Source organism: Streptomyces spongiae, from assembly GCF_009377185.1.
GTDB lineage: Bacteria > Actinomycetota > Actinomycetes > Streptomycetales > Streptomycetaceae > Streptomyces > Streptomyces spongiae.
On the sequence record NZ_VJZC01000026.1, the window covers coordinates 1 to 43,059 of the forward strand.

Annotated in this window: 35 protein-coding genes and 3 pseudogenes; 20 read left to right on the forward strand and 18 right to left on the reverse strand. The window is 69.6% G+C overall.

Annotated elements, in window-relative coordinates:
- From FNH08_RS06590 to FNH08_RS06605, 4 genes are all read right to left on the reverse strand, one after another.
- Positions 1–1,417: FAD-dependent monooxygenase (locus tag FNH08_RS06590; protein ID WP_152770302.1), on the reverse strand; the 1,417-nt coding region annotated here is incomplete at its 3' end.
- Positions 1,401–2,609: an MAB_1171c family putative transporter gene (locus FNH08_RS06595; RefSeq protein WP_152770303.1), complete on the reverse strand. Its 1,209-nt coding sequence runs from the start codon at positions 2,607–2,609 to the stop codon at positions 1,401–1,403. The genes FNH08_RS06595 and FNH08_RS06590, both read right to left, overlap by 17 nt.
- A gap of 10 nt (positions 2,610–2,619) precedes the next feature.
- A complete protein-coding gene (locus FNH08_RS06600; RefSeq protein WP_152770327.1) occupies positions 2,620–3,150 on the reverse strand; it encodes a toxin-antitoxin system, toxin component in 531 nt (176 codons plus the stop codon).
- 32 nt (positions 3,151–3,182) lie between these two features.
- Positions 3,183–3,848 (reverse strand): helix-turn-helix domain-containing protein, encoded by a 666-nt coding sequence (locus tag FNH08_RS06605; RefSeq protein ID WP_322723866.1) that lies wholly within the window; start codon positions 3,846–3,848, stop codon positions 3,183–3,185.
- Between the two features lie 264 nt (positions 3,849–4,112).
- Between FNH08_RS06605 and FNH08_RS06610 the strand changes: the two genes are divergently transcribed.
- The 7 genes from FNH08_RS06610 to FNH08_RS06640 all read left to right on the forward strand — a co-directional run bounded on the left by FNH08_RS06610 (position 4,113) and on the right by FNH08_RS06640 (position 10,458).
- Positions 4,113–4,784, forward strand: a complete 672-nt coding sequence (locus FNH08_RS06610; protein WP_152770305.1) for an MmyB family transcriptional regulator — start codon at positions 4,113–4,115, stop codon at positions 4,782–4,784.
- 160 nt (positions 4,785–4,944) lie between these two features.
- Entirely contained in the window at positions 4,945–6,096 is a 1,152-nt protein-coding gene (locus FNH08_RS06615; RefSeq protein ID WP_322723868.1) for an NAD(P)/FAD-dependent oxidoreductase, read from the forward strand.
- Positions 6,093–6,392, forward strand: a complete 300-nt coding sequence (locus tag FNH08_RS06620) for a (2Fe-2S)-binding protein (RefSeq protein WP_322723869.1) — start codon at positions 6,093–6,095, stop codon at positions 6,390–6,392. The genes FNH08_RS06615 and FNH08_RS06620 overlap by 4 nt, the downstream gene beginning before the upstream one ends.
- Positions 6,382–7,806, forward strand: coding sequence for an FAD/NAD(P)-dependent oxidoreductase (locus FNH08_RS06625; RefSeq protein WP_152770306.1), 1,425 nt, complete (start codon positions 6,382–6,384; stop codon positions 7,804–7,806). Before FNH08_RS06620 ends, FNH08_RS06625 begins: the two co-directional genes overlap by 11 nt.
- Positions 7,803–8,699, forward strand: a complete 897-nt coding sequence (locus FNH08_RS06630; RefSeq protein WP_152770307.1) for a dihydrodipicolinate synthase family protein — start codon at positions 7,803–7,805, stop codon at positions 8,697–8,699. Before FNH08_RS06625 ends, FNH08_RS06630 begins: the two co-directional genes overlap by 4 nt.
- Before the next feature lie 38 nt (positions 8,700–8,737).
- On the forward strand, positions 8,738–9,739 hold the full coding sequence (locus FNH08_RS06635; protein ID WP_152770308.1) for a proline racemase family protein: 1,002 nt from the start codon (positions 8,738–8,740) through the stop codon (positions 9,737–9,739).
- A 44-nt stretch (positions 9,740–9,783) separates the two neighbouring features.
- Positions 9,784–10,458 carry a GntR family transcriptional regulator gene (locus FNH08_RS06640; protein ID WP_152770309.1) on the forward strand — a complete coding sequence of 225 codons (675 nt, stop codon included), beginning with the start codon at positions 9,784–9,786 and terminating at the stop codon, positions 10,456–10,458.
- 69 nt (positions 10,459–10,527) lie between these two features.
- Here FNH08_RS06640 and FNH08_RS06645 read toward each other — a convergent pair whose 3' ends face one another.
- From FNH08_RS06645 to FNH08_RS06660, 4 genes are all read right to left on the reverse strand, one after another.
- Entirely contained in the window at positions 10,528–11,316 is a 789-nt protein-coding gene (locus FNH08_RS06645) for an ABC transporter ATP-binding protein (RefSeq protein ID WP_152770310.1), read from the reverse strand.
- Positions 11,317–11,339: 23 nt separating this feature from the next.
- A complete protein-coding gene (locus FNH08_RS06650; RefSeq protein ID WP_322723871.1) occupies positions 11,340–12,116 on the reverse strand; it encodes an ABC transporter permease in 777 nt (258 codons plus the stop codon).
- Between the two features lie 23 nt (positions 12,117–12,139).
- Positions 12,140–12,907 carry an ABC transporter permease gene (locus FNH08_RS06655; protein ID WP_152770331.1) on the reverse strand — a complete coding sequence of 256 codons (768 nt, stop codon included), beginning with the start codon at positions 12,905–12,907 and terminating at the stop codon, positions 12,140–12,142.
- 65 nt (positions 12,908–12,972) lie between these two features.
- On the reverse strand, positions 12,973–13,938 hold the full coding sequence (locus FNH08_RS06660) for an ABC transporter substrate-binding protein (RefSeq protein WP_152770311.1): 966 nt from the start codon (positions 13,936–13,938) through the stop codon (positions 12,973–12,975).
- A gap of 224 nt (positions 13,939–14,162) precedes the next feature.
- Between FNH08_RS06660 and FNH08_RS06665 the strand changes: the two genes are divergently transcribed.
- Positions 14,163–14,990: an IclR family transcriptional regulator domain-containing protein gene (locus FNH08_RS06665; RefSeq protein WP_152770312.1), complete on the forward strand. Its 828-nt coding sequence runs from the start codon at positions 14,163–14,165 to the stop codon at positions 14,988–14,990.
- On the opposite strand, the gene FNH08_RS06670 is transcribed toward FNH08_RS06665, so the two are convergent.
- From FNH08_RS06670 to FNH08_RS06685, 4 genes and pseudogenes are all read right to left on the reverse strand, one after another.
- Positions 14,941–15,876 carry a PDR/VanB family oxidoreductase gene (locus FNH08_RS06670; RefSeq protein ID WP_152770313.1) on the reverse strand — a complete coding sequence of 312 codons (936 nt, stop codon included), beginning with the start codon at positions 15,874–15,876 and terminating at the stop codon, positions 14,941–14,943. The genes FNH08_RS06665 and FNH08_RS06670 overlap by 50 nt on opposite strands.
- Positions 15,873–16,088, reverse strand: a complete 216-nt coding sequence (locus FNH08_RS06675) for a hypothetical protein (RefSeq protein WP_152770314.1) — start codon at positions 16,086–16,088, stop codon at positions 15,873–15,875. Before FNH08_RS06675 ends, FNH08_RS06670 begins: the two co-directional genes overlap by 4 nt.
- Positions 16,085–17,155: an aromatic ring-hydroxylating dioxygenase subunit alpha gene (locus FNH08_RS06680; protein ID WP_152770315.1), complete on the reverse strand. Its 1,071-nt coding sequence runs from the start codon at positions 17,153–17,155 to the stop codon at positions 16,085–16,087. The genes FNH08_RS06675 and FNH08_RS06680 overlap by 4 nt, the downstream gene beginning before the upstream one ends.
- A gap of 1,164 nt (positions 17,156–18,319) precedes the next feature.
- Positions 18,320–18,526, reverse strand: a pseudogene (locus FNH08_RS06685) (CocE/NonD family hydrolase); the annotation flags it as partial.
- Positions 18,527–18,605: 79 nt separating this feature from the next.
- On the opposite strand from FNH08_RS06685, the gene FNH08_RS06690 reads away from it, so the two are divergent.
- On the forward strand, positions 18,606–18,827 hold the full coding sequence (locus tag FNH08_RS06690) for a hypothetical protein (protein ID WP_152770316.1): 222 nt from the start codon (positions 18,606–18,608) through the stop codon (positions 18,825–18,827).
- A gap of 1,386 nt (positions 18,828–20,213) precedes the next feature.
- Positions 20,214–21,779 carry a long-chain-fatty-acid--CoA ligase gene (locus FNH08_RS06695; RefSeq protein ID WP_152770317.1) on the forward strand — a complete coding sequence of 522 codons (1,566 nt, stop codon included), beginning with the start codon at positions 20,214–20,216 and terminating at the stop codon, positions 21,777–21,779.
- A 645-nt stretch (positions 21,780–22,424) separates the two neighbouring features.
- On the opposite strand, the gene FNH08_RS06700 is transcribed toward FNH08_RS06695, so the two are convergent.
- From FNH08_RS06700 to FNH08_RS06725, 6 genes are all read right to left on the reverse strand, one after another.
- On the reverse strand, positions 22,425–22,775 hold the full coding sequence (locus FNH08_RS06700) for a DoxX family protein (protein ID WP_322723874.1): 351 nt from the start codon (positions 22,773–22,775) through the stop codon (positions 22,425–22,427).
- A 291-nt stretch (positions 22,776–23,066) separates the two neighbouring features.
- Complete coding sequence (locus FNH08_RS06705; protein WP_152770318.1) at positions 23,067–24,584, reverse strand: carboxylesterase/lipase family protein; 1,518 nt, start codon at positions 24,582–24,584, stop codon at positions 23,067–23,069.
- Between the two features lie 340 nt (positions 24,585–24,924).
- Entirely contained in the window at positions 24,925–25,503 is a 579-nt protein-coding gene (locus FNH08_RS06710) for a TetR/AcrR family transcriptional regulator (RefSeq protein ID WP_322723880.1), read from the reverse strand.
- Positions 25,504–25,555: 52 nt separating this feature from the next.
- Positions 25,556–26,641: an SMP-30/gluconolactonase/LRE family protein gene (locus FNH08_RS06715; protein WP_228033945.1), complete on the reverse strand. Its 1,086-nt coding sequence runs from the start codon at positions 26,639–26,641 to the stop codon at positions 25,556–25,558.
- A 137-nt stretch (positions 26,642–26,778) separates the two neighbouring features.
- Positions 26,779–27,594: an oxidoreductase gene (locus FNH08_RS06720; protein WP_152770320.1), complete on the reverse strand. Its 816-nt coding sequence runs from the start codon at positions 27,592–27,594 to the stop codon at positions 26,779–26,781.
- 405 nt (positions 27,595–27,999) lie between these two features.
- A complete protein-coding gene (locus FNH08_RS06725; RefSeq protein ID WP_152770321.1) occupies positions 28,000–28,833 on the reverse strand; it encodes an enoyl-CoA hydratase/isomerase family protein in 834 nt (277 codons plus the stop codon).
- Between the two features lie 556 nt (positions 28,834–29,389).
- Between FNH08_RS06725 and FNH08_RS06730 the strand changes: the two genes are divergently transcribed.
- The 10 genes and pseudogenes from FNH08_RS06730 to FNH08_RS06785 all read left to right on the forward strand — a co-directional run bounded on the left by FNH08_RS06730 (position 29,390) and on the right by FNH08_RS06785 (position 42,913).
- A complete protein-coding gene (locus FNH08_RS06730) occupies positions 29,390–32,158 on the forward strand; it encodes a helix-turn-helix transcriptional regulator (RefSeq protein WP_152770322.1) in 2,769 nt (922 codons plus the stop codon).
- A gap of 839 nt (positions 32,159–32,997) precedes the next feature.
- Positions 32,998–33,954: an NADP-dependent oxidoreductase gene (locus FNH08_RS06735; RefSeq protein ID WP_152770334.1), complete on the forward strand. Its 957-nt coding sequence runs from the start codon at positions 32,998–33,000 to the stop codon at positions 33,952–33,954.
- 228 nt (positions 33,955–34,182) lie between these two features.
- Positions 34,183–34,558, forward strand: a pseudogene (locus FNH08_RS54330) (IS701 family transposase); the annotation flags it as partial.
- Between the two features lie 348 nt (positions 34,559–34,906).
- Positions 34,907–35,497: a TetR/AcrR family transcriptional regulator gene (locus FNH08_RS06745; RefSeq protein ID WP_322723878.1), complete on the forward strand. Its 591-nt coding sequence runs from the start codon at positions 34,907–34,909 to the stop codon at positions 35,495–35,497.
- A gap of 1,077 nt (positions 35,498–36,574) precedes the next feature.
- Entirely contained in the window at positions 36,575–37,159 is a 585-nt protein-coding gene (locus FNH08_RS06750; protein WP_228033946.1) for a GtrA domain-containing protein, read from the forward strand.
- A gap of 688 nt (positions 37,160–37,847) precedes the next feature.
- Entirely contained in the window at positions 37,848–38,807 is a 960-nt protein-coding gene (locus FNH08_RS06755) for a GlxA family transcriptional regulator (RefSeq protein WP_152770323.1), read from the forward strand.
- 237 nt (positions 38,808–39,044) lie between these two features.
- Positions 39,045–39,542, forward strand: coding sequence for a hypothetical protein (locus tag FNH08_RS06760; protein WP_152770324.1), 498 nt, complete (start codon positions 39,045–39,047; stop codon positions 39,540–39,542).
- Between the two features lie 362 nt (positions 39,543–39,904).
- Complete coding sequence (locus FNH08_RS06775) at positions 39,905–40,723, forward strand: oxidoreductase (protein ID WP_152770336.1); 819 nt, start codon at positions 39,905–39,907, stop codon at positions 40,721–40,723.
- A gap of 108 nt (positions 40,724–40,831) precedes the next feature.
- A pseudogene (locus tag FNH08_RS51650) lies at positions 40,832–41,151 on the forward strand (TetR/AcrR family transcriptional regulator); the annotation flags it as partial.
- A 229-nt stretch (positions 41,152–41,380) separates the two neighbouring features.
- A complete protein-coding gene (locus FNH08_RS06785) occupies positions 41,381–42,913 on the forward strand; it encodes an MFS transporter (protein WP_152770326.1) in 1,533 nt (510 codons plus the stop codon).
- Positions 42,914–43,059 lie beyond the last annotated feature (146 nt).

Here is a 43,059-nt window from a genome sequence, read left to right on the forward strand (position 1 = left end):
GCGCCCCGAACACCGCCGCCCGTTCCCCCTCCGTGAGCGGCGGACCCGTCAGCGGAGCCTTCAGCGGCCCCCGCACGACGGCGAGGAGCATTTCAGGCGAGAGCAGGGCACTGAGCGGCTTGGACAGGGTCATGACGCCGAGGAAGACCCGGAAGACCAGGGGGCGGCCCGTCGCGGTCCGCATCAGGCGGTTCACATAACGGGTGAGCACGCGCCGCCCGAAGCCGGGCTGCTCACCGATCGCATCCGGGTAGCGCATGTCCGTCTCCGTGGCCAGCTGCCAGGCGACCGTCACCGGACCGGCCACCGCCCGCTGCACCCTCCGCGCGAGCCCGGCAGACGTGATCCCGTGCGTGGCCACCCGCTCGCGCAGCGCCAGCGCGCTCTGCGCGGCCACCGACATGCCGTGTCCGTAGAGCGGGTTGTACGTGGCCACCGAGTCGCCGATCGCCACGAAGCCCTCGGGCCAGCCCGTGACCTTCTCGTAGAAGCGCCGGCGGTTGACGGTGCTGCGGGTGACGACCACGTCCGTCAGGGGCTCCGCGCGGGCTATCAGCTCGCCCACCACGGGGTGCCGCAGGTTCCGCGCGAAGGTCTCGAACTCCTCCGCGGACGCGGTCGGCTGGCCCCCGCGCGTGCCCGACAACGTCACCAGCCAGCGCCCGCCCTCGATGGGCACGATGGTCGCGCTCTGCCCGGGGACCGGCCGCGCCGCGTCCGGCTGGACGTTGACGACGGGGAACTCCTCGGTGCCCGCCGGAGCGCGGAAGACCCTGCTGGCGTACACGAGCCCGGAGTCGACCTCACCCAGTGGTGCCGGCGGCACACCCAGCGCGTCCAGCCACCGAGTGGCCCGCGAGCCGCGCCCCGAGGCGTCCACCACCAGGTCGGCCGCCAGGACGCGCTCCTCACCGTCGGCCGTACGGATCCGCACGCCCGTCACCCGGGACGCGTCGCCCTCGAGGCCCCGCAGTTCGGTGCCCTGCACCACGGTGATCCGCGACTGCCTGACGACCTCGGCGCGGATCACCGACTCCAGCAGGTCCCGGCTGCACGAGATCATGAACTCCATCTCGGGCCAGCGCCGCACCCAGCCCTGCGCCGACAGCGAGACGAGCCCGGTCGGCAGCGGGATCCGGCGGGCGCCCGCGGCCAGCCAGGCGTCGGTCACCCCCGGCAGCAGCTCCTCCATCGCGCGGGCGCCCCCGGACCACAGGAGGTGCGCGTGACGGGCCTGCGGAACGCCCCGGCGCGGTCCGGGCTCCTCGGGCAGCGCGTCGCGCTCGACGACGGTGATGTCGGCGTACGGACGCAGCGCCCCGGCGGTGAGCAGGCCGGCCAGGCCCCCGCCGATGACGACGGCCCGGGGGAGCTGAGACGGCACCGTGGATGCCGGGACGTCAGCGGGTTCGCTCATGGAAGTCGCTCTCTGGCAGGGGCGCGGCATGCTCCCGGGCAGCCGCGACGACGGATGACTGGCGCAGGGCCAGGGACAGACGTACCAGGTCGCGCGGGCCGTCCGTCGACGGGGTGGGGGCGGCGCCGGTCTTCGCCGAACCGATGACCCTGCCCTCCGGGTCGGCCGCCCGGGCCCGCACCGCCGCCGTCACCATCGCCGCGTCGGCCTCGGCCCGCGCCTGGTCCGGCGCGGACCCCGACGCGACGGCCGCGTCGTAGGCCCTCGACCGGACCGTGGAGTCGAAGTAGGGGTGCAGGGTGAGCATGCCGTCATGGATGTCGGACTCCCGCTGGGTCACCTGGAGCTGGACCGGTGACCACCAGGACATCCGCACCGCGCGCTCGCCCTGGTCGGCCACGGGCTTCAGCTCCCGCCACAGCGGGCCCAGCCTGCGGTACGTCGACCAGGTCGTCCACGAGTCCCCGATGCGCTGGCAGGCCAGCGGCAGACAGAAGCCGACCGCGCTGATCTGTGCCCCGGCGGAGGCCAGCAAGGGCGCCAGGTAGGTGCTCAGGTCGTCCAGGTTCCCGCCGTTCCAACGGGCCACCACCGCCGTGAACTTCATCGCCGAGTAGGGCACGTTCGACAGGAAGCCGACCGCGATGATCAGCAGTCCGGCGCGCAGCCAGCCGTGCACCTGGAGCGCCCAGCGCCAGCACATGACGACCATGGCGACGCCCGCGACGGAGAACGCGATGAGGTAGAGCACGATCATCTCGCGGATGAACGGCGTGTTGGCGTAGTACGTGTCCAGGTCCCGCAGCCGCTCCACCGGTGTGTCCCCGAGCGCGAACAGGACGACGATCGCCACGCTCACCGCGCCGTACCCGGCGATCCAGCGGCGCGTCAGCCGGCGTGTCACCTCGGGCGGGCCCCCGCGCCAGTTGACGATCAGCACCAGGCAGGAGGCGCTGAAGGCGCTCAACAGGACGTAGACGAGGGGGGCCGAGACATTGGTGATGCCGGTGACGCGGTTGACCTCGGCGATCGTCGGCGGGGCGGCGAAGCAGAACACCAGGCCCGCCAGTGCGAGCAGCACGTACACGGACCGCAGCAGCGGATCACGCCAGTTCCGCAGCAGCGCGGGCGTCTTGACGACGAGGACGACCGCCATCGCCACGGCAGGGATGTAGTAGCTGGACCCGTCCATCCGAGGCGGCTCAGCCCTGCGGCCCGCGATAGCCCAGGGACGCCTCGATGCGCCCCGCGAGCTGGTCCCGCTGGAGTGGCCCGCGCAGTGCGGAACTCGCCAGCCACGTACGGCACTTGCTCGCCAGCAGCAGGCCGAAGCCCTCGGCGTCCTGCTCGTCGCGCACGTCGAACTGGGTGCGCGCGGCGACCTTCTGGACGGTCGCCCGCAGATCGGCCTCGTCGCTCAATAAGCGCGCCGCGACCGAGGCACCCTCGACGTGGTGCCCGCGGTGCCCGGCGTGCATGTGCCACAGCTCATGGCCCAGGATCACCAACTGGTGGTCGGGCGCGGTGCGTTCCTCGATCACGACGAGGTCCTGCTCGGTCATGTCCAGCCACAGACCGCTCGCGGTGCCGGGCGGGAAGGCGGCCGTACGGTACTGGACGGGGCGGCCGCGGCGTCTGCTCATGGCGGCGCACAGCGCGGAGTACAGGCCGGCGGGCTCCGCCGGTGCCGGGAGCGTGAGCTCGCCGACCAACTCGCCGCACAGGCGGCGCATTTCCCTTCCGATGCCCACTGTTCTCCCCCGGGTCAGGACTCGGGCCGCTTGACGCTCTCCAGGAGCATGTCGAGCCACTCCGCCACTTTGTCGCGGTGCTGGTCGGTGGGGAGCTGGGCCGCCCGCCAGGCGATGCCGCGGACGCCGTGGTCCTGGAGCAGCCGCTCCAGCGGGTCGTCGGGGGCCTGGCTGGACCGGACGGACTCCCGCTCGCGGTCGGCGAGCTGCTGGAGCAGATCCTGCTCGGTGCGCATGAGCGCGCTCGCGAGTGCCTCGGGGTCCTCGGCGGTGAGGAAACCGGCGTGCACTCGGAAGAAGCGCTGGATGGCGTCGCAGTGCTCCATCGTGGGACGCCGGTCGCCGTTGATGAGGGCTCCCGCCTGCTGGCGCGACATACCCGCGCCGTCGGCGATCTCCTGCTGGGTGTACTTGCGTCCGTTGGGCTTGAGGCGGGTGCGCCGCAGCAGGGCCAGCCGCTGCAGGAACCGGGCCTGCAGATCCGGCTCCCCGGCGGGCCGGCCGCCCAGCAGCGCCTTCACCACGGACTCCGGCACCCCGGAGGCCACCGACAGGCGCCGGGCGTCGAAGACCTCGCTGTGGGCCACGCCCAGCCGGTCGGCGAGCGCGGTGACACGGGCCACGACGGCCGGCAGCAGAACCGTCGCCGTGGCGTCCGGAACCTCGAAGCCATCCGTCACCGACAGATCTCCTACGTCTCTCTCAAGCCAATCTCATGATGGTGCCGAATGCCCCGGAACGCGAGCCCCCGGGCGCGGTCAACCACTGTGAACTGCACGGAGATTAGCCCCTGACTCGAACTCACATCCAGACCTCGCCACAACTGTGGCGAGATTCAGCCGTCAACAGTCGCGGAATGCCACGATAGTTGACATGACTCCTTCGCGGGCCTCAGGATCAAGACGCCGCGTGAAGGCCGCATAAGCAAGAGGGGTGACCTCCCGATGGCATATCAGGCAGGAGGGCAGCGGTCCGAACCGCGACCCGTCCCCGAGAGCCTCGAGGCTCAGGCGTACTTGCAGGACTACGCCACGCTCCTGGAGGCCGTCCCCTTCCCGTCCGTCGTCTTCGACCACCGCTGGGACGTCGTGCTGTCCAACAGCGCCTACGACAAGCTCTTCCACGGCGTCGGCCCGCACCCGACCGCGATGCCGGGCGACAACTTCCTGCGCTTCGTGCTCTTCCACCCCGACGCGGCCACGGTCCTCGGCGAGCACGAGTCGAGCTGGTGCCTGCCCATGCTGGCGGGCTTCGCCGCCGCCGTGGAGCGGCACGGCCAGGACAGGGGCCTGCAGTCCATCCGCCGGGACATCGCCCAGGATCCCATCATGGACGCCGCCTACCGGCACGGCCTGCCGCACTGGATCCGCGCGGTCGGACCCGATGCCGCCGAGCACGACGGCGCCGTCCGCCCGGTGGTCCACCCCGACCCGCGCTGGGGCCGCACCGACTGCCGTGTCGTCGGTGAGACCCCCAACGCCCTGAAGGACATGGGATACACGCGGATGACACTGGTGCTGCGCGCGGCGCGGCGCCCGTCGGTCACTGCGCGCCGAACCCGCCGTGCCCGGCACACGGCGAGCCATCTCAGCGTGGTGCCCGCGCCCGAGGCGTAGGGCCCGTCCCGAAAACCCCGACACCGCCGGCGTTCAGGTCGCCGGCGGCGTCGGGGTTTGTTCGTGTCCGCGATGTGTTTGTGTCCGCCGGTCCGCGGAGCGCTGTTCCGCTGTCTCCGGCACCATTCCCAGGAGCAGGACCATGTGACATAGTACTGATGTGAGCACACGGCTGACCTGCGACGTCGTAGTGATCGGGGCCGGAATGGCGGGCGCGGCCTGCGCCCTGTACGCGGCCCGGGCGGGGCTGGACGTGACCGTCGTGGACCGCGGCCCGGTGGCCGGAGGCACCACGGGCGCGGGAGAGGGCAATCTGCTCGTCTCCGACAAGGAACCCGGACCGGAGCTCGAACTCGCCCTGCTGTCCAACCGGTTGTGGGCCGACCTCGCCGAGGACGTGGGGGAGGCCATCGAGTACGAGGCGAAGGGCGGCGTGGTCGTCGCGTCCTCGGAGCACGGGCTGGCCGCGCTCACGGACCTCGTGGCCGCACAGCGCGCCGCCGGAGTCGTGGCCGAGCAGGTGCCCGCCGACCGTCTCCACGACCTGGAACCGCACCTCGCGCCCGGTCTCGCCGGAGGCGTGCACTACCCGCAGGACAGCCAGGTGATGCCGACCCTCGCCGCCGCCCACATCCTGCGCGCCTCGGGCGCCCGCCTGCTCACCGGCCGGACCGTGACCGAGGTGCTGCGCACGGCGGACGGTGCCGTGCGCGGGGTGCGCACCGGCCACGGCGACATCCACGCCCCGGCCGTCGTGAACGCGGCGGGGACGTGGGGCGGTGAGGTCGCCGCCCTCGCGGGTGTCTCCCTCCCCGTCCTGCCCCGGCGCGGCTTCGTCCTGGTCACCGAGCCGCTCCCTCGCAGGGTGCGGCACAAGGTGTACGCCGCCGACTACGTGGCCGACGTGGCCAGCGACTCGGCGGCCCTCCAGACCTCACCGGTCGTCGAGGGAACGGCGGCCGGGCCGGTCCTGATCGGGGCGAGCCGAGAACGGGTCGGCTTCGACCGGTCGTTCTCGCTGCCGGTCGTGCGCGCGCTGGCGGCGGGCGCGGTCCGGCTGTTCCCGTTCCTGGAGGAGGTGCGGGCGATGCGGACGTACGCCGGTTTCCGGCCGTACATGCCCGACCACCTGCCCGCGATCGGCCCCGACCCCCGCGTCCCCGGACTGCTGCACGCCTGCGGGCACGAGGGCGCGGGCATCGGCCTCGCCACCGGTACGGGCCGGCTGATCGCGCAGGTGCTCGGCGGCAAGGCGCCCGAGCTGGACCTCGCGCCGTTCCGGCCCGACCGCTTCGAGGAGGAGGCCGCGTGAACCCGTTGGAGCCGGCGCGGGCCGAGCCGGGCCCCGCCTTCGCCGTCACCCTGGACGGCCGGGAGATCGCGGCCCTGCCCGGTCAGACGGTCGCCACCGCGCTCTGGGCTGCCGGAGTCACCTCGTGGCGCACGACCCGGGGCGAGGGCCGCCCGCGCGGGATCTTCTGCGGCATCGGCGTCTGCTTCGACTGTCTCGTGACCGTCAACGACCGCCCCAACCAACGCGCCTGCCTGATCCCGGTACGACCGGGCGACGCGATCCGCACGCAGGAAGGGACGGGCCATGAGCACTGATCTCGCGGTGATCGGCGCGGGCCCGGCCGGACTCGCCGCTTCCCTCGCCGCCTCCGCGCGGGGCGTCCGCGTCACGCTGATCGACGCGGGCGAGCAGGCGGGCGGCCAGTTCTACCGGCAGCCCGCCGCCGGACTCGGCGCCCGTCGTCCGCAGGAGCTGCACCATCAGTGGCGCACATGGGAGCGGCTGCGGGACGGGCTCGCCGCCAGTTCCGTACGACACCTGACGGATCATCACGTCTGGTGCGTGGAGCAACCACAGGCACGACAGGCGGGCTTCACCGTGCACGCCCTGCGCGGCCCCCTCCAGGAAGAGCCCGCCACCGTCCGCGCCGACGCCGTCCTCCTCGCCACCGGCGGCTACGAGAAGGTGCTGCCCTTCCCCGGCTGGACCCTCCCCGGCGTCGTCACCGCGGGCGGCGCCCAGGCCATGCTCAAGGGCGGGCTGGTCGTGGCGGGCCGGACTGCCGTCGTGGCCGGGACCGGCCCCCTGCTCCTGCCGGTCGCCACCGGGCTCGCCGCGGCCGGCGTCGAGGTCGCCGCCCTCGTCGAGTCCGCCGGACCCAGGGGATTCGTACGGCACCTGCCGGCGCTCGCCGCCAAGCTCCCCGAAGCCGCCGGGTACGCGGCCCGGCTCCTGCGCAACCGCGTGCCGGTCATGGCCGGGCACACCGTCGTCGAAGCCCATGGTGACGACCACCTCGAAGCCGCCACCGTGGCCGCCCTGGACCCCGGCGGACGCGTCCGGCCCGGCACCCACCGGCGTATCCCCTGCGACACGCTCGCCGTCGGGCACGGCATGCTCCCGCACACCGATCTCGCCGAGGCGCTCGGCTGCCGTCTCGACGGGGTGAACGTCCACGTCGACGACGAACAGCGCACCGACGTCCCCGGCGTGTGGGCGGCCGGGGAGAGCACCGGCATCGGCGGCGCGGCGCTCGCGCTCGCCGAGGGGCACATCGCCGGACGGTCGATCGCCGCCCGCCTCCGGGGCACCGCACCCGACCCGCGCGCGTGGGCCGCGGCCGACAGGTCCCGCACGCGACTTCGCGACTTCTTCGCCGCCGTCGACTCCGTCTGCGCACCGCCGACGCACTGGACGGAGCAGGTCACCGACGACACCGTCGTCTGCCGCTGCGAGGAGGTGCGGGCGGGCGCCGTCCGCGAGGCGGTCGACGAGCTGGGCGCCGGCGACCTTCGCACGGTGAAGCTGCTGACGCGCGCCGGGATGGGCTGGTGCCAGGGCCGGGTGTGCGGGCCCGCGGTCGCCGGGCTCGCCGGATGCGACCCGACACCGGCCAGACGGCCGTTCGCCCGTCCGGTGCCGCTGGGCGTACTCGCCCGGGCCGGTCACCCGACCGGGACCGACCACCTCACCGAGGCCGACCACCCCACCGAGGAAGGACCCTCATGACCGTCTCCGCCCACCGCCCCTGGCGCGGCGTCCTCGTCGCCACCGCCCTCCCGCTGAACGACGACCTCTCCGTCGACTACGACAAGTACGCCGAACACTGCGCCTGGCTCGTCGAGAACGGCTGCGACGGCGTCGTACCGAACGGCTCGCTCGGCGAGTACCAGGTGCTGACACCCGAGGAGCGCGCCAAGGTCGTCGAGACGGCCGTGTCCGCGATCGGCGGGTCGCGCGTGATGCCCGGAGTGGCCGCCTACGGCAGTGCCGAGTCCCGCCGCTGGGCCGAACAGGCACGCGACGCGGGCTGCACCTCCGTGATGTTGCTCCCGCCCAACGCGTACCGCGCCGACGAACGCTCCGTCCTCGCCCACTACGAAGAGGTCGCCAAGGCCGGGCTTCCGATCGTGGCGTACAACAACCCCATCGACACCAAGGTCGACCTCGTCCCCGAACTCCTCGCCAAGCTGCACGGCGAGGGGCACATTCAGGGGGTGAAGGAGTTCTCCGGCGATGTCCGCCGCGCCTACCAGCTCGCCGAACTCGCCCCGGAACTGGACCTGTTGATCGGCGCCGACGACGTCCTGCTGGAGCTCGCGCTGGCGGGCGCCAAGGGCTGGGTGGCCGGCTACCCGAACGCACTGCCCGGCGCGAGCGTGGAGCTGTACCACGCGGCCGTGGACGGCGACCTCACGACGGCCAAGCGGCTCTACGAGCAGCTGCACCCGCTGCTGCGCTGGGACTCCAAGGTCGAGTTCGTGCAGGCCATCAAGTTGTCCATGGACATCGTGGGCCGTCACGGGGGACGCTGCCGTCCACCGCGGGTGCCGCTGCTGCCGGAGCAGGAGGCCACGATCCGCGCCGCCACCGAGAAGGCCGTGGCCGCGGGGCTCGCGTAAACGCGTCAGCGCGCAAGGAGGCCAAGGAGGCCAGGGCCATGCGCAGCAAACTCGTCCTGCACGCCGTCGACTCGCACACCGAGGGCATGCCCACCCGGGTGGTCACCGGCGGCATCGGCACCATCCCCGGCGCCACCATGAACGAGCGTCGCCTGTACTTCCGCGAACACCGCGACGACATCAAGCAGTTGCTGATGAACGAGCCTCGCGGGCACGCGTCGATGAGCGGCGCCATCCTGCAGCCGCCCACCCGCCCCGACTGCGACTGGGGCGTCGTCTACATCGAGGTCTCCGGCTACCTCCCCATGTGCGGACACGGCACGATCGGTGTGGCGACCGTGCTGGTGGAGACCGGCATGGTCGAGGTCGTCGAGCCGGTCACCACGATCCGCCTCGACACACCGGCGGGCCTCGTCGTCGCCGAGGTCGCGGTCAAGGACGGCCACGCCACGGCCGTCACCCTCCAGAACGTCCCGTCGTTCTCGGTCGCCCTCGACCGCAAGGCCACGCTCGCCGACGGACGCACGGTGACCTACGACCTCGCGTTCGGCGGCAACTTCTACGCGATCCTGCCGCTGGACGAGTTCGGACTGCCCTTCGACCGGGCCCGCAAGGACGACATCCTCGCGGCCGGCCTCGCGCTGATGGACGCCGTCAACGCCGAGGACGAGCCGGTCCACCCCGAGGACCCGTCCATCCACGGCTGCCACCACGTCTACCTGGCCGCCCCCGGCTCGACGGCCCGCCACTCACGGCACGCGATGGCGATCCACCCGGGCTGGTTCGACCGCTCGCCCTGCGGCACCGGCACCAGCGCCCGCATGGCACAGCTGCACGCGCGCGGCGAACTCCCGCCGCACACCGAGTTCGTGAACGAGTCCTTCATCGGCACCCGCTTCACCGGACGACTCCTCGGCACCACCGAGGTCGCCGGCCGCCCCGCCGTCCTGCCCAGCATCACTGGCCGCGCCTGGATCACGGGCACGGCCCAGTACCTGCTGGACCCCGACGACCCCTTCCCGGCGGGCTTCGTGCTGTAGGCAGAGCCGATGATCTCCGATGACCGAAGGAGCGTGTGACACCCATGGCCCCGCAGCACAGACCCGCCCTGCCCGTGCTGGGCGGCAGGAAGCCCAGCTACCGGGAACGGGTCGCGGACGCGCTGCGGGCCGCCCTGATCGCCGGCGAACTCCGCCCCGGCGAGGTGTACTCGGCGCCCGGCCTCGCCGCCCGCTTCGGGGTCTCCGCCACCCCGGTGCGCGAGGCCATGCTCGACCTCGCCAAGGAGGGCCTGGTCGACACCGTCCCCAACAAGGGCTTCCGGGTCACCGTCGTCTCCGAGCAGCAACTCGACGAGTACACCCACATCCGCTCCCTGATCGAGATCCCCACGACGGCCGACCTCGCGACCACAGCCGCCCCCTCCGACCTGGAGGCCCTACGCCCCCTCGCCCAGGAGATCGTCACCTCCGCGGCGACGGGCGACCTCATCGCCTACGTCGAGGCGGACCTCAGCTTCCACCTCGGCTTGCTGGCCCTGTCGGGCAACACCCACCTGGTGGAGGTCGTACGGGACCTACGCCGCCGCTCCCGCCTGTACGGCCTGACAGCACTGGCAGACGCGGGCCGACTGGAGACATCGGCGAAGGAGCACCTGCAACTCCTGGATGCGCTGGTGGCACGCGACACAGAAGCAGCACGCAAGGTGATAACCCAACACCTGGGCCACGTAAGAGGCTTGTGGGCAACGACCCGATAGGGGCGCGGGGAACTGCGCGACAAGCCACCGATTACCCGCAGTCGCCACACAACATCCCCGACCGAGCTCTCAGGCGCCCGCAACCCCCCTCTTCGCAGCCTGAATCTGCTCATACACATGCGTACGCAACTCCGCGAACCGCGGAGCGACCCGCGTACGCAACTGATCCCGCTCCGCAGGCAGATCCACCTTCAACTGCTCCTGAACCACGGTCGGCGACGCGGAAAGAACCAACACCCGCTCACCCAGATACACGGCCTCATCAATGTCGTGCGTGACGAACAAGATCGTGATCCCCCGATCCCGCCAAAGCCCCCGCACCAGGTCCTCAAGATCCGCCCGCGTCTGCGCGTCCACCGCCGCGAACGGCTCATCCATCAACAGCACATCAGGCTCGTAAGCAAGCGCCCGAGCGATGGCCACCCGCTGCTGCATACCCCCGGACAACTGCCACGGGTACGCCCCAGCGGCATCGCCAAGACCGACGGAGTCCAACGCGTCGGCGACCAGCTCACGCCGCCGCTCCTTGGTCAACGGCTTCTGCTTGAGCGGAAGTTCGACGTTCTCCCGCACCCGCATCCACGGAAACAGACTGCGCCCGTACTCCTGGAAGACCACCGCCATACCGGGTGGCGGACCGCTCACCGGCCGCCCCTCCAGCAGGACCTCGCCCGACGTGGGCGTCAGCAGCCCGGCCATGCACTTCAGCAGGGTCGTCTTGCCGCAGCCCGACGGGCCCACCAGGCAGACGAGTTCACCGGCGTCGACGGTGAACGTGAGGTCCCGTATCGCCTCCACCCGGCGACCGGAGCCCTCGTAGACCTTCCTCAGGCCCGATACGGATAGAAGCCCGTCCATGGACCGCCCCTTCTCGAGTTTCACTACGACCGCCGGGAGGACGCGCGCAGACCGTGGTACCAGCCGAGCACGCGCCGCTCGACCAGCTGGAAGACGACCGACAGCAGGAACCCGAGCAGACCGAGGACCAGGATGCCGGTCCACATGTCGGGGATCGCGAACGTGCGCTGGAACTGGACGATGGTGAAGCCGAGCCCGTTGCTGGACGCGGACATCTCGCTGATCACCATCAGGATGATGCCGATGGACAGGGCCTGCCGCAGCCCCGCGAAGATCTGCGGGCTGGCCGACCGCAGGACCACGTGGCGCAGTCGCGCGGCGCCCGTGATGCCGTACGACCGGGCCGTCTCCGACATGACCGAGTCCACCGCCCGTACGCCCTCGACCGTGTTGAGCAGGATCGGCCACACACAGCCGCTCGCGATCACGGCGATCTTCATGGTGTGGCCGATGCCCGCGAACAGCATGATGACCGGTACGAGAACGGGCGGCGGCACCGCTCGCAGGAACTCCAGCACCGGCTCGCACACCGCGCGCACGCGCCGGTAGGAGCCGATGACCGTGCCGAGGGCGATCCCGACGACGGCCGCGGACACGTACCCCGCGAGCAGCCGCAGGAGGCTGGGCAGGACGTCGTCGCGCAGCCGCTCGGCCGTCCACACGTCCGGGAAGGTCGTGAGGATCGTGCGCAGCGGCGGCCAGTACACGTCGGTGCTGCCGGCGGAGGCGAACCACCAGGCGGCCACCAGCAGCACGGGCAGCGCGACGGCGAAGAGCAGCCGCAGGGCCAGGCGTTTCACACCGCCACCTCTCACACCGCCACTCACACCGCCACCTCCCCGCGCACCGACTGGTGCCAGGCCAGCGCCCGGCGCTCCACCGTCCGCGCGCCCACGTTGATCAACAGCCCGAGCAGACCGGTGACCACCACCAGGGCGTACATCTCGGGTACGGCCTGCGAGGTCTGGGCGATCATGATGCGCGCGCCCAGTCCCGGTGCGCCGATGACGAGTTCGGCGGTCACCGCGAGGATCAGGGCGACGGCGGCGGCCAGCCGGACGCCGGTCATGACGTACGGCAGGGCCGTGGGCCACAGGACGTGGCGGACCCGGGCCCAGGTGCCGAGGCCGTAGGAGCGGGCGGTCTCCTCGGCGACCGGGTCGACGTCCTGGACGCCGTACAGCACCTGGATCAGGATCTGCCAGAACGACGCGTACACCACCAGCATGAGCACCGAGCGCAGTTCCGTGCCGTACAGCAGGACCGCGAGCGGGATCAGGGCGACCGAGGGGATCGGGCGGAGGAACTCGATCGTGGACGCGGTCGCCTCCCGCAGGAAGGGCACGACCGCGATCACGACCCCGGCGAGGATGCCCGCCGTCACCGCGATCGCGAGCCCCAGTGCCCAGCCGGTCAGCGTGTCGCCGAGCGCCGTCCAGAACGCCTGGTCGGCGAGTTCGGTGACGAGCGCGTCCGCGATCCGGCTGAGCGGCGGGAAGTAGTCCTCGGAGACGATGCCGAGGCGCGGGACCGCCTCGCACAGGACGAGGAAGCCGGCCAGGCCGGCCGCGCCCAGGGCCGCGTTCGTCAGCCCCGGGCGCCCGGCCCGCCGGGGCGGCGCGGACTCGGGCCGGACGTCGTCGATGTGCGTCTGCTTCACGGCAGCAGCTTGTCCAGGTCGGGGGTCTGCTTGAACAGACCGTCCTGCACGCCCAGTTTGGCCAGCTGCTCGATGGAGGCGCGGTTCGGCTCGGCGGGGAAGTGGGGCAGGGTGAGCTTGTCCAGGAGTGTGTCGGGGATCTTCGTGTACGTGGTGACGATCTCGCGGACCTCGTCCGGGTGGCTGTCGGCGTACTTGAGCGACTCGATCGTCGCTTCCTGGAACTTCTTCACCAGCTCCGGGTTCTTCTGGGCGTACTGCTGAGAGGTGAAGTACATGGCCACGGTGAGGTTCGGGTCCACGTCGTAGAAGCTCGACGCGATGGACATGCCGCCCGCGGCCTTGACGGTGGAGAGCGCGGGTTCCGGCGTGCAGGCCGCGTCGACCTGTCCGCCCTCCAGCGCGGCGGGCATCTGGTCGAAGGGCATCTCGACGAACTCGGTCTTCGACGGGTCTCCGCCGTCCTTGCGGATCGATTCGCTGATCGACGTGTCGCAGATGTTGTTGAGCGTGTTGACCGCGACCTTCTTGCCCTCCAGTTGCTTGGGGGACTTGATCGGGCTGCCCTTCTTCACCGTGGTGCCCATGAAGTCGGCGCCCTCCTTGGCCGTGGAGGCGACACCGTTCGCCACGGCCTTGACGGGCATGTTCTTGGACTGGGCGATCAGCAGGGACGTGGTGTTGCTGAAGCCGAACTGGAACTGGCCGGAGACGACCGCGGGCAGGATCGCCGCCCCGCCCTGGGCGGGGGTCAGCTCCAGCTTGATTCCGCGCTTGGAGTAGAAGCCCTTCTTCTGGCCGAGATAGACGGGGGCGACGTCCAGGATGGGAATGACTCCGACCTTCAGCGTGGTGGTACCGCCGGAGGAGCTTGCCGACGACCCGGAGGAGTCGGACGAACCACAGGCCGAGAGGCCGACCAGGACGGCGCCGGCACTGAGGCCCGCGAGCAGACGACGCATGACTCCTCCTGAGGGGAACGCCGGTGTTCCTTGAGGCTCTGCGCACGCGTGTGCGCAGGCCGAACAGAAGTACTGGGCGGCAACGTAAAGCCAGGAATCCTGATGGTCAATGCCCACGACTGCACGACCGTTGACAGTTGCCGAAGCGTGCTCTTAGCGTGCGCAGAACGCACACTCGTGCGTACAGAACGCACATTCCGTGCGTCGTCCTCGTGGAGGCGACGATGTCCGATGGACCCCGCGAACCGCACTTCGTCCGGTCCTTCGAGCGTGGTCTCGCGGTCATCCGCGCCTTCGACGCCGAGCACTCCTCACTGACGCTCAGCGAGGTCGCCCGCTCCTGCGACCTGACCCGGGCGGCCGCCCGCCGCTTCCTGCTCACGCTCGTCGACCTCGGGTACGTCCACACCGACGGCCGTCTGTTCCGGCTCACCCCGCGCGTGCTCGAACTCGGCTACGCGTACCTGGCGGGATTCACGCTGCCCGAGCTCGCCGGGCCGCACCTGGAGCAACTGGTGGCCCAGGTGGGGGAGTCGTCGTCGCTGTGCGTCCTGGACGGGGACGACATCGTGTACGTGGCGCGGGTGCCCACACGGCGCATCATGGCCGCGACGATCACCGTCGGCACCCGCTTCCCGGCGCACGTCACATCGGTGGGCCGGGTGATCCTCGCGCATCTGCCGGACGAGGAGATCGACAGACGGCTCGCCCGCGCCGACCTGCGGCCCCTGACCGCCCGCACCCTCGTCTCCCCGGAGCCGCTCCGGGCCGAACTCCGGCGGGTGCGGCGGCAGGGGTACGCCGTCGTCGACCAGGAGCTGGAGGAGGGCCTCCGATCGGTCGCCGCCCCGGTGCGCGACCGGGACGGCGAGGTGGTGGCGGCCGTGAACATCCCCGTGGCCGCCGGCCGGAACTCGGCGGAGTCCGTGCGCCGTGACCTGCTGCCCGCTCTGCTGGCCACGGTCGCCCGGATCGAGTCCGACCTCCGGGCGGCGACCGCGGCTACAGGTCGAGCACCAGCCGCTGTCCCCGGCACCGGGACACACAGATGAGCATGGTCTCCCCGGCCTCGCGCTCCTCGTCGCTGAGCACCGAGTCGCGGTGGTCCGGGGTGCCCTCCAGGACCTCCGTCTCACATGTCCCGCAGGTGCCCTCGGTGCAGGAGTAGAGCACCTCTACGCCCGCGGCCCGCACGGTGTCGAGGACGGACACGCCCACGGGCACGGTCACGGTCTTCCCGGTGCGCTCCAGCACGACCTCGAACTCGCTGTCCGGGCCGTTCTCCTGCTCCTTCGGCTGGAACCGCTCGACGTGCAGCACCCCGCGTGGGCACCGCTCCTCGACCGCGTCCAGCAGCGGACCCGGACCGCAGCAGTACACGAGGGTGCCCTCGGGCACGTCGTCGAGCACGGAGGCGAGGTCCAGCAGCCCGGTCTCGTCCTGCGGGGCGATGGTCACGCGGTCGCCGTAGGGGCCCAACTCCTCTGTGAACGCGATGGAGTCGCGCGTACGGCCCCCGTACAGCAGCGTCCACTCCGCACCGGCCGCCTCCGCCGCCGCCACCATCGGCAGGATCGGGGTGATGCCGATGCCGCCCGCGACGAAGCGGTAGCGCGGGGCGGGCGCGAGCGCGAAGTTGTTGCGCGGCCCGCGCACGCGGACCTTGTCGCCCTGCCGCAACTCCTCGTGGACGTACGCGGATCCGCCGCGTCCCTCGGGTTCGCGCAGGACGCCTATCCGCCAGCTCTGCCGGTCCGCCGGGTCCCCGCACAGCGAGTACTGGCGCTCCAGGCCGGGGCCGAGCAGCACGTCGATGTGCGCACCGGGCTCCCAGGTGGGGAGGGCCTCGCCCAGGGGGTGGCGGAGGGTGAGGGCGAGCACGCCGTCGGCCGCGGACTCACGTCCGTCGACGACGAGTTCGGCTTCGTACACGGTCATGAGCTGGTTCCCTGCGGCTCGTTGCCTTGTGGCTCGTTACCTTGCTGCTGGAGTCCCTGCGGCTGGTGTCCCTGTGGGTGGGCGAGCATCCACTCCCACATCTCGATGGGGTCCTGCGCGGTGTGCTCACGGCCGCAGTGACAGGTGCCGTGCAGGACGTCCGTGCCCGGCAGCCAGTCGATGCGGTAGATCTCTCCGGTCGGTGACGTCACTGGACCTTCTCCACGGGCTTGGCACCCTCCTCGACCAGCCGGGCGAGGATGCGGCGGGCGGCGAGACCGCCGGTGTCGATGTTGATGCTCAGCTCCTGGTAGCCGGTGCGCTCGGTGCCGAGCGTCTTCTGCAGCAGGTTGAGCGCGTCGACGTCCTGCATGACCACCGTGTGGTTGTTGCCCCGCAGGAACTCGGTGACCTCGTCGTCGTCCGTCGCCCAGTCGCGCGAGACCATCCAGAAGTCGTACACCTTGCCGTCGGCGGACGGGGTGATCGCATACGTGATCTCGGTGTGGAAGCCGTTCGGGTCGCTGCCGTCGGCCTCGGGCACCACACCGACCGGGGCGATGCGGCTGTGCAGCAGGTACAGGCACGGGGCGTGGTACTCGATGTCCTGCCAGCGGGTGATCCGGCCCTCGATGCCGGTCGACCTGGCGTAGAACGGCGGGCACTCGGCGTCGTCCATGTGCCGGCTCACCCGCACGATGCCCGCGCCCTCGTCGACCTCGGTGGTGATGGGCGTCTCGGCGACCTCGGGGGTGCCGATGTACCCGCCGTGCAGGTACGTCTCGTGGGACAGGTCGAGGAGGTTGTCGACCAGCAGCCCGTAGTCGGCGTCGATCGGCTCCATTCCGCGCACGGTGACCCAGCCGGGGGAGTCGAGGTGCTTCGCCCGCGGGATGGTGTCCGCGTCGGCGAGGGCCGGGTCGCCGATCCACACCCAGATCAGGGAGTCCTGCTCGACGACGGGGTACGAGGTCACGCGCGCGGTCCGCGGAACCCGCTTCTGCCCGGGCACGTACACACAGGCGCCGGTCGTGTCGTATGTGAAGCCGTGGTAGCCGCACACGATCCGGTCGCCGTCGAGCCGGGTCGGGGCCTCCGACAGCGGGTACCGGCGGTGCACACACCGGTCGTGCAGGACCACGGGGGTCCCGTCCTCCTCGGTGCGGTAGAAGACGAGCGGTTCACCGAGGATCGTACGACCGAGCAACTCGCGCCCCACCTCGTGGGAGTAGGCGGCGACGTACCACTGGTTCCTGGCGAAGGCGGTCGTGTGAGGCATGGGGGTTCCCGTCCCTGTCGGCGGGGCGCCGTCGCCCCGCGTGCCGTGGTTGGAATCAGGGTCGTGACGGCTGCGGTGGCTCGGCAAGACGGCTTCTGCCAGGCGGAAGGACTTCTGTAAAGAGGCTGGTCAGATCCCTGTTCTGTCAGCCCTGGGTCGCCGGAGTAGGTGCCCCGGGTGGTTGCTGCTGTTCGGTTCGCGCTTGGTTGGCCGGAGAGGGCGACGGCGAGTGCGACTACTCACTGCGTAGCGTTAATCGCCCAAATGTGTCCGCTTAATTGTAAATGTGATACCCATCTGTCGATGGATGCTCGGTACAGCGGCAAGAATCGGCATCACTGCAGGTCAACTACTGATCGTTTTGGAGTCTGGGGCCCTCGGGTCGAATCCGGGTCGAATCCGCACCCTTTTAGGCTGTTGAGCGTGTCGCCGCTGGTCAGGGTGGTGTGAGGTCACGTGCCGGCGCGCCTCGTGTACGGGGACGGCGAGACGAGAGTCGGACCGATGAACCGCTGAACAGGCGCCGAGTGGCTGTGATCGGCTGCCAGGCGCAGGGGGCTCACCAGCGGATTCTTCGCTGGTGGTGGTGCAGGCCTTTTGTGATCATGCCCTGTGGACATGTCTTCAGGCGGCCCGGCTGATGCGCGACGGCCCGGGAACGGCGGTTCCTGGCCAAGACCGACCTGCCGGGCGGCAGGAGCATCCAGGGGACGGTGGTTGGCGGGTGGCGTGGCAGGCTGCCCCGCCGCGAGGCAGTCGGCGCTCTCGCAACATCCGGTACGCCCCGGAACTGCCATTCCTCGGCGCCGACATCAGCACAGCCTCGGCCGGCTCGCCGTCACCGACGCCGAACTGGACATCTCGGTACCTCAACGAGTTCACGGACGTCCGCGAGGGCCCTTGAGTGGCGCTCAAGTAAGTCCTGCCCATGGCTGGGCAGTTGAGGGAGTTCACATCTTCTGTGTCCAGGTCGACACTGGTGTCATCGCTGGCGGTGAGGCCCCCCGACGGGTGACGGACGCCTGTGCGCCACCGGCGGACGGGGCAGTCTGAAAGCCCGCTTCAGCGGGGCGACCTTTGCTTGGGACACCGTGGAGGCGGCTGAGCGGGGTCGGTCGACGGAACTCACGGAGGCGAGGCCCAGGGTGATCTCGGCGGAGGAAGTCAGGGCAGTGGGCTTTCGTATCGGGACGCCGTGCCAGCGCCGCGCCCGTACATGCCCACCGTGCCGTCCGACCACGGCTGCTCGGCGACCCAGGCGACGGTGTCCTCACCGTCAGCCCGGTCGGCCATATGGGGAACGAACTCGCCCTCCGAACGGTATGTGCCCCGGCAGTCCTGCACCACCACCGCGTAGCCGGCCGATGCGCAGCGTTCCCTGGCGGCCGGCGAGGGCTCCTTGTCCCAGTTGCAGCAGCTCGGTCAGGCTGGTCTCGCCACGGAAGAACTCATGGCCCCCGGCACGGTCTACGAGATCACCGTGGACATGACCGCCACCTCGAACGTGTTCCTTCCCGTCGTCATGGGCATCGACCAGTGGCGCGACGAGCAGGAGTGGCCGCTGCCCGACACGAGGTGGACCGACTTCCACCTCACCAGCGCCGGCCACGCCAACACAGCGGGCGGCGACGGCGCGTTGACGGCCGAGCCACCGACCGGAGGACGTTCTTGAGCTCGGGTGTGAGCTCCATGGCGTCCCAGTACGCGTCGTGGGAGGGGTGGGCCATCCAGTCGTCCCACCACTTGCCGTACGGTTCCACCACGTGACCAGGCTCAGTGACAGCGCACCGCCCGCGATTGTCCCCGGTTTGGGTACGTTAGGAGGTACGTTCGTACCCTGTCAATTACCGAAGAGGGTCTCTTGCGATTCACCTGCGCGGGCTCCCCCGCCTGCGCTGGCGGACGGGTCGCCCGCGACGGGAACCCGGCGACGGCCCCAAGGCCCGTCAGGCGTGTCGACGTGTGGCGCCTCGCGCGAGCTCCTCGATGGCGGCTTTCGAACGGGTGCAGGTGGAGTGGCATCCGGCGCAAGCCGGGGCCCTGGAGGCGACGTCCCGGGTGGGTGTGTTGGTCGTGACGCTACTGACTGAGTAAGGAAAATAAACTCAGGGGGAGTTGGGATTACTGCGCGGATGCGAGGAGGCTCCTCCGGCGTACATCGGTGGGTGCGATGGGGGTGATCCTGATTTTGTGCCAGGTCTGGTGCGGCTCGTCTTCGGGAGTGCTTGCGGAGGCTGCATCTGGTCTGGGTCGAAGCGGTTGTGCCGACCTCCTTGCCCGCTCCTTCGCGAGCCCGACCTCACCCTTCGGGTGGTGAAGCTGGATGGTGAAACGCAGTGACGCCACGGGGTGTCGTTCGCCGTGCCTGTGTGCTCGTCGTGAGGGCGGTGTGCGAAACCGTCCACGGCGACCATGCCCCCGGGGGGTCCCCATCCGAACCGGATCGGCCGCCGGCCCTGTAGTCCCGCGTGCACGTCGAGCAGTCTCCGGTCGTGGGCGGTGACTGGCGGCGTGGGGCCGTTGACTGGACCGCTTTGGATGTCTATCGTAATTTAAAGCGAGGCCGATGCTTTGGCCCCTGCTCAGCCGCCAGAACACGAGTGAGATCCACCCATGACCACGCAGAACAAGGGCGCCGTGGTCACCGGCGCGTCCGTCGGCTTGGGTACCGTCTACGCGCAGCGGCTTGCCGACCGGGCTACGACCTGACCCAGCCGGACCGGAACACTGCGTTGCCGCCCCTGTTCTACGGTGCGTTCACCTACGACCGCATCGCCCCTGCTCCTGCCTCCCATGCAGCCGTGCTGGCCTGGCTCGTCCAGCCTCCCCCCGGCAACGCAGGTCCCGCCCTGCGGGGAACCTTCCGTCCGGCGACGGCCATCCCGGTGCGCAGAGGCAGGAGCGGACTGCCCATCGGTCTGCAGGCACGGGCCCGAGTTGGGGTGATCTCACCACCATCGAGTTCGCCGCGCTGCCGGGCCGGGAAGTCGACGGCTTCGTGCCGCCTCCGGGCTTCGTCCAGACGTGACCTACCCCCTCGAGAACCAGGAGAACGACGATGCACACCCCGACCCGCAACGTGTCACGCGTACTGACGGATTCCGCGTCCCGGTACCCGGAGCGCGCCGCAATCGTCTTCGGTGACGAACTCATCACCTACAGAGCTCTCGACGCCGCGGCCAACCGGGTCGCGAACCTGCTCGTTTCGCGCGGCGTTCAGCCGGGTGACAAGGTCGCACTGTCCTGCCCCAACCTGCCCCACTTCACCAGCATATACTTCGGCATTCTCAAGGCTGGGGCGGCGGTGGTGCCGCTGAACGTGCTGTTGAAGGCTCGCGAGGTCGCCTACCACCTCACCGACTCCGACGCGAAGGCGTACTTCGCCTTCGAGGGCACGGCGGAGCTGCCGATCGCACAGGCGGCATGGGAGGGATTCCAGGCGGCCGAAGGCTGTGGCGAGTTCTTCCTGATCGAGGGCGGTGGCGCGCCGTGGGCCGGGGGCGGGCCGCCGGAGTCGTACACCACGGTCGTCGCCGAACAGCCGGTGACGTTCCAGACGGTCGAGCGCGACGAGGACGACACAGCGGTGGTCCTCTATACCTCTGGCACGACTGGCCGGCCCAAGGGCGCCGAGCTGCGTCACCGCAACGTGTACGACAACGCGCTTGCCGGCATTGACCTGTTCGCCGCGGATCCCGAGCGCCCCGACACATACCTGTGCGCGTTGCCGCTGTTCCATGCCTTCGGTCAGACCGTGATCCAGAACGGCGCTCTCGCCTTCGGCGGCACCATCGTGATGCAGCCGAGGTTCGAGGCGCGCTCAGCCCTGCGTCTCATGCTCGACCACGACGTGACATTCTTCGCCGGCGTCCCGACGATGTACTGGGGTCTTCTCGCCGCACTGGACGACACGGTCGACGTCGCCCGCCTGGCCGCGAATCTTCGCGTTGCGGCGGCCGGTGGCTCAGCGCTGCCCGGCGAGATCCACAAACAGTTCAAGGACCGCTTCGGCGTCACGATCCTCGAGGGATACGGACTGTCCGAGACTTCTCCGATCGCCTCCTTCTCCCGCTTCGGGGAGGAGCCGCGCGTCGGGTCGATCGGCGTGCCGATCCCGGGCGTGGAGATGAAGCTCATCCGGGACGACTGGGCCGACATCGAGGACGGTACCGACGACATCGGGGAGATCGCGATCAAGGGCCACAACGTCATGAAGGGCTACTACAAACGGCCCGAGGCGACGGCCGAGGCGATCCATGAGGGCTGGTTCCGCTCCGGCGACCTCGCCCGAAGGGACGAAGACGGCTTTTACTACATCGTCGACCGGTCCAAAGACATGATCATCCGGGGTGGCTTCAACGTCTACCCGCGCGAGGTCGAGGAAGTGCTCATGGAGCACCCCGCCGTCTCGCTGGTCGCGGTCATCGGCGTACCGCACGAGTCCCACGGCCAGGAGGTCAAGGCCGTCGTGGTGACGAAAGCCGGGAGTGGCACGACCGAGGAGGAGCTCGCCGCCTGGGCGAAGGAACGTCTCGCAGCGTACAAGTACCCGCGGGTCGTCCAGTTCGTCGACGAGTTGCCCCTGACATCCACCGGCAAGATCCTCAAACGCGGACTCGCCTGAGCATCCTGGACGTTGTCGCATCTGGGCCGACGATCTGACTCCGGCCAACGGTCAGGTGCCGCCGAACCTGATCATGAAGTCCGCGTTGAGCGGGGCTCGCCGACAAGCGCAACGCCCCGGACCGCCGCCGTCGGGAAGCAATACCGTCGGAGCCGGTCGCGACCCGGCCCCGGATCAGGTCCGGTCCCGCGCGGCCTGAGCGATCCCAGGGCGGCGGAGCACGCGGCACTCAGGCCGGTGGTATCAGCACGATCCGTCAGCAGGGACATTCGACGATGCTGATCCGGAAGAGCGAAACAGCCCAGCGGTCTTGAAGCGACCGGGAGCACAACCGGAGAACATCGGCCGGAGAGCGTCAGAGCGCGCCAGGTGTTCGGCCGGGCCGCCGACGCTTGTGCCGATCAGTTCCCCGAAGCTGATGGCCGGCCACCTGATCGGCACTGCCGGCGCCCCGACCCGGACTGCGCTCTGTAGCCGCCCGCAAGTCCGAGGCTGTCCGGGGCGGCCGGCGTGGGCCGTCCCGGACATTGCCGTCGCCAGCCGTCCCTGAGCGACTTGCCTCCGGCCCGGGTGCTGGAGGCAAGAGTCCGGCAGTTGCTGCACGGTGTGATCGCGAGCTGGTCCGAGTGCGATCGTGGAGCACGGTCAGAGCGTCGCGAAGCCCAGCACCAGCGCCGCCACGGCAACGAGCATGATGCTGGCCGGGAGGCCGATTCTCTTCGCGTCGCCTCCACGGACGTGCGTGATCACGGCGCCCAGGAAGTACAGGACGACACCGATCGCCGCCGCGATGCCCAACGGTCGGTAGACGATGCCGGCGAGCAGCCCCAGAGCGCCTGCGATCTTGAGCAGGCCGAGTGGCAGGAACCAGCTGTCGGGCACCCCGAGCGCCTTGATTCCATCTGTGATTTTCGGGTCGCGGGTGATGTCGGGAACGGCAGAGAGGAGCAGCACCAGGGACAGCACGACGGCGATGACGACATAGGCGATGTACACGGAGAACTCCGGAAGGATTGACGGGACCGTCGATCGGTCCAGGAACAGGGCGGCAAGCGATGAGCCGCGGTAGGTGACTGCCTCGCGTCCGGGGCATTGTTGTGAGCATCGGCGAGGTGATCTTGGTGATGCCGAGTGGGAGCGGCCGCCGTTCCCACCGGTTCAGAAGCGGGCGTTGTGGCGGTGGCGGTATCACCGGCAAGGCGAAAGGCCCCCGAGCCGGAACCCTGGCGGAGCGTCGCCGGCGGAAGTGCGGAGCCGGCCGGGCCTCGATCTGGCGTCGGCGGATAGTCAGGACGGGCGCAGCGGAAGGGCGTTGAAGGTGTGGTCCGCCCAGATGCGGCGGGTGGTTTCGGCCGGGTAGGGCGTGACGGTGGGTTCGGTGTCGATGAGTTGGGTGAGGCGCTGTTCGGTGTCGCACTCGGGCCAACCGGGGGTGCCGGTGGTGGCGAAGGCCGTCCACGCGGAGCGCATCCACTGGGACAGGGCCACCGCGTCGGCGGGTGGCTGCTCACCGATCAGGAGGGCGCTGAGGCCTGCGCTCAGGTTGCCGAAGACCAGTCCGACGTCCAGACCGTGGCAGGCGCCGAACGCGCCGCCCATGGCCGGGGCCGGCCAGTTCAGCCGGTAGAGGTAGGACCGGCCGCCGGCGGTGGCGTGCGCTTCGGCCAGGTGCAGGCTGGGCATGTCGAACAGCCAGTCGGAGTAGATCCGCTCGTACAGCTCACCGGCCGCGTAACCGCGGGCCCGGTACGCCGCCTCCACCTCGGGTCCCGGCGCAAGCCCTCGCAGGACGGTGGTCGCCCGCTCGTCGGTGATCTGGCCGAGCTGTCCGGCCTGGGCGATGAACAGCCGGTACTCCTCGCGATTGTGACCGACGACCAGGTCGATGTCGCGCGCCGAGCCGGCGGCGATCGCCTGCCACGGGTCGGTCGGCAGGATCTCCCCGTCGACGACCGGCGAGAAGGGAGTCACGGTGTGTGCCACCGGCCCCCAGCGGTCCTCGTACTGGGCCATCTTCGCGGCCACCGCGTCGCCCGCCGCGGCCAGCGCGGTCGGCTCGATGGACGAGAGGTCGGCCAGTGTCGGACGGAGCCCGAGTTCGGCGGCGCACGTGACGGCGATGTCGTCGGCCAGTTCCGGGGAGAAGAAGGTGCCCGGCACGCTCTGCGCGATCACCCGCCGGAACAGTCCGGCGGCCCTGGGCATGGCCATCAGCGCCGCGATCGAGCCGGCCCCGGCGGACTCGCCGAAGACCGTCACCCGGCCCGGGTCGCCGCCGAATGAGGCGATGTTGTTCCGAACCCACTCCAGCGCGGCGACCTGGTCGAGCAGCCCCCGGTTGGCCGGCGCGCCCTTGATCTGCGCGAAACCCTCCATGCCTACGCGGTAGTTCATTGTCACGACGACCACGCCCACCGCGGCCAGCGCGGCCCCGTCGTAATCGGGCTGACCCGTGTGCCCGGCCATATAGGCACCGCCGTAGATCCACACCATGACCGGCAGGGCCGCTTCGGGGCTATCGCCGTAAGCGGGGGACCAGACGTTGACCGTCAGCCACTCGTTCTCCCCGCCGCCCTCCCAGGGCGGGATGAGCCCGAATACCGAGGACTGCGGCGGCGGAGGCCCGTAGGCAGAGGCCTCGCGCACCCCGTCCCACGGCAGCGCGGGCTGGGGCGCCGCGAAACGCTGTTCGCCCACTGGTGGCTGGGCGAAGGGTATGCCGCGGAAGACGGCGAGCCCCTCCTCCCTGCGGCCCCGCACGGTCCCGCCACTGACATGGATCTCGGGGCGGCTGATGACAGTCATGGAAGGCTCCTCTGGAGGCGGGTGGGCTGGCGGTACTGCCGGGAGTGTGCTGATCCGCCGCCGTCGGCGATGTGCGGTAGCAACCGTGTACTGCGCCGGTCAGTGCAGGTCATTGCATTGGCAGGGCTTGAACAGGCCCGGCTCCCCTGTGGGTGAGGGGAGGGGAGCCGCGGCCTTGAAATTGGCGGGACGAACATGGCATGCCTGAGCGCACCGGGCGGGGAAGGGAAGATCGCCGTGGCCGGCCGGCGCATCGGCGTGGTCAGATCCGACGGGGGTGATTTTCACCGGTATCACGTCGGGCCGGGATCATCGCCGACTGCGGCGATCAGTCGTCCTGCTAGGCGTCCAGCAGGGCGAGGGCGTTGTGGATGCCCTGTTCGAGGAGTTGGTCGGCGAGTTGCCGGTCGGTCAGGGCGCGGGAGAGTTGTAGCGTCCCGGCCATCATGCCGAGGAGGCTGAGTGCCTTCAGACGCGCTGATGGCGGGTCGTGGGGTGCCAGGCGGGCGGCGAAGCCGTCGATGAGGGTCAGCGCGCCATCGGTGTACGCCTGCCGGGTCGCGTCTGTGGAGCGTGCGATCTCGTCGAGGAGGGCGGCGTTGGGGCAGCCGTCCTCGATGGTGTCGCGCTGTTCGGTGGAGAAGTACCAGCGGATGATCTGTTCGAGTCCGGCGCGGCCTGGTGCCGCCTGCGCGACGATGTTCGCGTGCTGTGCGCGCAGTTGGTCGGCTACGGCGGTGGTGACGAGGTCGTCCTTGGACGTGAAGTAGGCGTAGAAGGTGCCGTTGGTCAGGCCCGCGTCCTTCATGAGGGTCGCGACTCCGGAGCCGTCGATGCCGTCCAGCTTGAGCCGGCGGCCTGCCGTCGTGATGATCCGCTGCCGCGTCTGCTGTTTGTGTTCCTTCGTGTACCGCACGATGCGTTCCTCCGTCGCAGCCGGGGCGGGTGCCCCGGCTGCCGGCCTGGTCGGGTCAGTGTGTCGCGCCTGCAAGGAGAGCGGGGAAGTTGATCCTGGCGGTCTGCAGCTTCGGGTCGTGGGGCTCGGGGACCCCGCCGTCGGTGACGTACAGCCGGTCGCCGCGAACCGCGGTCGCCGAGGGCGAGGCAAGACCGTCCGCGCTGGTCAGGACGGGCTTGTAGGTGCCGTTGGGATAGATGACCACGACCCTGTCCGGGCCGTTGTTCGAGGACGAGCCGTTCTGCGCCGCGAACACCACATCGGAGAAGGGGGTCAGGAAGCTGAGATCGTCGATGTTGGGCAGGCCGCCCGCGATCTGGTGGACGGGGCCGGCCGTGCCGGTGCCGGTGACCGGTACCCGCAGCAGGGTTCCCTTGTTGAAGTTGCTGATCCACAGGGCGCCGTTGTGGAACCGGAGCCCGTTGGCACCGATCGGCAGGGCTTCGGTCGGTACCGGCGCGAGAGCGGCGTCGGTCAGCCACGGGGTCACCGATCCGCCCGACACCGGAACGGACCAGATGACGCCCTTCAGGCTGTCCGCGATGTAGAGGGTGCGTCCCGTCGGGTCGACGGCCAGCCCGTTGGGGCCCGAGTCGGCGGGCAGAGCGGCGACACGCTGCGGGGTGCCGTCGGCAAGCAGCTTGTACACGCCGTTGCGGTCGGCGTTGCCCGGGGCCCACAGCGCGTAGTAGACGGTGCCGTCACTGCCGCGGGCGTTGCCGCTGATCGCCTCACCCACCTGCCCGGTGGCGAGCACCGTGCGCTGTCCGGACGCGTCTATACGCATCAGCTCCGGTCCGTGGGTGCGCTGGCACACCGCGCAGCTGCCGAGCATGGACAAGGTCACCGAGCCGTCGGGGTTGGCGGTGATGTTCTCGGGGATCTCGCCGGCCGCGAAGTCGAACGCTGCGGCGGTCCGTACGTCGGTGACCACGGACCCGCCGTAGGAGCCTCCCGTCCACGCGGACGCGGACGGCGCCGAGGCCAGGACGGCCGCTGTCGCGGTGACCGCCAGCGCGATGCCGACCTTCTTCTTATTCAGAAAACGCCGTGTGATCGATGTACTGCGCGGGGCCGTTTGCTGGCTTTGCTGCTGCATGACTCTCCTTGGCAAATCAACGAGGGACTGATCAATGGACTTTGAGGAACATCAGGGATGCCGGCGATATTGGGTACATCGCAGGCATTCAGCCGGAATCAACACTCTTGGGGCCAGACCGGGATTGAACCGGGGTGTCAGCCGGGCAGGCGGTTGTTCTTGCGGATCTGCTTGTCGAACACTCCGACGGGGACGAGGCGGCGCGCCTTGGTGACGCGTGCGGCCAGCGGGCCGGCGGTATAGCGCAGCTTCGGCTTCTTGTCGGTGGCCGCGGTGACGATCGTCCTGGCGACGACGGCTGGGTCGTCGCCGGCGCTCATCGCCTCCGCGATCACCTCGTCGAAGATCCGGCGTCGCTCCGCGTACAGGGGCAGCGGGGTGTCGGGCTGCGCGGCGTTGGTGTCGAAGCTGGTCTTGGTGTAGGCGGGCTGCACGAGGAGAATGCGGATGCCGTGTTCGCGGACCTCGTGGTCCAGGGACTCGGAGTAGCCCTCGAGGGCATGCTTCGACGCAACGTAAAGGGCCATGAAGGGCTGGGGGGCGACCCCCAGAACGGACGAGATGTTGATGACGCGTCCGCCGCCCCGGGCGCGCATGTGCGGCAGTACGGCCTTCGTCATACGCATGACACCGAAGACGTTGATGTTCAGGACGCTCTGGGCCTGGGCGACGGAGTTCTCCTCGACGGCACCCGCCGCACCGATGCCCGCGTTGTTGACCAGGACGTCGATACGCCCGAACCGTTCGATCACCTCCGCGACCAAGGCGGTGGCCGAGTCGTCACTGCCCACGTCGAGATCGAGGTACGTCACCCCGGCGGGCGGGGTGAGCCCGGAGGTCTTGCGACCGGTTCCGACCACATCGAAGCCCGCCGCGACGAAGGCGCGAGCCGTCTCCTTGCCGATCCCCGATGAAGCACCTGTCACGAGCGCCACCGGCCGAGTTGCCGCCATCACGAACTCCCTAATTTGAATTACGCTCGTATGTCTTACGTTCGTACGACCATACGGGGATCGTCGACCGATGGCAAGCGTTCACGTCCGGCGATCCAGGAAAGGATCTGGAAACGAAGGGGGCGGTACGGGAAAGACCATGGGCGGATGACGAGCAGGTGACCGAGACCGCCACCGCCAGTCGTCGCATCACCCGCTGCACTCGTCGACGGCGGCCTCGGTGCCGTCCTCACGCAGCACTTCGGACTTGGACACACGGAGCGGCAGGCCGACCGAGCTCAGTCGACGAGCGTGGGCCCGGTCGCCGGCCGGTGTCGAACCGGTGGAGGCCGTTGCGATCGTGGTGCTGGAGGTGATCCCGGAAGCGTCATCCGCTGGTCGCGAACGGGTCTTCGCAGTAGGTGTTCACCGGCTCTCCTGACGTGCGATGCCGAGGTAGTGGCCCAAGCGGAGTTCCAGCTCCTCAGGACCCTTTTCGGCGGCGAGCTTCTCGAACTGGGGCTGGAATGCCTGGGGGCCTGGCCAGGTCAGGGAGGTCAGGAATTGCGTGTAGGCCGCTCGCAGGTCGGCATCGGGCGGGAGCGTGCCCCGGTTGACCTGAGCCTTGGCGGTTGCCAGCGCCGCCTTGTCGAAGGACGCCAGCCGGGTTGCCATACCGTCCACGAAGCCGTCCAGCTCGGTGTCGGCGACGGTGCGGGTCACCCATCCGTAGCGTTCAGCCGCGTCGGCGTCGTAGTCATCGCTGCTGAGGATGGCTTCGAGTGCCCGATCCCGTCCGATGAGTCGGGGCAGGTGTTCTGTGCCCCCGCCGCCGGGAAGAATTCCGCCGCCGACCTCGGGCTGGCCGAACAGCGCGTGCTCGCGGCTGGCGTAGCGCAGATCGCAGGCCAGGGCCAGTTCGTCTCCGCCGCCCCTGGTCCGTCCGCGGATGGACGCGATGCTGATGAACGGAGCCGTGGACAGCCGTACGACGAGATCGATCCACTCCGGCGTCGCCTCCGGATCGGACGGCATGAAGTCGGCGACCCGGCCGAGATCGAAGTGGTTGAAGAAGTAGCCGGGTGTACTGCTGGTGAAGACGACAACGTGAACCTGCGGGTCCTCGCTCAGCTCCGTGACCACCTCGACCAGTCGGGACACGGTCTCCCCGACGATGAGGTTCACCGGTGGATTCGAGAAGGTGATCTTGCGGATCCCTGGTGTCAGCCGCTCCACGCTGATCGTGCTGGGTTGCGTCATCGTTCGCTCCGAGTGGTGATCCTGGCGGTTTGCCAGGGGGGCGTGTTCGTCGGGGCGTCCTGAACTGGCAGAGGCGACGCCCACAACCAGGTCTGGCACACCCGTGGTCATGTCGGGCTTTTCCTTGCTGCGCTTCGAGGCCTCGATCGGTTTGACGGACGAGCGGGTCAGTCGCGGCCGGCTGGGTGCACAGCGCTGATTGCCCAGGGCCGGGCAGGGCGACGCGACATAGCGTGCTGACGCGGTCGGCGGTTGGGGCGGCGGTGTAGCGCGGCCTCGGTTTCGGTTCCGTGGCCGCCGCGGCGATCGCGGTGTTGCGTCACGACGAGCTGAGCCGCTGTCCTGCCGACGCTCCCGACCCGGATCGCCGTCACCATGTCTTCCCCCTGCGGTCGGGCGCGCGTGCACTGATCGCGCCCGACGCTACGAGGAAAAAGGGGAAACCGGATCCGTCACCGTGTCCGTCACCGGGTCCGTCAAGATTCGGTCTGGTGTCGTTGAAGTCGGGTTGTCGGCAGTGGTTCCGGGCGGTCGCAGCCCATTAAGCTTCAAGCAAATGGACCTGTACGGACGGCGCCAGGAGCAGGCGGCCCTCGATCGGATCCTTGACGGCGCTCGTCAGGGACGCGGAGCGACCATGATGTTGTGGGGTGACCCCGGCATCGGCAAGACAGCCCTGCTCGAATACGTGGCCGAGTCGGCCGCCGCGGACTTCACCATCCTGAGGTGCCTCGGTACTCGTCTTGAGTCGGAGCTGGCCTTCGCCGCGCTGCACGAACTGCTGTGGCCGGTGACGGAGCGGATCAGCACGCTCCCGCCGCCGCAGGTCAAGGCCCTGAACGGGGCGCTCGGTACCAGTGACGACGTATCGGACCGGTTTCTGATCGGCGTGGCCGTACTGACGCTCGTCGGCGAGTTGGCCAAGGAACGGCCGGTGCTCATCGTCGCCGACGACGCCCAATGGCTCGACGAGCCGTCCGCACAGTGCCTGGCCTTCGCCGGGCGCCGACTGCGCAACGAGCCCGTGGTCATGCTCCTCACCGGACACGACGACCCCGTCGACGGCCCCTGGGAGAAACTGGCGGCCCTGGAGGTCGGGGAGCTGGGCGACGAGGACGCCAGGCTCCTCGCCCGTGCCGTTGCTCCGCGCGCGGACGAATCAGTCATCCGCCGCACGGTCCGTGCGGCGGCCGGAAATCCCCTCGCGCTCCAGGAGCTGACCACGTCCGTGGCGGCCGGCGACATCTCGACGCACCCTCTTGCCGATGAGCGGATCGCCGTCGGGCCACGTCTGCGCAGTGCCTTCCGCGCCCGGATGGAGAGGATGTCCGCGTCTGCCCGCACCGCGCTCCTTCTTGCCGCCGCCGACGACCGTAGCGATCGAAACACCATGAGCCAGGCCGGACTTGTGCTCGGCCTCGACGTGGGGGCGTGGGACGAGGCGATGCACTCGGGTCTGCTCGCCACGCGCTCGGACGGTCGCGTCCGCTTCCGCCACCCATTGATGGGGGCCGTGGTCTACGAGGAGGCGCCGCCCGCGAACCGCCAGGCCGTTCATCGCGCGCTCGCCTCCGTGCTGACCAGTGAGAACGCCGAGGAGCTGCGCCCCTGGCACCTCGCCGCGGCCGCGGAAGCCGCGGGCCGACCCGACGAGGAGGTGGCCCGGCTGCTGGAGGAGTCGGCCCAGCGGTCCTGGGCGCGCGGTGGCTGTGCCACGGCGGCACGTGCACTGCGGCGGGCGGCGAAGCTGTCCCCCTCCAAGGACGACGCGGCCAGGCGACTGGCTCACGGAGCTAGGGCGGCCTGGGAGGCCGGCCACGTCGACGTGGCGCGGAGAATGCTGGACCAGACCGAAGAAGCCTCCTCCGCATCCGCGGTCGCCGATCTCAGCCAAGGGTTGCGCGGACTGATCGAGTTCGCGAACGGCGATCTGGAAACCGCCTGCCGTCAACTGACCCGAGACATGGAACGCGTGGCCGATCCCGGGCAGGCGTTCAGGCTCGGCAGCATGGCGCTGCGGGCCGCTTGGGCGGCCGGCCGGGGCGCACTTCAGCGCGAGGCGCTCCAGCGGCTCGAGCGGCGGCTCCCGCAAGGGAACTTCCCGAACGCCGATCTGCTGCCGCTGCTGCGCCAATGGTGGACGCAGGAACCGGACGGTGCCGATGACCGCTACCAGGCCGTGGCCCCCGTCGCTGACATCCTCACCCGGCTCAGCGGCAGCTCCTGGCTCCTGATGCCACCAGCACCGCTGGCGGTGGCCTGGGGCATCGAGTCCGCCCTGCAGGAGGCGCTCCGCCGCGAAATCGACACGCTGCGGCACACCGACCAGGTCACCGCCCTCACCCAGGCGCTGGCCCAGACCGTGGCGCCCGACATCGCGCAGGGCTCCTGGACCTCGGCCACGGCGAACGCCCTTGAGGGGCTCCAAGTGGCCGAGGGGACCGGCGACGACCACTTGGCGGCGCAGTGCCGCGCTGGTCTCGGATGGCTGGCAGCCGCGCGAGGCGATGAGCTGACCGTCGCGGACTTCGCCGCCCGGTTCATCGAGGAATGGGTGCCGCGTGGGGTGCTCGTCTTCAGCGCCGGCGCGGAGTGGAACCTCGGCATGACGGCGCTCTTCGCCGGCCGGGCCGAAGAGGCGCTGGACCGCCTGGTCCGGCTGACAGAGCACGGGCACCACTCTGCGCACCCCACCATTGCCGTACTCGCCGCGGCGGACACCGCCGAGGCCGCCCTCCAGGCAGGGCAGCGGGCGATGGCCGAGGACCAGGCGCGGCTGCTGCGGCGGTGGGCCGAACGGACCAACGCAGCGTGGGCGATCTCCGCGACGCACCTGGTCCATGCCCTGCTGGCGTCGGGGGCGGATACGGAGAAGCAGTTCCGGCTTGCGCTGGATGTTCCCGGAGCCCAGTCGCGGCCCTTCAACTACGCCCGCACGCGCCTGCTGTACGGCGAGTGGCTGCGGCGGGCCCGCCGCCGTACCGACGCCCGGACACAGCTCGCCGAAGCCGCGGAGATCTTCCGGCGACTGGACGCGGCGCCCCTGCTCGCCCGCACCCGGGCCGAACAGGAGCTGACCGGGCAGCAACCGCGCCGCGACTCCGCACCGGCCCGGGACACCGCAGCCATCCTCACGCCGCAGGAGTTGAGAGTCGCACGGCTGGCCGCGCAGGGGCTCACCAACCGGGAGATCGGGGCACAGCTGCTGATCAGTCCCCGCACGGTGGGTCATCACCTGGCCAACGTGTTCCCCAAGCTCGGTATCCTCTCGCGCGCCGACCTCGCGCGCATCGACTTCGGAGACGGGCTACATCTGATGGGCTGACCGGCTGCTTTCGGGGATGGACCGGGCGGCCCACTGACGCCCAGCGCTGGGTAGAGCTCGTCGTCATGCACGCCCGGAGGCGCCCGCCCCACGATGCGGTGATGCCCCGGCCGGTGGCGGCGGCACCTCCTTGGGCACCAGCGACAGATGCCTGCTGGGCCTACATCAGGTCAGAAGTGGCACCACGGTTATCGTCGTAGCCCAGTACCGACGTCCGGGGCGGCCCGCCTACGACAGAGCACCGCCCGACGCCCATCCTCGACACACGGAGCCGATGCACCATCTACCCAGAGGAAGCCTCGCGCCACCTCTGGCAAGACCACGTGTTCAACGCTCTTCCACGGATCACCTCGTAACCCGGACTGACTCCTCCCTGCCGTTTCTCACGCCGACACCGTTGTGGATGGGGGCGCGCGGGGACCAGCGCGGCACTCGAACGGCGTGTCGTCGCGCGAGGCGAGTTCGCATGAGCAGGGCTTGCCGGACGACAGGTCCAGCTGCGGCCGGGAGCGGGCCGCACCACAGGCGTTGTAGAGCTGAGTCACGGCGGATCGACACTCCGCCTGCCTCGCGGTCACCAGTGCCTGGCAACCCGGCAGGAGCAGGGGGAGTCACCGACCATGACCAGATGGGCGTGACCGCGGTGAGCGGCGAAGGTCCTGTTGGGCGCTGAGCAGCACACCTCAGGCGCCGTCGCCTCGTCAGGCGGTGACTCGTAGATCTCCTGCCTCCATCCTGGCGGCGTGGCGCGATCCCGTCGAAAGTTGGCATTCATGCCATGGCGCCGAGGGGTGCCAGGCAGCGACGCTGGACGCATGACGAATTCCAATACCACCCCCATGCGCGCCATCCGCCAGGACACCCACGGTTCCCCCGAGGTGCTCAAGGAAGTCGAACTGCCCCGGCCCGAACCGGGGTTGAGTGAGATCCTGATCGCCGTCCGCGCGGCCGGCGTCAACCCGACCGACTGGTGGAACCGGGCCCAGCCCATGACCGCCAACGGGCTGCCCCTCATCCTGGGCTGGGACGTCTCGGGAGTCGTCGAGGCCGTCGGCATCGGCGTCACCCTGTTCAAGCCGGGCGACGAGGTTTTCGGCATGCTGCCCTACCCGCACGGCGTCGGCTCCCACGCCGAATACGTGACCGGCCCCGCCCGCGCCTTCGTCCACAAGCCCACCGGTATCGGCCACGTCCAGGCCGGCGCGCTCCCGCTCGCCGCCCTGACCGCCTACCAGGCACTCGTCGACACCGCCGACATCCAGCCCGGGCAGCGCGTCCTCGTTCACGCGGCCGCCGGCGGCGTCGGTCATCTCGCCGTCCAGATCGCCAAGTCCCGCGGCGCCTACGTCATCGGCACCGCCAGCGCCGCCAAGCACGACTTCCTGCGGTCCCTGGGAGTGGACGAGGCCATCGACTACCAAGCGGTGGACTTCACCGAGGCCGTCAAGGACATCGACGTCGTCCTCGACCCGATCTCACGGGACACGGCCGCCCGCGCCCGCTCTCTCGCCGTGCTGCGCCCGGGCGGCACCCTCGTCTCGATCCTTCCGTTCCCCATCGACGCCGCCGAGCTGGCGGACATCGCCGCGCGGGGCATCCGCTTCGAGTCCCTCCTCGTCGAGGCCGACCGCGCCGGCATGCAGGCCATCGCGGACCTCGTCGAGACCGGCGCCCTCCGCGCCCACATCGAGGCCACCTTCCCGCTCGCCGAGGCCGCAAAGGCCCACGCCCTGGGTGAGACCGGCCGCACCACTGGCAAGATCGTGCTGACTGTGGAGGGGGCTGGGAAGGCATAGAGGAGGCTCGACGATGTCCCACCCACCTCTGACGTGCGTCAAGTTTGTCTCCGGACAGGTGCGGACCTGGGGCCTCGGCCCGGCCGGAGCCTGGGCTGAGTCGGCCGACTACTTCGGTTAACGCTTTGTGACGGTGGTTCATTGATTCCGGTGGTGGTGTGGGTTGACGGCAGGTCGGGTTGGTCGTAGGTCGGTGGTCGGAGTCAACTGCCTTGCTGGGGGCTGAAGATGACCGCTCGCCGTCAATGTCCGCCTGCGCCGGGGTCGTTGGAGATTGCGCGGCCCGGTTCAGCGACCTCTCCTTCAGCCTGGCCCAGCCACGAGGGTCTCGCGAGTACCTGACTGGACTGCCGGCGCCACAGGAGCGGAACAAGACGATCACCTGACGCGCAGGGGTGGAGTCGGCGGCGGGTGCACGGATGCGCGGGTGCAGCCGCTGTAGTTCTTCCTGTCCGAGTCGCCCTGGGAGGCTGAGCTGGTCAACGACCGGCGGCTTGAGCTGCTATGTGCGGAGCCGACGACGGCTCCGCACGAGGGCAGCGTCATCGTGATCAACGATTCCGGAGACCGCAAGGACGGCATGGCGACCGCGCATGTCTGGCGTCTGGGAAGCCCGGCACGGTCAGCCTCCGTGCCGCCCCGGTCAACACGTTGTGGGCGGGGGAGTGGTCCAGGAAGCGCGGGGGTGTACATGTCCGCGCCTCAGACGCGCACGCGCCGGATCTCGGCGGGCAGGAGCAGATCGACCGCGTCCTGGTTGATCAGTGCCGGCGCGGTCTCTCTCACTCATGAAAGCCCGACGCTCGCCCGTCGTCCTTGCCGCAGAGGGCACTGGCGACGAGGCGGTCGACCGTCGCCCCTGCCGACTCTTTGGATTACGTTTGCAATGCCATAGAATGGCTGAGTCGGTGAAGGGCAACCGGTCCTTCCGGCCGGCGCGGGAGCGTGTGGCGTGGTGCGGTACGGAAAAGAGCACAAGTCGGAGACCAGGCGGCGGATCATCGAGACGGCGGGCCGCCGGTTCAAGCAAGACGGTATCGACGGCTCCGGCGTCTCGACGCTCATGAAGGACGCGGGGCTGACCAATGGGGCCTTCTATGCTCACTTCGCATCCAAGGATGACCTCGTCACCACGGCAATCGCCGACCAGTTGAAGGTGCAGGCCGAGAGTGTCGTCGCGCTGGCCGAGCCCGGCCGTGCCGGACTTGAGCAGATTGTGCGCGGATACCTGTCGCCCCAGCACCGTTCAAAGCTCGGCGATGGCTGCCCCAACGCCGCTCTGCTCGACGAGATCGGGCGCTGCACCGAGACGACCAGGCAGGCGTACACCGACGGTGTGCTGATCCTCGTCGAGGGCATTGCTGAACGCATGGCGCCCGAGGACCTGTCCTCCGCACGCGTGAAGGCGCTCAGCCTCCTCGGCATGATGGCCGGGACGCTGCAGCTCTCCCGCGCCCTGACCGACAGTCGACTCGCCAATGAGCTCCTCGACCAGGGGATAAACAACGCCCTCGCCCTGCTGGACGCCTGGCAGCGCGTCTGACGCACCACATTCCCACCTCCAGGCTGTGGCTTTCGGGGGCGCGGCCCGATGCCGGCAGGTTTTCTCCAGCTGGGACTCGGCCGACGCCACCGGGTGGCACGTCCACTGCCGCCGGGCTGCTGGAGGACCCGCATGCGGTTCTTCGCCGGACCCGAGGTCTTGATCATGGACGAGCTCGGTTGCCCCTCGCTGCCGAGAACGGCGCCTCCGTCTTTTTCCAAGTGATCAACCGGCGGCATCTTCGCGAAGGGCCTCTTTCTCGCGGACTGGCCGCTCCAGCCCGCAGTCGAACCGGACGAGCAGGTCCGGGCGGGTCGGCGACGCCGGATCCGGTGCCGCTGCCGGGCTGCGGGAGGCGGCGCTTGGCCGATGTGGGCGGTGGAGTCCGCTGCTGGCGTCGAACAGTTCGGCAGCGTCATTCCCGGCTCGCGCAGGGCAGCGCTCCCGACTGCGACCTCGGCTGACCGCCATACCACCGCACGTACGCATCAAGTCGCTCCTGCCGAATGCAGCGAGCCGTGTTCCGTACGCTGCCGAGTCTTCCGGGTAAACGCCGTACCCGCCGTCCCTCGCGCAATCCGAAGGACCCCTAACCCATGAGCGACGGTATCGGGCAGAGCCCCCGGCCACGACTCCGCCCCCGGCGGGCGGCACGGGAACGAGAAGGTCATCGTCCTGGCGCTGGGCCTCGCCGCCGCGATCGTGTCGATGTTGCTGACTCTGGTGGTGCCGACCCTCAGGCTGATCCTGAACAGGTGCCGGAACCGCTGGCCGACATGCGGGTGTTCGCCCGCTGGCCGGTGTGCCACAGGCAGGGATGCGATGCCACCCGGGCCAGTCGCCTCGCAGTAGCGGAACGGTCGTTGCACCGGGCGTGAGCGCCGTGGTGAATCTGCTCCCGCGCGTGTGAGTACGGTCATAATTTCAAATCTGGTCAGACCCTTGTCCACGCGTCGACTCCCGGCTTATTGTCGGGCGGTCGTAATGTAAAGGTCTCAGTGAGCGTGCGGGCGCAGCGGCCCGCGAACTCGCTGGCCAAAGAGGCCCAGCAGCACTCTCAGTCGAAGGGGACTACCCATGAAGGTGCTGGTCTTGCCGAAGGTGGCGCCGGGGGCGGCGGGCGAGGCGCGGGATGCGGAGCGGACGTACGCCGAAACGCCCGCGGTGCGAGGGAACCCGGGCGCTCCCGGAGCAGTTGCCTCCTTCGCCCGGTTCGTCCTGTTCGGCGGCGGTGTCGGGGTCGCGTCCAGCACTGCCGTCGCCGGGCTCGCCGGACTGATGCCCTGGGCTGTGGTGAATGCTCTGATCACCGTCGCCTCGACTCTTCTCAGTACGGAGCTCCACGCACGCTTCACCTTCGGGGCAGGGCATGCCGGATGGCGCCAGCACTGGCAGTCCGCGGGGTCGGCCATGGTCGCCTACGTGGTGACCTCCACCGCGGTGCTCGTCCTTCACCTGGTGCAGCCGTCGGCCGGAGTGCTCTACGAGCAGGTCGTCTACCTCGCCGCCGCAGGGCTCGCCGGTATCGGGCGTTTCCTGGTGCTGCGTTTGTTCGTCTTCGCCGGTGGCCGGACCCGGACCATGGAGTGGGTCATGCGCCCGGTGCCGGCACGGGAAACGGGCGCCACGGTGTCCCTGTCCTTCCCGGTACCGGCGCTGTGAGCAAACCATCCGACAATGCCTCCCTCGCCGATGACCGTCGACTCCGGGGGCCCTGGAGGTCCCGCAGTCGAACGTTCTCAGCCGGTAAGGCCAGGGGGCGCTGAGTGGGGAAACCAGGGCGTCAACGACCTGCGCACTGCGGTGTCGGTCGGGCGCGACGGCTGGGCGCCGGGCGGAATGCCGCCAGGTCGATCCGGTCAGTCGCAGCCGCTGGTGCGGACTGCTTCCGGGCATGCTGCCCGTAGCGACAGTCTTCGCGTAGGCACTGGGTGTAGAGCGGATCTCTGGCTGCCCTTTGCTTGGTGTGCCATGGCTTCTGCTCCTGTAGTCCATGGCGGGTCGGGGATCGCGTCGGTCAGCGCTCGGAGTCGCGGGCCACGCTGTGAGCCGGAGGGCGACTGCCACTGGCGGATCATCCACACGACCCGATGCTTGTCCGCATGGCCCTGTCCGCTGGCGGCGGTCTGGATGCCCTCGACGATGCTGGCGGCGGGGACGGTGCCATCAACGGTGACAGCGGCGGCGGACGGGCGTGGCGGAGTTCACGACGCTAGCTATTCCGGACTGGGTAAGAGCGTGGGGCCCTGACTTGCAGCGCGGAAGGTGAAGCTGAGCGCGATGCGTCCAGTGTGTTGCCGTCACCGTCCGATATCATGGCATGAATTCCAACTTTCGACGGGATCATGCCATGGCACCCACTCACCGAGTCGCCGTTCTGGCCGTCGGCGGTGTGTACCCCTTCGAGCTGGGCATTCCCAGCCGGGTCTTCGAGGCGGCGGACGGCCTCTATGAGGTTTTCACCTGTAGCGTCGACGGCCGCCCGGTGCGCACCAACTCCGACTTCTCGATCACCGTCGAGCACGGTCCGGAGGCGCTGCGCACCGCCGACACCGTCGTCATTCCCCCCTTCACCACCACCGCCGTGCCCCCGGAAGTGCCGCAAACCGCGGTCCAGACGCTCGCGTCCGTAACTCCCGGCACCCGCCTCATCTCAATCTGCACCGGCGCCTTCGTCCTCGCCGCAGCCGGTCTCCTCGACGGTCGGCCGGCTACCACCCACTGGATGGTCGCGGACCTCTTTCGCGCACGCTTCCCTCGAGTCGCACTCGATCCGGACGCCCTGTTCATCGACGACGGGGACATCCTGACCTCAGCAGGCGCCGCCTCCGGGCTCGACGTCTGCCTGCACATCATCCGCAAGGACCACGGCAGCGAAGTCGCCAACCAGGTGGCCCGCATGTGCGTTGCCCCTCCGTGGCGCGACGGAGGGCAGGCGCAGTTCATCCAGCATCCGGTGCCCGAGGCCACGGCCAGCGGAACGGCCGCCGCCCGCCAGTGGGCGCTGGAGAACCTCCACGAGCCCATGACGCTGATGGACCTCGCCGAGCACTCCCACATGAGCCTGCGCACCCTCGTCCGCCGCTTCACCGAAGAGGTGGGCATGAGCCCGGGACGCTGGCTGATCCAGCAACGCGTCGACCGCGCACGACACCTCCTGGAAACCACAAACCTGCCGGTGGACGAGATCGCCGGCCAAGTCGGCTTTGCCGGCAGCACATCGCTACGAGAACACTTGCATGCCGCTATTGGCGTCTCGCCGCTCGCCTACCGGCGTACCTTCCGAGGCACCCTGTCCTCCACGCACTGAGCGCCAACACACACCGTTTTGCGTACGCGGTGATGAAACGGCGCACCGCCACGGCCGGGGGAACGGCCTTCGCCATGCAGTACGCGCCCGTCCTACGGCTGGCGCGGCCTCTTCAGCCGCGTGGGAGTTGCTCCAGCTGTCCGACTGCGAGGTCCTCGAGGTGACCCGCGACGATCACGGCAACCGCCAGATGCTGATCTCCGCGCCGACTAGCGAAGCGGCCTGCCCGACAACGGGGTGCTGACGTCGCGGGCGCACCAGCGGACCCGGCAGCATCTGGCCGATGTGCCGTTTGACGGCCCCGTGGTGGGGCGGCTCAAGGAGCGCTCGGCATGGGCCGAAGTGCTCGGCTCGCGGCGCTCGTTCATTGAGCACGCAGACCAGGTCCTACCCCGGGCACGGCTCGCGGCGCGGCTCAAGGACGCCATCCTCAACGCGGTTTCCGGCGAGGTCCGCGCCATCGGCCAGGTCGCTGGCCAGTTCGACGTCTCGTGGCCGAGCTGGTCAGGTCCTGGGACGTCGATGAGCACCAGTTCCGCAGAGTCCGTTGGTTCAAGGACGACGGCGGTTCGTGACGGCGGATCGAGCCGTGGACGACCACCTTCGTCGCCCTGGCCACAGATGAGGTCATCGACGTCGTCGACGGACGCGACGCAGCGGCCGTCGCAGCTTGGCCGGCCGTCCAAGGAAACTGGCCGCGCGACCGTCGGCGCGGCACATGACCTGCGCGAATGAAACGGATTCAGCGAGCCGTTGGTTCGGTCGTCGGCTCGGTGGTGGGCGACGCCCTGCGCGGCCCCTTCGAGTTCGGTCCCCACGAGGCATTCCCGCCCGGTTTCCCCGCGCCTGGTGCCGGTGGCGGGATGGGCAGCATCAGCACGAAGGACATCACGGTGCCGTTTGACCCTGCCTGTGCCCCGCCGTCTGGGCCCTGCGCACCACCACCAGCTTCGAACATGGGATACGCGCGGCGGATCCTTCTCGAATCACTGGACGCGACCACTTGCCATCGATCGGCGACTCCCGTATGGTCGTACGAACGTAAGACATACAATCGTACGGCATACGGTTGTACTCCAAAACCATGGGAGCTCGTGATGACTGCAGCAAACCGCCCGGTGGCACTCGTGACAGGTGCGTCCACCGGTATCGGCAAGGAGGCCGCCCTGGCGCTCGCCGCGGCGGGTTTCGAGACGGTGGGAACCAGCCGGAAGACGTCGGGAGCCGACCGTCGTGACGGCGTGACGTTCCTCGCGCTCGACGTGGGCGACGACGATTCGGTCGCTGCCGCGGTCGGGCAGGTGATCGAGCGGTTCGGGCGGATCGACGTCCTGGTCAACAACGCGGGCATCGGCTCCTCGGGCGCGTGGGAGGAAAACTCTCTCGCGCAGGCTGAGCGCCTCTTCAACACCAACGTCTTCGGTGTGATGCGCATGACCAAGGCCGTTCTCCCGCACATGCGCGCCCAGGGAAGCGGGCGCGTCATCAATATCTCGTCCGTCCTCGGGTTCCTCCCCGCGCCCTACATGGCCAACTATTCGGCGTCCAAGCACGCGCTCGAGGGGTACACCGAGTCCCTGGACCACGAGATCCGCGAGCACGGGGTCCGGGCCCTTATCGTCCAGCCGGGCGGTACCAAATCCGCGTTCGAGGCGAACACCGTCGCACCCGACATGCCCATGGACATCTATGCGGAGCAGCGGCGTATCGCCGACAAGGTGGCGGTGGCGGTCAACGAGGAGGGCGACGACCCCGCCATCGTCGCGAAGGTGATCGTCGCGGCCGCCACCGACTCCAAGCCGAAGGTGCGGTACACCGCCGGCCGGCAAGCCCGGCTCGTCAGCGCGGCGCACCGTATCCTTCCCGCCGGGGTCTTCGACGGACAGATCCGCAAGAGCAACAAGCTCCCTGGCTGAGATCTGCAGACAGTGAACCGCTCCGATATCGGTGGAGGCTGCGGACTACTCCGAGGTGGGTGGGTGGAGCCGAGTAGCCGTGGACGCCGCCAGGGACCGCATGGTCGGGCACTGAGCGGCTTCGTGCACATGGCGGCGGACGAGCGGATCGGCGCCCTGTGTCTCGCGAAGAACTTCGACCAGGACCACCCCGATCTGTTCGTCGCACGCGAGCGGCTGATGGAACTGGTCGGGCAAATGATGTGGAGTCCGGCGATCTGATGGTCGCCGTCCGCCAGCTCACCCGGCCGCTGCCAGGCACCGAGTGCGAGGGCATCGACCGCTTTGTGCACCGTCATCTGCAGATGTTCCTGGACGGTCTGCGGGCACCCACCCGCTCCGTACTGCCCGGATCGGCCGTGACCGTGGAGGACATGCGACGAGCGTGACTGAGCCGGTCGGTCAGGTCGATATCGAATAGTTCGGCGCTCGGCACCGGTCAGTAGTCGTAACCAGTAACCACCTCGTACAACGCTTTCGGCCGTCGACGATGACCAGCCGTCCCTGCCCCTGTCTCGATGCCCCGACGTCTCGCTGCCTCGTTCTTCATCTCCAGCTTTGTCTGTCTGAACTTCTCTCATCGTCTTTTCGCTGCGAAGTCCCGAAGTGAGTATCCCCATGTCTGAAACAGCTCAGGCCACCGCCAAGGCGGCAGCCGACTCCCATTCCAACCGCTGGAAAGCGCTCACCTTCATCGCGCTTGCCCAGCTGATGGTCGTGCTGGACGCGACCATCGTGAACATCGCGTTGCCGTCCGCCCAGCAGGACCTGGGCATATCCGACGGCAACCGCCAGTGGGTCATCACGGCGTACGCCCTGGCCTTCGGTGGTCTGCTGCTCTTCGGCGGCCGTATCGCGGATCTCTGGGGCCGCAAGCGCACCTTCGTCGCCGGTCTGATCGGCTTCGCCGCCGCGTCCGCCCTCGGCGGCGCGGCCACGAACGAGGCGACGATGCTCGGCGCCCGTGCCCTCCAGGGTGCCTTCGGCGCGCTGCTCGCGCCCGCCGCGCTCTCCCTGCTCGCCGTGACGTTCACGGAACCCAAGGAGCGCGCCAAGGCGTTCGGCATCTACGGCGCGATCGCCGGTGGCGGCGGCGCCGTCGGCTTCATCCTCGGCGGCGTCCTCACCGAGTACATGGACTGGCGCTGGACGTTCTTCGTGAACATCCCGTTCGCGGTCATCGCGGCCGCGGGCGCGTACTTCGTCATCCGTGAGCCGGCCGGTGGCCGCAACCGCTCGCCGCTCGACATCCCGGGCGTCGCCCTGTCCATCCTCGGTCTGGTCACGCTGGTCTACGCCTTCACCCGCGCCGAGTCCGACGGCTGGGGCGACTCCACGACGGTCGGCCTGTTCGTCACCTCGGTCGTGCTGCTCGCCGCGTTCGTCTTCACTGAGTCCAAGGTCAGGGCCCCGCTGCTGCCGCTGCGCGTCATCACCGAGCGCAACCGCGGAGGCGTCTACCTCTCCCTCGGCCTCGCGATCATCGCGTTGTTCGGACTGTTCCTCTTCCTGACCTACTACATGCAGCTCGTGAAGGGCTACTCGCCGGTCAAGACCGGCCTCGCCTTCCTGCCGCTGATCGGCGGCCTGATGGTGGGCTCCACGCAGATCGGCACCCGCCTGATAACCCGGGTTCCCCCGCGCCTGCTGATGGCTCCGGGCTTCCTGGTCGCCGGGATCGGTATGTTCTTCCTCACCCGGCTGGAGATCGACACCTCGTACGCCGGTGTCATCCTGCCGGGGCTGGCGCTGCTCGGCCTCGGCATGGGTACGGCGTTCATGCCCGCCCTCTCCCTGTCCACGCACGGTGTCGAGCCGCGTGACTCCGGTGTCGCCTCCGCGATGGTCAACACCTCGCAGCAGGTGGGCGGCGCGATCGGTACGGCCCTGCTGAACACGATCGCCGCCTCCGCGACGACCTCGTACATCAAGGACCACATCGCCGGCGCCGGCTCCAGGACCCAGCAGCAGCTGGTCCAGCTGGAGGGCCAGGTGCACGGGTACACCAACGCGATCTGGTTCGCCGTCGGCATCCTCGTGCTCGCCGCGACGATCGCCTTCACCTTCATCAACACCGGCAAGCCGGAAGTCGGTCCGGCCTCCGGCGAGGGTGCCGAGGACGAGATGAAGATCCCGGTGATCGCCCACTGACGGCCCGTACACCGGGTACGCCCGGTACGTCGGGTACTGCGATCACTGCGATCACTTCGGGTACTTCGTGTACGGCGCGGGGTGGGGACGCCTCGCCGTACACGATGCAGGGTCAGCCCCGGCTCCGAGAGCGACGGAGCCGGGGC

What these genes read in the sequence shown, in the direction of transcription:
- FNH08_RS06610 (WP_152770305.1), top strand. Translation starts at nt 4,113, where the DNA reads ATGGCATATCAGGCAGGAGGGCAGCGGTCCGAACCGCGACCCGTCCCC.
- FNH08_RS06750 (WP_228033946.1), top strand. Translation starts at nt 36,575, where the DNA reads ATGAAGGTGCTGGTCTTGCCGAAGGTGGCGCCGGGGGCGGCGGGCGAG.
- FNH08_RS06705 (WP_152770318.1), bottom strand. Translation starts at nt 24,584, where the DNA reads ATGACTGTCATCAGCCGCCCCGAGATCCATGTCAGTGGCGGGACCGTG.
- FNH08_RS06595 (WP_152770303.1), bottom strand. Translation starts at nt 2,609, where the DNA reads ATGGACGGGTCCAGCTACTACATCCCTGCCGTGGCGATGGCGGTCGTC.
- FNH08_RS06720 (WP_152770320.1), bottom strand. Translation starts at nt 27,594, where the DNA reads ATGGCGGCAACTCGGCCGGTGGCGCTCGTGACAGGTGCTTCATCGGGG.
- FNH08_RS06635 (WP_152770308.1), top strand. Translation starts at nt 8,738, where the DNA reads ATGCGCAGCAAACTCGTCCTGCACGCCGTCGACTCGCACACCGAGGGC.
- FNH08_RS06730 (WP_152770322.1), top strand. Translation starts at nt 29,390, where the DNA reads ATGGACCTGTACGGACGGCGCCAGGAGCAGGCGGCCCTCGATCGGATC.
- FNH08_RS06645 (WP_152770310.1), bottom strand. Translation starts at nt 11,316, where the DNA reads ATGGACGGGCTTCTATCCGTATCGGGCCTGAGGAAGGTCTACGAGGGC.
- FNH08_RS06715 (WP_228033945.1), bottom strand. Translation starts at nt 26,641, where the DNA reads ATGCAGCAGCAAAGCCAGCAAACGGCCCCGCGCAGTACATCGATCACA.
- FNH08_RS06775 (WP_152770336.1), top strand. Translation starts at nt 39,905, where the DNA reads ATGACTGCAGCAAACCGCCCGGTGGCACTCGTGACAGGTGCGTCCACC.
- FNH08_RS06625 (WP_152770306.1), top strand. Translation starts at nt 6,382, where the DNA reads ATGAGCACTGATCTCGCGGTGATCGGCGCGGGCCCGGCCGGACTCGCC.
- FNH08_RS06695 (WP_152770317.1), top strand. Translation starts at nt 20,214, where the DNA reads ATGCACACCCCGACCCGCAACGTGTCACGCGTACTGACGGATTCCGCG.
- FNH08_RS06665 (WP_152770312.1), top strand. Translation starts at nt 14,163, where the DNA reads ATGTCCGATGGACCCCGCGAACCGCACTTCGTCCGGTCCTTCGAGCGT.
- FNH08_RS06725 (WP_152770321.1), bottom strand. Translation starts at nt 28,833, where the DNA reads ATGACGCAACCCAGCACGATCAGCGTGGAGCGGCTGACACCAGGGATC.
- FNH08_RS06785 (WP_152770326.1), top strand. Translation starts at nt 41,381, where the DNA reads ATGTCTGAAACAGCTCAGGCCACCGCCAAGGCGGCAGCCGACTCCCAT.
- FNH08_RS06680 (WP_152770315.1), bottom strand. Translation starts at nt 17,155, where the DNA reads ATGCCTCACACGACCGCCTTCGCCAGGAACCAGTGGTACGTCGCCGCC.
- FNH08_RS06630 (WP_152770307.1), top strand. Translation starts at nt 7,803, where the DNA reads ATGACCGTCTCCGCCCACCGCCCCTGGCGCGGCGTCCTCGTCGCCACC.
- FNH08_RS06755 (WP_152770323.1), top strand. Translation starts at nt 37,848, where the DNA reads ATGGCACCCACTCACCGAGTCGCCGTTCTGGCCGTCGGCGGTGTGTAC.
- FNH08_RS06660 (WP_152770311.1), bottom strand. Translation starts at nt 13,938, where the DNA reads ATGCGTCGTCTGCTCGCGGGCCTCAGTGCCGGCGCCGTCCTGGTCGGC.
- FNH08_RS06640 (WP_152770309.1), top strand. Translation starts at nt 9,784, where the DNA reads ATGGCCCCGCAGCACAGACCCGCCCTGCCCGTGCTGGGCGGCAGGAAG.
- FNH08_RS06670 (WP_152770313.1), bottom strand. Translation starts at nt 15,876, where the DNA reads ATGACCGTGTACGAAGCCGAACTCGTCGTCGACGGACGTGAGTCCGCG.
- FNH08_RS06600 (WP_152770327.1), bottom strand. Translation starts at nt 3,150, where the DNA reads ATGCGCCGCCTGTGCGGCGAGTTGGTCGGCGAGCTCACGCTCCCGGCA.
- FNH08_RS06690 (WP_152770316.1), top strand. Translation starts at nt 18,606, where the DNA reads ATGGCCCCCGGCACGGTCTACGAGATCACCGTGGACATGACCGCCACC.
- FNH08_RS06735 (WP_152770334.1), top strand. Translation starts at nt 32,998, where the DNA reads ATGCGCGCCATCCGCCAGGACACCCACGGTTCCCCCGAGGTGCTCAAG.